Annotated in this window: 30 protein-coding genes and 1 tRNA gene (2 of these 31 only partly in view); 23 read left to right on the top strand and 8 right to left on the bottom strand. The window is 40.6% G+C overall.

Annotated elements, in window-relative coordinates; all coding sequences use genetic code 11:
- Together GRFL_RS04785 and gltB are read right to left on the bottom strand one after the other, a co-directional pair.
- Positions 1–1,096, bottom strand: partial view of a glutamate synthase subunit beta gene (locus GRFL_RS04785; protein ID WP_083643537.1) — the 5' portion only. Its footprint begins 365 nt before the window's first position; the window shows 1,096 of its 1,461 coding nt (coding positions 1–1,096); it begins with the start codon at positions 1,094–1,096; the stop codon falls past the left edge of the window.
- Positions 1,097–1,099: 3 nt separating this feature from the next.
- Entirely contained in the window at positions 1,100–5,623 is a 4,524-nt protein-coding gene (gene gltB, locus GRFL_RS04780) for a glutamate synthase large subunit (RefSeq protein ID WP_083643536.1), read from the bottom strand.
- 495 nt (positions 5,624–6,118) lie between these two features.
- Here gltB and GRFL_RS04775 point away from each other — a divergent pair, with 495 nt between their 5' ends.
- Positions 6,119–11,428 (top strand): T9SS type A sorting domain-containing protein, encoded by a 5,310-nt coding sequence (locus tag GRFL_RS04775; protein WP_083643535.1) that lies wholly within the window; start codon positions 6,119–6,121, stop codon positions 11,426–11,428.
- 77 nt (positions 11,429–11,505) lie between these two features.
- On the opposite strand, the gene GRFL_RS04770 is transcribed toward GRFL_RS04775, so the two are convergent.
- The gene (locus GRFL_RS04770; protein WP_083643534.1) at positions 11,506–12,648 is read right to left on the bottom strand and encodes an acyl-CoA dehydrogenase; all 1,143 of its coding nucleotides are present in this window, start codon (positions 12,646–12,648) and stop codon (positions 11,506–11,508) included.
- A gap of 94 nt (positions 12,649–12,742) precedes the next feature.
- Here GRFL_RS04770 and GRFL_RS04765 point away from each other — a divergent pair, with 94 nt between their 5' ends.
- The 10 genes from GRFL_RS04765 to ybeY all read left to right on the top strand — a co-directional run bounded on the left by GRFL_RS04765 (position 12,743) and on the right by ybeY (position 21,616).
- Positions 12,743–13,807 (top strand): anhydro-N-acetylmuramic acid kinase, encoded by a 1,065-nt coding sequence (locus tag GRFL_RS04765; protein ID WP_083643533.1) that lies wholly within the window; start codon positions 12,743–12,745, stop codon positions 13,805–13,807.
- Positions 13,808–13,872: 65 nt separating this feature from the next.
- A complete protein-coding gene (locus tag GRFL_RS04760) occupies positions 13,873–15,099 on the top strand; it encodes a Glu/Leu/Phe/Val dehydrogenase dimerization domain-containing protein (RefSeq protein ID WP_083643532.1) in 1,227 nt (408 codons plus the stop codon).
- A 114-nt stretch (positions 15,100–15,213) separates the two neighbouring features.
- Positions 15,214–15,915: a MotA/TolQ/ExbB proton channel family protein gene (locus GRFL_RS04755; RefSeq protein ID WP_083643531.1), complete on the top strand. Its 702-nt coding sequence runs from the start codon at positions 15,214–15,216 to the stop codon at positions 15,913–15,915.
- A gap of 1 nt (position 15,916) precedes the next feature.
- Positions 15,917–16,309 (top strand): ExbD/TolR family protein, encoded by a 393-nt coding sequence (locus GRFL_RS04750; RefSeq protein ID WP_083643530.1) that lies wholly within the window; start codon positions 15,917–15,919, stop codon positions 16,307–16,309.
- A 1-nt stretch (position 16,310) separates the two neighbouring features.
- Positions 16,311–17,135, top strand: coding sequence for an energy transducer TonB (locus GRFL_RS04745; RefSeq protein ID WP_083643529.1), 825 nt, complete (start codon positions 16,311–16,313; stop codon positions 17,133–17,135).
- Positions 17,136–18,356 carry a bifunctional folylpolyglutamate synthase/dihydrofolate synthase gene (locus GRFL_RS04740; RefSeq protein ID WP_236995881.1) on the top strand — a complete coding sequence of 407 codons (1,221 nt, stop codon included), beginning with the start codon at positions 17,136–17,138 and terminating at the stop codon, positions 18,354–18,356.
- A gap of 138 nt (positions 18,357–18,494) precedes the next feature.
- Positions 18,495–19,310 (top strand): hypothetical protein, encoded by an 816-nt coding sequence (locus GRFL_RS04735; protein WP_083645958.1) that lies wholly within the window; start codon positions 18,495–18,497, stop codon positions 19,308–19,310.
- Between the two features lie 143 nt (positions 19,311–19,453).
- A tRNA-Val gene (locus tag GRFL_RS04730) sits at positions 19,454–19,528 on the top strand.
- A 233-nt stretch (positions 19,529–19,761) separates the two neighbouring features.
- A complete protein-coding gene (locus GRFL_RS04725) occupies positions 19,762–20,988 on the top strand; it encodes a site-specific integrase (protein WP_083643528.1) in 1,227 nt (408 codons plus the stop codon).
- Positions 20,989–21,196: 208 nt separating this feature from the next.
- The gene (ybeY, locus tag GRFL_RS04720; protein ID WP_083643527.1) at positions 21,197–21,616 is read left to right on the top strand and encodes an rRNA maturation RNase YbeY; all 420 of its coding nucleotides are present in this window, start codon (positions 21,197–21,199) and stop codon (positions 21,614–21,616) included.
- On the opposite strand, the gene GRFL_RS04715 is transcribed toward ybeY, so the two are convergent.
- From GRFL_RS04715 to GRFL_RS04705, 3 genes are read right to left on the bottom strand one after another with little or no spacing between them, the layout of a single operon-like run.
- Positions 21,613–22,305, bottom strand: a complete 693-nt coding sequence (locus GRFL_RS04715; RefSeq protein WP_083643526.1) for a hypothetical protein — start codon at positions 22,303–22,305, stop codon at positions 21,613–21,615. The genes ybeY and GRFL_RS04715 overlap by 4 nt on opposite strands.
- Before the next feature lie 8 nt (positions 22,306–22,313).
- A complete protein-coding gene (locus tag GRFL_RS04710; protein WP_083643525.1) occupies positions 22,314–22,727 on the bottom strand; it encodes a hypothetical protein in 414 nt (137 codons plus the stop codon).
- Positions 22,728–22,756: 29 nt separating this feature from the next.
- A complete protein-coding gene (locus tag GRFL_RS04705) occupies positions 22,757–23,182 on the bottom strand; it encodes a hypothetical protein (RefSeq protein WP_083643524.1) in 426 nt (141 codons plus the stop codon).
- Between the two features lie 103 nt (positions 23,183–23,285).
- Here GRFL_RS04705 and GRFL_RS04700 point away from each other — a divergent pair, with 103 nt between their 5' ends.
- Together GRFL_RS04700 and GRFL_RS04695 are read left to right on the top strand one after the other, a co-directional pair.
- A complete protein-coding gene (locus GRFL_RS04700; RefSeq protein ID WP_083643523.1) occupies positions 23,286–23,720 on the top strand; it encodes a hypothetical protein in 435 nt (144 codons plus the stop codon).
- Positions 23,720–24,451, top strand: coding sequence for an SOS response-associated peptidase (locus GRFL_RS04695; protein WP_083643522.1), 732 nt, complete (start codon positions 23,720–23,722; stop codon positions 24,449–24,451). Before GRFL_RS04700 ends, GRFL_RS04695 begins: the two co-directional genes overlap by 1 nt.
- A 158-nt stretch (positions 24,452–24,609) precedes the next feature.
- On the opposite strand, the gene GRFL_RS04690 is transcribed toward GRFL_RS04695, so the two are convergent.
- Positions 24,610–25,455, bottom strand: coding sequence for a sugar phosphate isomerase/epimerase family protein (locus tag GRFL_RS04690; protein WP_158091648.1), 846 nt, complete (start codon positions 25,453–25,455; stop codon positions 24,610–24,612).
- A 27-nt stretch (positions 25,456–25,482) separates the two neighbouring features.
- Positions 25,483–26,355, bottom strand: coding sequence for an AraC family transcriptional regulator (locus GRFL_RS04685; RefSeq protein WP_083643520.1), 873 nt, complete (start codon positions 26,353–26,355; stop codon positions 25,483–25,485).
- Between the two features lie 301 nt (positions 26,356–26,656).
- Between GRFL_RS04685 and GRFL_RS04680 the strand changes: the two genes are divergently transcribed.
- The 10 genes from GRFL_RS04680 to GRFL_RS04635 form a co-directional block, all read left to right on the top strand.
- Positions 26,657–29,689 carry a SusC/RagA family TonB-linked outer membrane protein gene (locus tag GRFL_RS04680; RefSeq protein WP_236995880.1) on the top strand — a complete coding sequence of 1,011 codons (3,033 nt, stop codon included), beginning with the start codon at positions 26,657–26,659 and terminating at the stop codon, positions 29,687–29,689.
- A gap of 11 nt (positions 29,690–29,700) precedes the next feature.
- On the top strand, positions 29,701–31,194 hold the full coding sequence (locus tag GRFL_RS04675) for a RagB/SusD family nutrient uptake outer membrane protein (protein ID WP_083643519.1): 1,494 nt from the start codon (positions 29,701–29,703) through the stop codon (positions 31,192–31,194).
- Between the two features lie 9 nt (positions 31,195–31,203).
- Complete coding sequence (locus GRFL_RS04670) at positions 31,204–32,145, top strand: hypothetical protein (protein ID WP_086047727.1); 942 nt, start codon at positions 31,204–31,206, stop codon at positions 32,143–32,145.
- A complete protein-coding gene (locus GRFL_RS04665) occupies positions 32,146–33,630 on the top strand; it encodes a cellulase family glycosylhydrolase (protein ID WP_083643518.1) in 1,485 nt (494 codons plus the stop codon).
- 8 nt (positions 33,631–33,638) lie between these two features.
- Positions 33,639–34,844: a glycoside hydrolase family 26 protein gene (locus GRFL_RS04660; RefSeq protein WP_083643517.1), complete on the top strand. Its 1,206-nt coding sequence runs from the start codon at positions 33,639–33,641 to the stop codon at positions 34,842–34,844.
- A gap of 1 nt (position 34,845) precedes the next feature.
- Entirely contained in the window at positions 34,846–36,501 is a 1,656-nt protein-coding gene (locus GRFL_RS04655; protein WP_083643516.1) for an RICIN domain-containing protein, read from the top strand.
- A gap of 8 nt (positions 36,502–36,509) precedes the next feature.
- A complete protein-coding gene (locus GRFL_RS04650; protein WP_083643515.1) occupies positions 36,510–37,562 on the top strand; it encodes a glycoside hydrolase family 130 protein in 1,053 nt (350 codons plus the stop codon).
- On the top strand, positions 37,555–39,105 hold the full coding sequence (locus GRFL_RS04645) for a cellulase family glycosylhydrolase (RefSeq protein ID WP_083643514.1): 1,551 nt from the start codon (positions 37,555–37,557) through the stop codon (positions 39,103–39,105). Before GRFL_RS04650 ends, GRFL_RS04645 begins: the two co-directional genes overlap by 8 nt.
- Positions 39,106–39,112: 7 nt before the next feature.
- Positions 39,113–40,747, top strand: a complete 1,635-nt coding sequence (locus GRFL_RS04640; RefSeq protein WP_083643513.1) for a sodium:solute symporter — start codon at positions 39,113–39,115, stop codon at positions 40,745–40,747.
- A 98-nt stretch (positions 40,748–40,845) separates the two neighbouring features.
- Positions 40,846–40,956, top strand: the 5' portion of a protein-coding gene (locus GRFL_RS04635) for a glycoside hydrolase 5 family protein (RefSeq protein ID WP_083643512.1). It continues 1,185 nt past the right edge of the window; only the first 111 of its 1,296 coding nucleotides appear in the window; the start codon lies at positions 40,846–40,848; its stop codon lies off the right edge, out of view.

The following is a 40,956-nucleotide window of genomic DNA, read 5'->3' as shown; positions in this document are numbered from 1 at the left end:
GTCCTTTTAGCTTTCCTTCTTCATCTTTCACGAATTCTTTGGTTTGAATGCTCCAGTTTCTTTCAACTCCCTCTTCATGGGAAGAGCTGGTTTTCAATGTGAAAGGCCAGTAAGGCCAAGGGTTTTCGTTGGTTCTGGCTTCAGAAGGCATTGGAAGAATTTCAAAATTTGTCACTGATTTGGCTCCGTGTCTGTTGGAAGTTCCCACGCAATCTGAACCGGTATCTCCACCACCAATCACGATCACGTTTTTCCCTTTTGCAGAAAGTCTTTCTGCTACTTCATGTAGCCCGTCAACCGCTTCATTATTATGTTTTAAGAATTCCATGGCCTGAATGACTCCTTCACTGTCAGATCCCGGAATCGGCAAATTCCTTCGTTGGGTTGCTCCACCACACAAAACGATCGCATCAAATTTCTTTAATTTTTCGCTCTCATAGTTTTTACCAACTTCGGTATTTGTTTGAAAAGTGATTCCTTCTTCTTCCATGATGTGCAATCGGCGGTCAATTACATGCTTTTCCATTTTGAAGTCTGGAATGCCATATCGCAGCAAACCACCAACCTTCGCATCTCTTTCGAAAACCGTAACCTGGTGACCAGCGCGATTCAACTGCTGTGCGGCGGCCAATCCTGCGGGTCCCGATCCAATAACTGCAACGGTTTTCCCGGTACGGTGTTTTGGAGGCTCCGGTTGGATCCAACCTTCCTGAAAACCTCTTTCCACGATATATTTCTCGATCATTTCAATAGAAACAGGCGGTTCGATAATACCAAGCACGCAAGCTGATTCACAGGGAGCGGGGCATAGCCTTCCGGTAAACTCCGGAAAGTTATTGGTGGCATGAAGAATTTTAAGGGCCTTTTGCCACTCGTTTCGGTAAACCGCATGATTGAAATCGGGGATCAAATTACCCAACGGGCAACCGCTATGGCAAAAAGGAATCCCGCAATCCATACAGCGTCCTCCTTGTTTATTCAATTCTTCGGTTGAAGGAGATTTGGTAAACTCCTGATAGTTCTTGACCCGATCTTCAACTTTTTCTTTGTCTTCTTCTGCTCTGTCGTATTCTAAAAATCCTCTTAACTGACCCATTTTTTAAGCTGTTTTAAGATCTGCGTGTTCTTCTTTCTGTTTTTCGGCTTCCATTTTCTGAAGTGCCTTTTTGTATTCTGTTGGCATCACTTTGATGAATGCCCTGGAATTTTCTTCCCAGTTTTCCAGGATTTCCCTGGCCACCTCGCTATCGGTGTACTGGTAATGTTTTACGATCATTTCTTCCAGTTCCTGAAGATTTTCATCTGAAGGAGCTTCCAGTTCGATCATTTCCATATTGAAATTGTTACGGTCTATCGAATTGTCGGGATCAAAAATATAAGCCGTTCCTCCGCTCATTCCGGCGGCGAAATTCCTCCCTATTTTCCCTAGTATCACTGCGATTCCGCCGGTCATATATTCACAACCGTGATCACCAATTCCTTCAATGACGGCTTTGGCACCAGAATTTCTAACACAGAAACGTTCACCTCCAATACCATTGATATAGGCTTCGCCGGTAATTGCTCCGTATAGCGCCACATTCCCGATAATGATGTTTTCATTTGATTTAAAGGTGGCTTCCTTCGGTTTTCTGATAGAGAGAATAGCTCCGGAAAGTCCTTTTCCGAAGTAGTCATTCGAATTTCCTTCAATATTTAAGTTAAGACCCCTTGCAGCGAAAGCTCCGAAACTCTGTCCGGCAGAACCGGTAAAATTCAGTGTGAGCGTATTATCTGGTAATCCTTTTGCTCCGTGGATCTTTGAAATTTCATTACTAATGATGGCTCCGGTGGTCCGGTTCACATTCTGAATGGGATAGTTGAGCGTGATCGGTTCCTTACGGTAAATCGCCGGGTGAGCCTGTTTCAGAATTTCAAAATCCAGCACACCTTCCAGGTTGTGGAGCTGTTTTTCAGTATTAGAAAGCGGTACACCATCCTTGATATTCGGTTTATGCAGAATATTGGAAAGGTCGATTCCCTGAGCTTTATAGTGCTTGATCGCCCGATTCATATCCAGTTTCTGGCTCTGTCCCACCATTTCAGCTACACTTCTGAAGCCAAGCTGGGCCATAATTTGTCTCATTTCCTGGGCGATGAAATACATGAAATTGATCACGTTTTCCGGGGTTCCCTTGAAATTCTTTCTTAATTCAGGATCCTGTGTGGCAATACCTACGGGGCAGGTGTTCAGGTGGCACGCACGCATCATGATACAGCCGGAAGCTACCAGGGGAGCGGTAGAAAAACCAAATTCCTCGGCGCCCAGCAAACAGGCGATCGCTACGTCGCGACCGGTCTTTAACTGGCCGTCGCATTCAACTACGATCCTGCTTCGAAGGTTGTTCAGTAATAAAGTTTGCTGTGCTTCCGCAATTCCCAGTTCCCAAGGCAAACCGGCGTGGCGCAGGGAAGTAAGTGGAGAGGCTCCTGTTCCGCCGTCATATCCGGAGATCAGCACTACATCGGCTTTTGCTTTTGCCACACCCGCGGCAATGGTTCCTACGCCTACTTTAGAAACCAGTTTTACATTAATCCTGGCTTCGCGGTTGGCATTTTTCAAATCAAAGATCAGTTGCGCCAAATCTTCAATAGAATAAATATCGTGGTGCGGAGGCGGAGAAATCAATCCAACATAAGGAGTGGAGTTCCGCGTTTTGGCAATTTCGGGATTTACTTTCGGGCCAGGCAATTGTCCGCCTTCACCCGGTTTCGCTCCCTGTGCCATCTTGATCTGGATCTCGCGGGCATTCGAAAGGTAATCAATGCTTACACCAAATCTACCGGAAGCGACCTGTTTAATGGCTGAATTTCGCCAGTTTCCGTTAATATCTTTCTGGAATCGCCCGGCATCTTCGCCGCCTTCACCGGAATTGCTCTTACCCTTGATCCGGTTCATGGCGATGGCCAGATTTTCGTGAGCTTCTTTGCTGATGGAACCAAAAGACATGGCACCAGTCTTAAAGCGTTTCACGATCTCGGTCCACGGTTCCACTTCTTCCAGCGGGATCGGGTTGAGATCTTTGAATTTGAACATTCCCCTGATCGTCATCAAATTTTCATTCTGTTCGTTGATGATCTTGGAATATTCCGAATAAGTTTCAAAGCTATTCTGTCTTACGGCCTGCTGTAACTTGGCAACGCTGGCAGGATTGAAAACGTGGCGTTCGCCATTTCTTCTCCAGCGGTAATCTCCACCCATTTCCAGATCTAGATCGGTATCGGTTTCCGGCGGAAAGAACGCGTGTTTGTATCGCTTCTGAATTTCTTTTTCAATTTCGTAGAGTCCGATTCCCTCAATTCTGGTTGGCGTATTACAGAAATATTTGTCGACAAATTTTTTATTAAGTCCAAGAATTTCAAAGATCTGCGAACCGCGATAGGATAGCAGGGTTGAAATTCCAATTTTGTTCATGATCTTCACAATACCTTTTCCGATGGCCACATTAAAGTTTTCTACGGCTTCTTCCGGATCTTCAACAGGAATCTGCTTTTCTTTTACCAACTGGTAGATCACTTCATTTACCATGTATGGGTTGATCGCGCTGGCACCATAGCCAAAAAGTGCAGCGAAATGATGCGGTTCCCGGGGCTCGGCTGATTCGATCACAATTCCGAAGGAAGAGCGACGATTGTAATCTTTCACACGGTGGTGAACAAAGGAACAGGCTAGCAATGAAGGGATTGGCGCCAGTTTAGGGTTCACATTCCTGTCTGAAAGAATGATGACGTTGCAGCCATCGTCTACCGCGTCGTTGATCTCGTAGATCATGGCTTCCAGGCGATCTTCCAGGCCATTCATTCCTTTATCGGCCTCGTAAAGCATGGAAATGGAACGCGCCTTGAATCCTGGCTGGTCGATGTATTTTATTTTATCAAGATCTTCATTGGAAATAACCGGGTTCTGAATCTTCAGTTTACGGCATTGTTCCGGGATAATGTCAAAAAGGTTCAGGTCTTCTCCAACCGGAAGGCTGATATCTGTCACGATCTCTTCCCTGATCCCATCCAGCGGTGGATTGGTCACCTGAGCGAATAACTGCTTAAAATAATTGAACAGCAGCTGCGGTTTATGAGAAAGCACGGCTAGTGGAATATCTGTTCCCATAGAGCCGATGGCTTCCTTTCCGTTGGCAGCCATAGGGGAAATGATGGTCGTAATATCTTCGTAGGTGTAGCCGAATAACTTCAGCCGGGTTAAATATTCTTCTTTTTCAATAGGGGTCTGGTTGCCGGTATACGGAACATCTGCCAAAGCCAGAAGGTTTTCATCCAGCCATTCCTGGTAAGGTCTTTTGGAAACGATGCTTTCTTTTACTTCCTCATCTTCCACAATTCGGCCTTCGTTCATATCTACCAGGAACATTCTTCCGGGCTCCAATCGGCCATGCTTCAGAACGTTTTCGGGTTTAATATCCAGTACTCCGGTTTCCGAAGACATCACCACGTACCCATCTTTTGTCACGGTGTAGCGGGAAGGTCTTAAACCGTTACGATCCAGGAGCGCCCCAATATAATTCCCATCAGTAAAAGGAATAGAGGCTGGACCGTCCCAGGGCTCCATAATACAGGCATTGTAAGCGTAGAAAGCTTTTTTCTTTTCATCCATGGAAGGATTCTTTTCCCAGGCTTCAGGTACCATCATCATAATTGCCTCCGGAAGCGATCTTCCTGTTTGAAGCAGCATTTCAAGCGCCATATCCATGGAAGCAGAATCTGATTTTCCTTCCATGGTAATCGGAACAATTTTCTTCAGGTCCTGGCCGAAAAGTTCACTTTCAAAAAGCTCTTCTCGCGCACGCATCCTGCTTAAATTTCCGCGAAGCGTATTAATTTCTCCATTATGGCACATGTAGCGGAAAGGCTGTGCGAGGTCCCAGGTTGGAAAAGTGTTCGTGGAAAAGCGCTGGTGCACGAGCGCCAGTTTGGTGATCACATCAGGATCGTTCAGGTCTTTATAGTATTCGTTGATATCCTGAGGCATCAACAGCCCTTTATAGATAATGGTATTGGTTGAAAGACTGGAAAAATAGAAATAATCGCTTTGTGCAAGCCCAGAACTTTCGATGGCGTGTTCAGCGATCTTTCGAGCGGCGTAAAGCTTGGCGTTGAAATGCTGGTCATCGAGCTTTTCTGGTCGAGCGATAAAAACCTGTTCTACGGCGGGTTCTGATTTGCTGGCCATCTTTCCGAGGCACGAACGGTTCACGGGTACTTTTCGCCATCCTAAAATCTCCAGTTGCTGGTTATTGACCTCTTCTTCAAATAGTTTCTTACAAAGATCGGCCTGGTTGGCATTTCTTGGAAGGAAAAGCATTCCTACTGCATACTCGCGGAATTCAGGGATCTCAAAATCACAGACCTTCTTAAAAAAGTTATGTGGCACTTCGATCAAAATACCTGCGCCATCACCGGTTTTTCCGTCGGCACTTACCGCTCCGCGATGCTCCAGGCGAATCAGAATATCGATTGCCTTGTGAATGATCTGGTTGGTTCGTTCACCGTTAAGATTGCAGATAAATCCTGCGCCACAATTATCTCTTTCAAAATCCGGGGAATACAGCCCCTGAGCTTTCATTTTCATACCTAGTCCTTCAAAGTTATTCTCCCGAAATTACAGAAATCACACTTAATTAAGAAAACATTAGCATGCTTTCAGTTAAAAATTAATGGGTTGCTAATGAGAGTTTAAATTTTTGGTGAAAATTCAAAATATTCGGCTGATTTTGTCAAATTGATAATATTCAGAAGTAAACCACGCTGCACTAAGGGTTATCCCTTAATTTTGGACGTTATTAACTTTTTTAGGGAAAATTTAAATAGAAAGATATAATTTTAACTCATTGAAATTCAGTCCCTAAAAGCTGAATTATCCTAAAACATTTTACTCTTCTAGTTCCCCCCGCATAGAGATGCGTACGTGGTTTTTGCAAGAACCGCGATTGTGAGCCCCTTTCAGAATCATTTCAACTAAACTTTTGCAGCGGCATTATTCTGACAGCAGAAAGGCCAAAGCTCACTCCAAATTCTTCCCGCATACTTCCTGGTTATGGGTTTTCTAACCTTTAAACTTTGAATTATGAAAAAAATTACTTTCTGGACTCAGTTAGGGAGATTCAGTTTTTCGTTCAGAATTAAAGTTCTTGTTTCGGCATTAACCTTTCTGTTGTTCTCCTTTTCAGTTCATGCACAACATCCGTATGGTTTTATGGATGGTAATGTGATGAATGACAATGGCCAGCTTGACTGGCAGGACGTTTATAATAACTCCGGTTTGCCGGCTGGAAGCATTTCTACCGGTATACAGTTTGATGTAATGAATCCGGATGACATATTTACCGGAGGTTCAACCAAAGATCACCTTCCCATTTCTGGATGGTTCAATAAGTTCCAGGATGCGAGTTCCAGTGATAAAACCAACATTCTGCAGGCAGGAGCGATTTTGATAGATGGTAAGATTTATTTTTTCGGTAACAGGTTTTCAAATGAAGGAGCTACTAATATCGGTTTCTGGTTTTTCCAGGATGATGTCAATGTGCTTAATGGTACATTTGAAGGAGATCACCAGGTTGGAGATATTCTTGTAGTTGCAGAAATTTCGAATGGAGGAGCTGTTGGAAAGATTGCGGCCTATGAATGGAGAGGAAACGAGGCTAATGGCGGAACCATTCCCAGTTCGGAAAAAAGTTTGATCAAAATAGTAGATGAAGATCACCCTCAGCCAAACGTCCTAGCTGCAATAGTTAATAGTGTCGATCAGCCTACTCCCTGGAGTTATCAGGGTAAAGGGGAACCTGACCCAAATGTGATGCCTCCGATCAGCTTTTTCGAAGGGTTCATTAATATTGCAGGGCTTAATCTAACCAATGCCTGTTTTTCCTCATTTTTAGTTGAAACCCGTTCTTCATTTTCAATCAATGCGATTCTGGAAGATTTCATAGGCTCGAATTTTAATGTGCAGCCGCTGGTTTCTATTGATGATATAACAGATTGTGATACAGAATTTCCTAAAGAGCTTACGGCTCAGGTTACTGGTGGTATCGGGCCATTTACTTTTCAATGGAAGAAAGATGGTACAACTTTGGGAGGTGAAAGTTCTTCAAGCATTAGTGTGACTGAAGCAGGTACCTACTCGGTTATAGTGACCGGAAATGGAATAGGTGGTCTAGGCACATGTGATTCTGAAGCGGACACGGCAGAAATTACGATTCTGGAAAGTCCTGAAATTGTTACGACGCCGTTAGAAGCTTGCGAGGTTGGAGCTACAGCTAAAGCGACCTTTACCTTGGAAGACGGAGTTACTGATAGTGGTGGAGGATCACTTCAGTTTTATTCAGATTCCGGTTATACGACTTTGATCAGTGATGCTGATAATGTTACTTCAGGTACACAATACTTAACTGGTAGTGCGACAATATATGTTAGAAGTACTAATGAAGCTGAATGTGTAGGAGAATCTAGCTTTAGCATTTCCGTTAATTTAAACCCAAGTCCTTCAGTAGGGGACCAGGCTGCCTGTGATGGCGATACCAATGTGGTATTCAGCACAGCTTCTGTTGCTGGCTACTCATATCAATGGTATGTTGATACCGGTTCTGGTTATACAGAACTGGGTGGTGAAACTGGCAATTCATTAACCCTTGCTTCCGTGGCTCTGGCAATGAATGGCAACAAGTATAAAGTGATCGCTACTGATGAAAATAATGCAACCAATTGTACCGGGGAAGACTTCGGAACACTGACCGTCAACGCAAATCCAACACCTTCAGTAGGAGATCAGGCTGCCTGTGATGGAGATACCAATGTGGTATTCAGCACAGCTTCTGTTGCTGGCTACTCATATCAGTGGTATGTTGATACCGGTTCTGGTTATACAGAACTGGGTGGTGAAACTGGCAATTCATTAACCCTTGCTTCCGTGGCTCTGGCAATGAATGGCAACAAGTATAAAGTGATCGCTACTGATGAAAATAATGCAACCAATTGTACCGGGGAAGACTTCGGAACACTGACCGTCAACGCAAATCCAAGCCCTTCAGTAGGAGATCAGGCTGCCTGTGATGGTGATACCAATGTGGTATTCAGCACAGCTTCTGTTGCTGGCTACTCATATCAGTGGTATGTTGATACCGGTTCTGGTTATACAGAACTGGGTGGTGAAACTGGCAATTCACTAACACTTACTTCCGTGGCTCTGGCAATGAATGGCAACAAGTATAAAGTGATCGCTACTGATGAAAATAATGCAACCAATTGTACCGGGGAAGACTTCGGGACACTGACGGTCAACGCAAATCCAAGCCCTTCAGTAGGAGATCAGGCTGCCTGTGATGGTGATACCAATGTGGTATTCAGCACAGCTTCTGTTGCTGGCTACTCATATCAGTGGTATGTTGATACCGGTTCTGGTTATACAGAACTGGGTGGTGAAACTGGTAATTCATTAACCCTTGCTTCCGTGGCTCTGGCAATGGATGGCAATAAGTATAAAGTGATCGCTACTGATGAAAATAATGCAACCAATTGTACCGGGGAAGACTTCGGAACACTGACGGTCAACGCAAATCCAAGCCCTTCAGTAGGAGATCAGGCTGCCTGTGATGGTGATACCAATGTGGTATTCAGCACAGCTTCTGTTGCTGGCTACTCATATCAGTGGTATGTTGATACCGGTTCTGGTTATACAGAACTGGGTGGTGAAACTGGTAATTCATTAACCCTTGCTTCCGTGGCTCTGGCAATGAATGGCAACAAGTATAAAGTGATCGCTACTGATGAAAATAATGCAACCAATTGTACCGGGGAAGACTTCGGAACACTGACCGTCAACGCAAATCCAAGCCCTTCAGTAGGAGATCAGGCTGCCTGTGATGGTGATACCAATGTGGTATTCAGCACAGCTTCTGTTGCTGGCTACTCATATCAGTGGTATGTTGATACCGGTTCTGGTTATACAGAACTGGGTGGTGAAACTGGCAATTCACTAACACTTACTTCCGTGGCTCTGGCAATGAATGGCAACAAGTATAAAGTGATCGCTACTGATGAAAATAATGCAACCAATTGTACCGGGGAAGACTTCGGGACACTGACGGTCAACGCAAATCCAAGCCCTTCAGTAGGAGATCAGGCTGCCTGTGATGGTGATACCAATGTGGTATTCAGCACAGCTTCTGTTGCTGGCTACTCATATCAGTGGTATGTTGATACCGGTTCTGGTTATACAGAACTGGGTGGTGAAACTGGTAATTCATTAACCCTTGCTTCCGTGGCTCTGGCAATGGATGGCAATAAGTATAAAGTGATCGCTACTGATGAAAATAATGCAACCAATTGTACCGGGGAAGACTTCGGAACACTGACGGTCAACGCAAATCCAAGCCCTTCAGTAGGAGATCAGGCTGCCTGTGATGGTGATACCAATGTGGTATTCAGCACAGCTTCTGTTGCTGGCTACTCATATCAGTGGTATGTTGATACCGGTTCTGGTTATACAGAACTGGGTGGTGAAACTGGTAATTCATTAACCCTTGCTTCCGTGGCTCTGGCAATGAATGGCAACAAGTATAAAGTGATCGCTACTGATGAAAATAATGCAACCAATTGTACCGGGGAAGACTTCGGAACACTGACGGTCAACGCAAATCCAAGCCCTTCAGTAGGAGATCAGGCTGCCTGTGATGGTGATACCAATGTGGTATTCAGCACAGCTTCTGTTGCTGGCTACTCATATCAGTGGTATGTTGATACCGGTTCTGGTTATACAGAACTGGGTGGTGAAACTGGCAATTCACTAACACTTACTTCCGTCGCTCTGGCAATGAACGGAAACAAATATAAAGTGATCGCTACCGATGAAAATAACTCGACCAATTGTACCGGGGAAGACTTCGGGACATTAACTGTAAGTCCATTGCCAACAATTACGTTGAACGTGCCATTCCTTGATTGTTTTGGGGATACGCCTTCAGTAGCGGTTCTTGAGCCGGCTGATAAATCAAATTTGGAATTCAAGGTCGTTAGAAGTGGAGATGATCCTTCTGCACAGGAATTTGAAGAATATGTAGGTCCGTTCTATGATCTTATCGCAGACTCCGATTACACCATAATCGTGAGAAACGTGAATACATTATGTATTAATTCTTATGATTTCAGAACGCCAAGTTTGATAGATGATCCTATCGACCCGGTATTTGAAGAGATTCCAGTTTCTTGCGTAACCGGGACTGGAGGTATTTCTATACCTGGTGAAATCGGGGAGGATCCTTTTAATTACTTTTATTATTTAGCATTAGCTTCAGATTTTGATCCTGAGAATCCTATTTATGAACCATATCCAGAGGGTGGTTTTACTGGCCTGTATCCGGGAGATTATTTGATCAAAGTGGTGAACAGTACATATTGCGATGTCGGTACATTCCCGTTCTCTATTCAGCAGCCTGAATGTATGAGTTGTGAAACAGCTTTTGCTAAACTGGAAGATGATCTTAATTCTTACTGCTTTATTGATGAGCGACCTGAAGGATATGATTTCTCTCTGGATTTCAATGCGAATAGATGGGGATGGACCAATTTCATGGAAACTTCTGATTTTACTGAGGAAAACGGTTATACTATTACGTTAGATCTTTATGCCGGAGCAGGACAGTGTGATACCAGTAAAGAAGAACTGGCAGGATATGTTGAAGTTTATTATAATGAAGGTTCGGTAAATATTTCTTACCATACGGTTGCTGGCTACTGGATTGAGGGTGTTCACACTTATGTAGGGGAAGAACCTTATATGTGGCATCAAAAAGGTAAAAAGAATCCACCAGAGTATACCGTGGCACCGGGTCAATATCCGTTCAATTCTAACGGTTCCCTGGATTATAATTACGATACAAGCGTTAGTCCTATAACTCTTGGTGGTGTTGAAGCATTTTATGTGATCGCGCATGCTGATGTTTGTAAAGCGCTAACCTCGGAATATAATGATAAGTTACTGGCTGAAGCCCAGGATCAATATATCCAGTTGAACAGAAGGAATAATACAATAATCTATTCTCCTAAAATCGCTGGTGGTAAAACCCAGGAAGACCTGGCAAAAGCTTCGCCTGAGAATATAGAATCGCTGGAAGTTTCCAGGGAACCAAAATTTGATGCCTATCCCGTGCCGTTTAGAGACAATCTGAATATCGGCTACAAGTTCGATTATACTTCAGATGTGACCATCCAGATCTTTAATATGAACGGTCAGCTGCTTAAAACCTATCAGGAGAAAAATGTGAATGCCAGCGATGTGTCGCAGCTTCATATAGACTTCGAAAGAAGAAGTAGTGCGGTGTATATCGTACGGATGATTACTGACCGCGAGGTCTTCACAAGAAAAATTATTTCTGATAAATAATTTGATATAGCCAACTAAAAACCGAAGAGCCGCTCAATTTTGAGCGGCTCTTTATTTGGTAAATACTGGTTCTAATATTACGATTTTAAAATACTTCTGGAGATCACGATTTTCTGAATTTCAGAAGTGCCTTCATAGATCTGTGTGATCTTGGCATCACGCATTAAACGCTCTACGTGGTATTCCTTTACGTAGCCGTTTCCGCCGTGAACCTGAACCGCTTCCACAGTCACATCCATAGCGGTTTGAGAAGCATGTAATTTCGCCATAGCGCCGGAAAGGTCATAATTTTCACCCTGGTCTTTATCCCAGGCGGCTTTCATTACCAGGTGGCGGGCTGCTTCGATCTGGGTGTGCATATCAGCCAGTTTGAAGGCGATTGCCTGGTGGTTGCAAATTTCAGTTCCAAAAGCTTTACGTTGTTTGGAATATTCTTTTGCCAGCTCGTACGCGCCAGCGGCGATTCCCAAAGCCTGAGCCGCGATTCCAATACGTCCTCCAGAAAGCGTTTTCATGGCAAACTTAAAGCCGAAGCCATCTTCGCCAATGCGATTTTCCTTAGGAACCTTTACATCATTGAAATTCAGGGAATGCGTATCACTTCCACGAATACCCAGTTTTTGCTCTTTTGGGCCAATTTCAAAACCTTCCCATCCCTTTTCAACGATAAAAGCGTTGATTCCTTTATGTTTCTTCTCCTTATCGGTTTGAGCGATCACCAGGTAAAAATCAGCAGAATTCCCATTGGTGATCCAGTTTTTTGTTCCGTTCAGAATATAATGGTCGCCTTTGTCGATCGCCGTAGTTCGCTGTGAAGTCGCGTCACTTCCGGCTTCCGGCTCAGAAAGACAAAAAGCGCCCAGTTTTTCACCGGTCGTTAATTTCGAAAGGTATTTCTGTTTTTGCTCTTCGGAACCATACGTATCAAGTCCCCAGCAAACCAGTGAATTGTTGACCGACATTACTACCGAAGCAGACGCATCGATCTTGGAAATTTCTTCCATTGCCAAAACATAGGAAATGGTGTCCATTCCACCACCGCCATATTCCGGAGAAGCCATCATTCCCAGAAAGCCCAATTCTCCCATTTTCTTGATCTGCTCAGCAGGAAATTCCTGCTTTTCATCTCGTTCTATCACGCCGGGAAGTAATTCGGTTTTTGCAAAGTCGCGGGCGGCGTCCCGTATCATGAGGTGTTCTTCGGTAAGTTTGAAATCCATACTCAATAAAGAATTTATAAAAAACTGATTTTTGGAGGCCAAAGATAGCTTTTTGGTACCTATTTTTCAATTGATATTGAGTATTTTTACGAATATGAAAAAAAATGAATTCAGGCTTGTGGGGGTCATGTCGGGTACCTCGCTGGATGGTATCGATCTGGTTTTTACTGAAATTGATTTAGAAGAACCCATTAGCTATAAAATAATACATGCTGAAACGGTTGCCTATACTGAAAAATGGCAAAGTTCCCTTGAAAATGCGATAAAACTGGAGCCGGCCGAGCTAAACGATTTGGATTACCGGTATACCGAATATTTATCGGGGGTGATCAACACCTTCATTAAAAAGTACGAGATCGATCTGGTAGATGCCGTTTGCAGTCACGGCCATACGGTAAAACATCGCCCGAAGGAAGGCATCACGTTCCAGATCGGGAATTTGCCCGAGCTGGCCAGACTCACTGGTATTCCGGTAGTTTGTGATTTTCGGGTTCAGGACGTGGAGCTCGGCGGGCAGGGAGCGCCTCTGGTTCCTATAGGAGATCGCCTGTTTTTCAGTGATCATCAATATTGTATGAATTTGGGCGGGTTTGCGAACATTTCAATGGAAAAGGATTCCCGGCGCCTGGCATTTGATATTTGTCCGGTTAACACGGTACTGAATTTTTTCACGCGGAAAATCGGAAGGGATTATGACGAAAATGGGAATATGGCTGCTTCAGGAGAAGTGAATGAGGAGTTGCTTCAGCATTTGAACGCGTTGAGCTTTTACAAAAAAGAGGCTCCGAAATCCCTGGGTATCGAATGGGTGAACTGCGAGGTAATCCCTTTAATAGAAAAGTTTTCGCTCGAAATTCCAGATATTCTCAGCACCTTCTGTGTTCACGTGGCACAGCAAACCGCGAATGTGCTGGATAATGATCCTAATTCGTCGGTTTTGCTGACCGGTGGGGGCGTGTATAATGAATTCTTGATCGGTCAGTTCAGAAAATATTCAAAATGTGAATTTCTAATACCGGATGCTCAGCTGGTCGAATTCAAGGAAGCACTTATTTTCGCCTTGCTTGGCGCCCTGAAACTCCGCGGCGAAGTCAACGTATTACAGTCGGTTACCGGTGCACGGATGGATCACTCTTCCGGCCGGATCTACGAACCCTGAAAATTTTTCAAAATTCGGAATAGCCCCTTATCGATTTTTTATATTTGCTGCAAAACAGAGCATAAATGAAAGAATTACTCAAAGTATACGAAAATAAAGAGCCTGAAATTGTCTTTCACTGGAAAGATTCTGAAACCGAAGCCGAGGGCTGGACAGTGATCAATTCGCTGCGCGGTGGAGCTGCCGGTGGTGGTACAAGAATGAGACAGGGACTGGATATGAACGAGGTTTTATCGCTTGCTAAAACGATGGAAGTGAAATTTACCGTTTCCGGGCCTCCTATTGGTGGTGCAAAATCTGGTATCAACTTCGATCCGGCCGATCCTCGAAAAAAAGGTGTGCTGGAAAGATGGTACAAAGCGGTTTCTCCACTTCTGAAAAGTTACTACGGAACGGGTGGTGATTTGAATGTAGATGAGATTAATGAAGTGATCCCGATCACCGAAGATTGTGGAGTATGGCACCCGCAGGAAGGCGTTTTCAATGGGCATTTTAAGCCAACGGAAGCCGATAAGATCAACCGGATTGGGCAATTGCGACAGGGTGTGATCAAAGTTCTTGAAAACCCCAATTTTTCACCCGATGTAACCCGTAAATATACTGTTGCCGATATGATTACCGGTTACGGCGTGGCTGAAGCTGTGCATCATTATTATAATATTTACGGCGGAAAGATTGAGGGAAAGAAGGCGATCGTTCAGGGCTTCGGAAATGTAGGTTCCGCAGCGGCTTATTACCTGGCACAGCTTGGGGCGAAGATCGTTGGGATCATCGACCGCAACGGTGGGCTCATCAACGAGGAAGGCTTCAGTTTTGAAGAGATCAAGCAATTATTTCTTCAGAAGGAAGGTAACACGCTTCGTCATGATGATATGATGCCTTTTGATGAGATCAATGAAAAGATCTGGAAACTGGATGCGGAAATTTTTGCACCTTGCGCTGCTTCCAGATTGATCTCCCAGGAACAGATAGACGCGATGATCAATACCAACCTCGAAGTGATCTCCTGTGGTGCGAACGTACCATTTGCTGATAAAGAGATTTTCTTCGGCCCCATCATGGAACATACCGATAGTCGCGTAAGCCTGATCCCAGATTTTATTTCCAACTCCGGGATGGCGCGAGTTTTCGCTTATTTCATGGAGCGAAGAGTGCAGATGACAGATGAAGCGATCTTCAACGATACGTCTATGACTATTAAGAACGCGATCCAGAATACTTTCGATAATAATAGTAGCAAACAAAATATCAGTAAATCGGCTTTCGAAGTGGCTCTTAAACAACTTGTTTAAAACATTGTGCATACATTATGGAGCGCCTTTGTAAATAAAGCTTGCTGATTATTTAAATTTGGTTTACAATTAAAATCAAGTTAGCACGTTACATTAAAAAACCTTTAAATACCTATGCTATACGTTTTTCAGCAGGACGGCCTTGCAGATGCTGCCCAGAATGCAGAGCCGGTCGTGGAAGAAAAAACACTATCATTATTTGACCTGATGTTTAGTGGAGGCCTCGGTGGCCAAATCATCATTGTTATTCTATTTGTGCTTCTTTTTGTAGCGGTCTATATTTATTTTGAAAGACTGTTCGCGATCAAGGCAGCGAGTAGGGTTGACAAGAATTTCATGCTGCAAATTAAAGACAGCGTTCAGAATGGAAATATCGAATCGGCTAAGATTCGTTGCGCTCAAAGCGACTCGCCTGTGGCCCGTCTAACCGAAAAAGGGATTTCCCGAATTGGAAGTCCGTTGGAAGATATCAATACTGCTATCGAAAATGCTGGCAGACTGGAAGTTTACAAGTTGGAGAAAAACGTAAGTATCTTGGCAACTATCGCCGGTGCTGCGCCAATGATTGGGTTCCTGGGAACGGTAATTGGTATGGTGCTTGCTTTCCATGAACTGGCAACAAGCAGTGGCCAGGCACAGATGGGAGCGTTGGCAGAAGGTATTTATACCGCGATGACTACAACCGTTGCCGGTCTGGTAGTGGGTATTATTGCTTATATAGGTTATAACCATTTGGTAGTGAAAACCGATAAAGTGGTGCATCAGATGGAAGCGACTGCGGTTGATTTCCTTGACCTGTTAAACGAGCCTGCTTAATATGAATTTAAGAGGAAGAAATAAAATAAGTCCGGAATTCAGCATGAGTTCGATGACCGATGTAGTATTTCTACTGCTCATCTTTTTCATGCTGACTTCTCCGGTTATCACCCCGGAAGCACTGGATTTGATCCTTCCGAAGGCAAAAGGTAAAACTACCAACAAGCAAACGCTTTCAGTAAGTATTACCAAAGACCTTCAGGTTTATATCAATAGTGATAGGATTAGCAATAGTGCTTTGGAAGGAGAATTGAAGAAAAGACTTGCCGGAGAGGAGAATCCAACGATCATCCTCAGGGCAGAAGAAGGAGTGCCGATTGAAAAAGCGGTTAACGTAATGGATATTGCGAACCGAAATAGTTACAAAATTGTATTGGCTGTAAAACCAGAATAAGATGGCGATGCTGGAAACAAAACATGAGAAGAAATCATTCACGATCACCGTGGTCATTCACGTGATCCTGATCCTTCTTTTGATATTTTTCGGCTTAACTTATTTAGATCCGCCACCAGAAAGTGGTATCGCGGTGAATTTTGGTACTTCGGAAGTTGGTTCTGGAGATACTCAGCCAACAAAACCCATTAAATCTGCGCCAAAGCAAAGTACGGCACAACCTGAACCGGTAAAAACAGAGCCTGTAATTGAAAAAGAGGTGGTGACTCAGGATATCGAAGAAGCGCCGGTAGTAGAAAAGAAGAAAAAGGAACCGGTGAAAACTGAACCGGTTGAAAAACCTAAAGAAGAACCTAAGCCTGTAAAAAAACCAGAACCAAAACCAGATAAATCTACCAATGATGCGTTGAGTAGCATCTTAAACGGTCCGGAAAGATCTGGTGAAGCAACAAGCGGTGAAGGAAATGATAACCAGGCTGGGGATAAAGGTAGTCCAGATGGCGATCCGAATGCCAGTTCTTATTATGGGCAAGGGGCCGGACTGGATGGAGATGGAAATTATCGACTAGGCGGTAGAAAGGCTTTAAATAAAGAGAAATTCGTTCAGGATTGTAATGAATCCGGGATCGTGGTGGTTCGTATAGAAGTGAATCGTAACGGGCAGGTTGTTCGTGCGACTCCGGGAATTAAAGGAACTACTAATAACGCTCCGTGCCTTACAGATCCTGCTAAAAGAGCCGCTATGGCGACTCGTTTCAATTCTGATTCTAACGCGCCTTCCGTGCAGGTTGGGACGATTATCTACAACTTTAAACTTTCCGAATAGTTGAAGACGTACGAAGAAACTGTTGAATGGATGTTTCAGCAGTTACCCATGTATCAACGTGTGGGCAAAACTGCCTTTAAAAAAGATCTGACCAATACGCTCAATCTTGCTGAACATTTAGATCATCCCGAAAATAGATTCCGAAGTATTCATGTAGCCGGGACGAACGGCAAAGGTTCGGTAAGTCATATGCTGGCTTCTATTTTGCAATCGGCAGGTTATAAAACAGGATTGTATACTTCTCCACATTTAAAAGATTTCAGGGAGCGTATCAGGATCAATGGCAGGATGATCGATCAAAATGATGTGATATCATTCATTGAGGAAAATCAGCTTTTCCTGGCGGCTAATAAGCTCAGCTTTTTTGAGATGACCGTAGGAATGGCATTAGATCAATTTGCAAAGGAAAAGGTTGATATTGCCGTTATCGAAACCGGCATGGGAGGCAGGCTGGATTCCACTAATATTATCACTCCGGAACTTTCGGTTATTACGAACATTGGGTTGGATCATACTGCTTTCCTTGGCGAAACCTTACCGGAAATTGCTTCGGAAAAAGCCGGGATCATCAAATGGAATATTCCGGTGGTGATTGGCGAAAAACAGGAGGAAACGACTGGTGTTTTTCTGAAGAAAGCTGAAGAAATGAATGCGGCCATAAACTTTGCTTCAGATGGGCAATTCCCCGAGTATTATACCGACTTAAAAGGTGTGTATCAGGCGAAAAATCTGAAAACTGTCTTAGCTTCCGTAGAAGCACTTCGAAAAGCCGGATTTTCAGTTTCCGAAGAACAACTGATCAATGGCCTGAAAAATGTAAAATTACATACCGGTTTGCAGGGTCGTTGGGATGTGTTACAGCAAAAACCGAAAGTGATCTGCGATACAGCCCATAACGCTGAAGGTTTGAAGCTGGTATTACAACAACTCCAGCAGGAAAATTTTCAGAATCTTCACGTAGTTCTTGGAGTGGTAAATGATAAAGACCTTTCTAAGGTTTTGCCATTATTTCCTAAAAATGCACGCTATTATTTCTGTAAACCTGATGTGCCTAGAGGTCTGGCTGCTGAAATGCTGCAGGAAGCAGCTGCAAATTATGAATTGGAAGGAAAAAGCTATACTTCAGTACACCAGGCCTATTCTGCAGCACTCGAAAATGCATTGGATGAAGATCTTGTATTTGCCGGAGGTAGTAATTTTACGGTTGCTGAAGTGCTGTAAATCAAATTTTTAGTATATTTATATTAGTAATTTTTTAACACTTTCCCCTAACTTATTTTAACCGCTGCTGCTATTCCCATTTTTACGATGCAATGGTGACCTTTTAGCTTGGATTTATTAACTAAAAGCAACCAAAAAATGAAAAATGTATCCAATTTGGGACTTGCGATGTGTCTATTCGTTTGTCCATTCCTGTTCGCGCAGGAAAGCGAACCCGAAACTGATGATTTCAAACCTGTTTTCATCACCATGACTACTACTCACTGGAATGGCGACCCGGAAACCGATTTTTCCGACTGGCTGGAAACTGAAAAGGAATATTTTAAAAAGGTTACCAGTAAAAACGACCTGATCATAGGTTCAGGTTTTTACACACATTATTTTACTCCCGATAATTCTGAACTGGTCATGGTCAACGTTTACCAGAACTGGGACGATATCGAGAAAGCAGAAGAGATGAACCAGAAACTCATTGAAGAGGCCTGGCCGGACGAAACGGAGAGGAAAAAATTCTTTGATAAACAAACCAGTTATTACGGGAAGGAACACAGCGACGAGATCTACCAGACGATGAGGTATCGTAAGCCTTTGACGGAACGCAGTGAAAAACCTCTTATTTACTATGTGCGTAAAAGTGACCTGGCAATGGATGGCCAGGGAAAACCGGAGAATTTTAAAGAATTTGATGAAAAGGTCACTCAGAAAAATTCCAAATTAAAGGCCTATTATACACATCGGCACATTTGGGGATCCAACGGGCGGGAACTTCAGGAAGTATTCGTATTCGATAAACTGGGCGATATAGAAGATTTCTTTGCTGAAGAGGAAAATTTGATCAGTTCTGCCTGGCCAGATGAGAAAGAACGGGAACAATTTATGGGAGATTTGAATAAATTGTTCTCTGGAAAGCATGGAGATTATATTTATCGCAGTGTCCCGGAATTGCAGAAATAATCGGTTTTTTAGCTGGTAATGAGACGCCTAGACGGAGGTCTTGAAATGCCTAAAATTGAAGCTGAAAAATAATTTTATCTTTTTTTCAAAATTGTTTTGCGTAATTGAAAATGTAGTCTATATTTGCATCCGCAATCACGCAAGGGCGCGTAGCTCAGTTGGTTCAGAGCACTTGGTTTACACCCAAGGGGTCAGGGGTTCGAATCCCTTCGCGCCCACTTTTTAAGAATTAATTTAACATAAAACCTTGCTTATCTTATTGATTTGCAAGGTTTTGTGGTTTTTAGACCTTCATTTAATTTGATATAATTTCATTTAAATCGGTCTACTATTCGGTTACCTGGAGAAAAACCTCAAAAATTAGGTAACCGATTTAGCTGTAACTGACAGTAGATCAAGTAGTTGATTTTTGACTTTCGTCTAATTTTTGTATAATTTAAAGACGACAACTATGAAATCTCGATCGACATTTTCTGTCCTTTTCTGGATCAAAACTTCTAAAGATTCAAATGAAAGTGCTACACTCTATGCTAGAATTACCGTTGATGGTAAAAGAGTCAATCTAAGCCTTAAACACGAAATTCCTTTGAATCATTGGAACGCAAGGCGTTCAAAGGTATCTGGCAGATCTCCCGAGGCTAAAGAAATCAATGAATATATTCAGCATGTGCGAGCTGAATTATTTTCTTGCTATAGAGATCTTAAACTGGAAGGTGAGATTATCGATGCGGAATCGGTAAAAAAGGCTTATTTAAAAGAAGAAGAGAACCTGGAAACATTGTCTTCACTTTTTAAGTATCATAATGATAATGAAAATCACAATCTTAGTCAGGCAACTATCAGCCATTATTGCACCACTCAAAGATATCTCCTGGAATTTGTCGGGAAAAAATATAAATCAAAAGATTTATTGCTAAAAAGGCTTGATTATGCATTTGTCACCGGATTCGAAACATTCCTGAGAAACTATCATTCAAAAGATCATTATGGATATATGAGTAACAATGGAGCCATGAAGCATATTCAAAGGTTTAGGAAAATGGTGAGAATAGCAATTAATTTAGGCTGGATAAACCATAATCCGTTACAAGGATATTCAATTAAGATGCATAAGAACGAAAGAGAATTTCTTACTCAGGTTGAGCTGGATAAAATGGTTAATTTAAGTACTTCTATTGATCGTCTGGATCTTGTTCGCGATCTTTTCATTTTTAGTTGTTATACCGGTATATCTTATGGCGATATGATGAATTTAGATTTCAAAAACCTTCAGAGCATTGATAACTCACTATGGATTACCACTAAACGAGCGAAAACCGATAATTCGGTTCGTTTACCATTATTATCTATTCCTCTTGAAATAATCAATAAATATTCGGATCATCCTAGAAGAAAAAACTCTAGTCTACTGCCAAACCTTTCTAATCAAAAGTTAAATAGTTATTTGAAAGAACTGGCAGATAAATGTAGTATTGATAAGAATCTTACCTTTCACATGGCACGCCATACTTTTGCTACTACAATTACTTTAACCAATGGAGTTCCCATTGAGACAGTTTCTAAAATTCTAGGGCATTCCAGGTTAGCCACAACACAAATATACGCACGGGTGCTTGATAAAAAGATTTCAGCAGATATGAATGCGCTAAGGAATATATTGGAAAGTAAAAAATCGTAGCCTTCAATAGAGAATGAAAATAAGCTCTAAATTTCAATGATTTGTGGTTTAAAGATGATGCCCTACCATCATCATTGCCTTTCAATAATGGCAACATTGAAAATTAACAATGGTCGGTTATTCGAAAAAATTAAGGACAGTTAGAAAATATTAAAATTAAGAGTGGTTATTCCTTCAAAGCTTATTTTTGTAATCATAAACTACGTGTATGAATAATATAGAAATTAGTTTTTTCTATGAATGCGATTTTTCTATCTCAAATGAAGAGGATTATTTGAAATGGATAGAACTCGTTGCAGCTTCAGAAAAGAAGGACCTCGGAGAATTAAATTATATTTTTTGTAGTGATGAATATTTACATGAAATAAATGTCAAGTATTTAAGTCATGATACATTAACTGATATTATAAGTTTCGATAATACAATTGATGATTTAGTTTCTGGAGATATTTTTATCAGTGTAGACCGTGTTAAGGACAATGCTGGAATTTTCGACGTGTCCTTTGAAAATGAGCTTAAGAGAGTGATGGCTCACGGAATACTTCATTTTTGCGGATATAAGGATAAAACGAAGGAAGAAAAATCCATAATGCGTTCTAAAGAAGAGGAGAAAATTGCATTGTTTTAAGAAGATCTTCTTTTTAGTGAACTTCTTCTATTCATATTTTCCTCCCTGCTAAATAAATCCAATCTTAGATTATAGCCTGTAAAACGTTTTGCATTGAATGCGTGTGATAAAGTATGAATTCGTTCCGAAATTGATTTAGCCTTTAACCATTCCGATGCACATTTATGATCCATTACAAAAGGTATTTCCGGGCAATCAAATTTTGCGAATAATGGAGAGCATTCCATTTTACTCTTTGTGATCATTGCGGTAGTATAATATCCAGGTCTTATTTCATTATAAATTCCAGCCACCACGATAAATTTTGATCCGTCAGGCTTAGTGTGAAAAGGATAGATTTTTGAACTTTTCCATGCTTTTATTGGTAGGATCATTCCTGTTAGTATAATCAAACAAGTCTTGCTTTCCGAGACCAATATGTCATTATCAAAAAATCTCTTTCTTTCAAAAAAACAAGAATTGGGGCTATGAAAGCGATAATCTTCAATCTCCTCGCAGTCTGTTGGAGCTAAACCTAATTCCATTGGATATATGCAAGACTGATCTTCGGCAGGAATGGCGTAGACTTCAGGATATATTGAAGTAGATTGAAAGTATGTTCTTTGATAAAGTAATGGTACCTGCATAAATGCTTTGAACGCGAATTCAATTTCTTTTTCAGATGCATTTAAAGTTATCCCGATCTCCATCAAATTATCTAATCAATATGAAACCTACTGGTTAAAGGATTATCACCAAAGCTATCGAATAAAGTTCTGGAAATTAATTCAATCTTTCCATCTCCATCATCGACGAAATCCCATTTTGCCAGTATTTTTTCTCCATTAAATATTAGAAAGGTATTAAAGCTTCTAATTACCCTTCCTTTATGACGAGTTATATGAATGTCATAATCTGCTTTCGTCCATATCTCAATATCTGTATCTCCCTCAGGCCTGAAAGTTTTCAGGACTATTTCATTCTCTTTCAGAATAATTTTGCGATCAATATTTTTTAAAGAAATTCCGTCAGCTGGAGCGTCTACATATTCAGTGATAGGTGATTTGAAAACCGCTTCCTGAGCCTGAACAAAGCATCCGGTGAACAATAGGATGAAAAATATTTTTTGCATATAATCAATGAAGCAATTTCCAGACCAGTTTATTTTTGAATATAAGTGAATTTTGTTTTACGAATATATAACTCATTGCTTCCATTAATTCCTATAGCATCACCAGTTCTTGAATCGAAGGGAATAATATGGTCTTGTTTTTTAATTTCAATATCTCTAATCATTCTATTAACCTGGAGGTTGTCCAAACCGACTTCAAGAAGATGACTTTTAATTCGATTTTGAATGGCTTCTTTCCATTCAAAATAATGGCCATGGTGATGTGTGCACATTCCATAAACTATTCCTTCATAGTCAATGATCACTGTCCATAATTTTAAGGTTAGTTCAGTCTTACTTCCTGATATAAGATGAGCCATGAAATAATAATCTATTTCAACGCCGAGTAGAGGATTTCGGACTTTTAAGCCACTATTAAAGTAGATTGGGTCGCCAAAAATTGTTCTAAGAGACATAAAAAGGAAATATTCCCAAAAATAGGAAATATTCCATATATTTGATAGAGAATAATTAACATTGTAGTAAGTCTTTGATTTTTAATTAAATGGTATTTTAGAAATGGATAAGCCAAAATTCAGTTTGACCAAAGAACAATTAGAATTCTATTCTAATTGTAAATTTCCAAAGGATTATTCAATTATGGATTTGGAAGAGGATGAGGTTTTAATTACACCAAATAATAGTGTGAAGATTTATCCGGCTAAATTTGGTTATACTAACCTGGCAGATGTTCACGGATTGATTGAGGATTCGGATAGTCAGAAGATTTTTACTGTAAAAAGTACTTTACTATCAACCCTGCCAGACGTAATGTCTCCTTCATCCGACTATTGCATAATTTGGACTAGTACGAATAATGAGATTGAAGGAATTTCTGGTTACTATATTGGCAATCCGGAGGAAGATGTTTATCACGTATGCCTAATTGATTATGAATTGAAAGCTGCTTATCAAAAGTTGGAGGCATTAAGTAAAATGAAAACTTATAAATAATGTGTTATAAAGGATCTATTTCTAAAGAAGAAAGAAAGTTGATGGGGTATGGGAATAAAGGTAAGAAGGGTATTCGCACCATCCAACCCTCATATAATGTGAACGCATTTTCAAATCCGGCCATACCAATTGTGGCGCAGGACTCTCCTGACTATATAACAACCGCAACATGGGGCCTCGTTCCTTTTTGGGGTAAAAGAGATCCTGAAAAGTTTTTAAAGGACAGCAAATACACCTTAAATGCCAGAGGGGAGGATTTTTGGGAAACCAAGTCTTATAAACCTTACGTGCAGGAAGGCAGATGTGTAATTTTGTTCGATGGCTTTTATGAACCGCACACATTTTCTAGTAACAAAAAGCAGCCGTTTTATTGTTATGTACCTAATGATGCGGGGGATTACAATAGTCGTTCGATTCTACCAATAGCGGGAATTTATTCCATCATGGATGATGAATACTATGTTTCTTTAGTTACTACTGAAGCAAACGATTTTTTTGCTAAGGTTCATAACGTTAAAAAGAGAATGCCATTGGTACTAGATGATAAATTGGTCGAGGAGTGGATAAAACCTGAACAATCAAAATCTGTCATTGATGATCTGGTTCGGAAAGGGTTTACCTCGAAAGAATTTCATGCGCACGCAGTATCAAACGATATTTACAAACGGGATTTTGTACGGGATGGTAAAGATGTAATTGATCCGGTTCAACCAATACAAAATATTTTCTAATAAGGATGCTACCATTTCTGGTGTCATTTACGCTTTCTTATGGTTATACATCAAAAAATATTCTAGCGTGATTTTAATTAGGTAGTCAAAAGCAACTGTCAATAATTAAGGAAATGGAAAGACTTTAAAAATTTTATAAATGATATTATCCATCCTTTCTAAATTATTTTGGCTAAGTAATCGGCGCTTTGTTTCAAACTTGCATAATAGTCTTTATTGAAATTTTCCTGTTCAATTATATAATGCCAAGAAGATTTATTAGATATTCTTTTTAAAATTTCTTGATAATCTATTGATCCATTGCCTATTTCTGTATTTAAATCCTGGTTGGTTTTATCCATGTCTTTAATATGCAGTAAATCAAATCGCCCAGGAAATTGTTCAAGAACATTTATTGGATCTAGGCCAGAACGAACCACCCAATACACATCCATTTCAAATTTTACAAGTTCTTGGTTAGTATGTTGCAGAAGAATCTCATATCCATTGTATTCAGAATTGCCTAACTTGTCAAATTCAAAGTCATGATTATGATAGGCTATTTTTAAATCAGCCTCTTTGCACAATTCTCCAGCTCGATTCAATCTTCTGGCAATAGTCTTATAGTCTGCTGCTGTTTGCCTCAAATTCTCTGGAATACTAGGAACCGTAATATATTCTTGTTCTAAAGTTTTGGCTACTGCAATCACTTCCTTTAATTCCTCAAAATCTCCAGCTAGCATTTTTTCCAAACCATAATGACCACTTGGCGATTTTAAATAGTTTTTTTTAAAAATTTGTTGGAGCTTTCCTGGTGTTAGACCGTACATTTTTCCATCTGTTAAACCGTATGTTTCTATTTCGGTAAAACCTATTTGCGCCAGATTTTCCAAAACAGCTTCTGGCTGCTTATTGATAATATCCCTCAAAGAATACAACTGAATTCCCAGTTTTTTGCGGAATGGAAAATCTTTTAAATCTGGAATGACCGCACATGAAAATAAAGCTAGACCGGTTGTTTTCATTATAAATTTTTTTCGGGTTATCATGATTTAATGTTTGGTAATTAATTTTTGTTGGGCTCGGAAGGCGCTTGGTGTAAATCCGAGTTTGCGTTTAAAAGATCTATTGAAATTTGAGATATTGCTAAACCCACTGTCGAAGCAAATTTCACTAATTGATTTTTCAGTTTCAATAAGTTCTCTAGCCGCATGGCCTAACCTTAGATCGATGACATAATCCGAGAATGAGCTATTAGTGCTCTTCTTAAAAAAATGGCTAAAGGCTGATTCTGACATGTTGATTAATGAGGCGACATCTTGTATGAGAATCTTACGATGCAGATTTTGATGTATGTAATCGCTCACTTTCTGAATACGACGACTTTTTGATATTTTATAATCCTCGATATAAGAAATGGAGGCCAGGGACTTAGTATTTCGAGCTATTGACAAATCGTATAATATAGATAGAAATGTCAAAAATGAATCGAAATCCTGATTTTCAGATAATCCCATGATTTTTGGTTTCAACTGATTGATCGTATCGTCTGAAAATAATATACCCCTGCTTGATTTGTCCAGCAGATCTCTTATTGGCATGGCTAATTTTTTATTGAGTGACTGAGGAGAAATGAAGTTCATATGAAACTGAATAGTAATAACATGTGCATTTTCATATTCCGGTCTTCCAATCCAGCAATGTGGCGTATTGGGACCAATAATAACTAGATCCTGATTGCAATAATCAGAGATCGAGTCTCCCACGATTCTCTTGCCTGACGAATTCATCACCAGGTTTATTTCTATTTCTGGATGATAATGTAATGGAAAGTCAAATTTAGCATTCTGGTGATTGAGAACTACGAAGAAGTCATCATTGGAAATTGGGACTAATTCCCGAAGAACTTTATCTTTTTTATTCATAATAGTATCATATTTAAAACTTATTTATGAAAGTATATATTAAGAATATTGATAAAACTACCACAAAAATATGAGATATACGTTTAAAATACTTTTAAAAAACTAATTATTACACATTTTAAACATGACTAGCCGAAAATAAATTCATATAAATAACATATGTTATTCATCAAAGTATTATATATCGACTTTATTTACAAAATTTTTCTTAATAACATGCTTTTAATTTGTGATATCACAATATTTAATCGAATAATTAATGAATATGAATTTTACCTTAAAAAATCATGTGATTATTGTCATGTTTTTAATCACAACAATTGCGGGGACTGCTCAAAATATTGTTACAGGTACCGTAACAGATAATCAGGAGGTGCCCCTTCCAGGAGTAACCGTCATGGAGGAGGGTACTAGCAATGGGACCGTAACCAATTTTGATGGAGAATTTACATTGGAGATCAATTCTATGGATGCTCAGCTGGTCTTTTCAAGTATTGGTTTTGTTTCGCAAACGATTTCGGTTCCAGAAGAGTTAACTGTATCTATAAAATTAGAGGAAGATCTTAATCAATTATCTGAAGTGGTGGTTGTGGGATATGGAAATGTTCAGAAAAAGGATCTGACGGGTTCGGTCAGTAGCTTGAATACGGAAAAGGTGGAAGATATTCCAGCAAATTCCATTGAAAGAGTGCTGCAGGGCCGTGTAGCTGGTTTGCAGGTATCAACTCCCTCCCAGGATCCCGGTGCTGGAGCAACGGTTAGGATTAGAGGGGGAAGTTCTTTGCGGGGGTCTAATGCACCCTTAATTGTGGTAGATGGTTTTCCATTAGGAGATGCGGGTAATCTAAAGCAGATTAATCCTGCGGATATTGAAAGTGTGGATGTGTTGAAAGATGCTTCAGCTTCCGCAATTTATGGTTCTAGAGGAGCCAACGGTGTGATAATTATCACTACCAAACAGGCCAAAGAAGGCAAAACCACTATTCGTATTCAGCAACAATCTACCGTTTCTTATTTCAATTCAAAAGTTGACTTATGGCGCGATCCAGTGCTAATGGCGCAATTAAATAATGAGTCCAGATCCAATGGCGGTTTCCAACCATTATATATAGGGGCTGAAAACTCCACGGGGGTTTATTATCCATCTGTAGCGGAATTGCAATCTGGAGATTGGCCATATTTTACCAGATGGGATGACATAGTGTTTCGAGATACTCCAATGTCTAATAATACCACTGTAAGTGTTAATAGTGGAACGGATAAAACCAGTTTCAATCTAAGCGCCAATTATTTTTCAGATATGGGTGTTTATAAAGATGATGACTACGATAAAGTGGGCTACAACCTTAGGGTTAAGCATGATGTATTCGAAAACTTTAAGATTCGCTTCTCTAACATCTTAAGTAAAGGTACCAGAAACAGTAATTCCGGGCTAGCCTATTGGCGAAACCCTATTTTCCCGATTTATGATGACAACGGCGACTATTTTCTGGTTGGAACAAATGATTATAATCATCCGGTTGCCATCGCAGATAACCGCCTTGATGATACCAAATCAATCGATGTTATTACTTCTGTCGCTTTTGAATATGATATATATGATGCATTAAAATTAACCTCAAGATTCAACTATAAATACGGGGAATATATTAATGATCAGTATTTTCCAGATACCTACACTCAGGCAGGAGATTTCAATAATGGTGCTGCTCGAATCAATAATTGGCAGGGACATAATCTGGTTTCTGAAACATTTGCCAATTACGACGAGAACTTTGGAGATCACCGACTTGGTGCAACAGTGGGCTTCACCTATGAAAAATATATGACAAGAAGTTCTTCACTTGGGGCTTTTGATTTCGTCAACGAAACCTTGCAAAATGAGAATATTGGTGCCGGAAACCCCGAGCTTAATCAAGTTTCCAATAATAAGATAGAAACAGAGCTGGTTTCAGGGATATTTCGATTGAATTACGGTTATAAAAATAAGTATCTGGCGACTTTTACAGGTAGGGTGGATGGTTCTTCCAAATTTGGAATCAACAATAAATGGGCTTTTTTCCCTTCCGGTGCTTTAAGCTGGAAACTGCACGAGGAGAATTTTCTTAAAAATGTTGAAGATTTAAATCAGCTTAAACTGCGGGTGAGTTATGGAGTTTCAGGAAATCAAGGGATCAGTCCCTACCAAACGTTAAGCAGGTATGGTGTAAGTCAGTATTATGATAACGGTAGTTGGGTAACTGCTATAGGTCCTGGATTTGAAGTGGGCCGCGCCGGACAGGGAGGTATTGAAGTATTGTGGGGAGGAATTCCCAATCCTGACCTAAAATGGGAAACCACTTCGCAGTTGGATATTGGAACTGATATCGCCCTGTTTGATGATCGATTGAGTTTTACTTTTGACTATTACAAAAAGCATACGAAAGATTTATTAAGAGAGCGAATTCTAAGTCCATCTTCAAGCTATGACCGAATTTGGATTAATAATGGAGAAATTTCAAATGAAGGAATAGAACTCAGCATAAATGCCGGTATAATTGAGAATGATGATTTTTCCTTGAGCTCTAATTTGATTTTCTACATGAATGAAAATGAAGTTGTTGATTTAGGAGGGGTAGCGGAATCTGGACTAACGATCGATCCAAATACCGGAATGCAGTTTGAATATTCCGGAAATAGTCTAGAAATGTTCCGACAATATCCAAATATTCTAGCAGTTGGTCAGCCAGTAAATGTTTTTTATGGGTATAAAACTGATGGAATCATTCAGGATTTGCAGGAAGGTGTAGATGCAGGTTTAGATGGTGACCTGGCGCAGGCCGGGGAATTTAAATATGTGGATATTAACGGTGATGGTCTGATCAATCTGGATGATCGCACGATCATTGGTGATCCAAATCCTGATTTTAATTTAAGTCTTGGATTAAATACAACCTATAAAAACTTTGACTTTAGCATCTTTTTTAACGGGAGTTTTGGTCAGGATGTGATCAACACTCAAAAATTTAATCAGCCTAGCAATTTACCGTATAGATGGACCTTGGATAACCCATCAAATGAGTATCCGCGTCTGCGAGATGGGCGTCAAACCTACTTTTCCGACTGGTGGGTAGAAGATGGATCCTTTGTGCGAGTTCAAAATTTGACCCTTGGCTATACCATGCCTCTAAATGAACGATTGATCAATAGCGCCAGAATTTATATCAATGGAAACAATCTTTACACATTTACAGATTTTGAAGGCTACGATCCGGAGGTAGGACTCGATGGGATCTATTGGGGAGGCTATCCTAGATTACGTCAATTAACACTTGGACTTGATTTAACTTTTTAAAAATATCAATTATGAATAAGATAAAAATAGCGGGAATCACTTTGCTTTTTTTAGGTGTGATAGCCTGCGATCTTAAGGAAGAACCTTATGGGTTTTATTCTGAAGAAAACTTTTACCAAACTGAAGGTGATGCTAATGCAGCTGTGGATTACGCTTATGATGCACTAACGTATCTGGAATACTCACGGTCAATATTCTTTTTGGGAGATTTACCTACAGAGGAAACCTTTCCAAAAAATGATGAAGGAATCGATGTGCAGAACTTAGATAAATGGCAAGTATCTACATTTAATAATAACAATATTCTCACGAATTTTTTCAAATATGCCTACATCGCCATTAATCGGTCCAATGCAATTCTGGAAAATATTCCAGATGCCGATTATGAGGAAGAATTTCAAAATCAAATACTTGGTGAAGCTTATTTCTTAAGAGCTTGGAATTATTTTAATCTAGTTCGGGCATTTGGAAATGTACCAATTCATGAAGGCTTGGTTGAGACTCTTGATCAAACTGGCGCGCCTTTATCTGAAAATTTGGATCAGGTTTATGATCTAATCATTGCCGATTGCCAGAAGGCTATTGAGCTTTTAGAGGTTAATCAACGATTAGGGAGGGCTGATCAAGTAGCTGCACAAGCGCTTTTATCGAAGGTATATTTGCAAATAGCCTCGGCAAAGGATCACAATGTTTCTTTATATAATGAGATGAACAAAAATGTCGGGGAGATGTATGATTTGGCCGCTGAGACGGCGCTGGAAGTTCTGGAAGGACAGGCAATTTATGGATTTGAGGACGATCTTTTAAATATCTATGATGTGGAGATGCCATTGGGGAGAGAGAATATTTTTCTCCTTTCCATGGATCGAAGTGGAGATATCGAAGGAGATTATTCCAAGATTTCAAAATTGTTCATCCCTTATATAGATGGGGCGACGATTTACCTTCAGAATCCTAACGGATCTTATACTCCATCGCATGATGGTTGGAGCGTTTTCAACACCCCGACGGATTTCTACAATGGGTTTGAAGATGCGGATCTTAGAAAAAACCTGCTAATTGTCGATACGGTATATAATTCACAGGGCGAAGTTTCCGCAACATATCCTGGTGCCATTCCTTATCCTTTTTCTAGAAAATACGTAGATCCCAATTTCATTGGAGATAAAACCAGTGTCAAGCCCTTTCTATTACGATTTTCAGACATTGCCCTGGTATATGCAGAAGCTTCAGGGCCTACGGCAAAATCTTATGAATATGTGAATTACATCAGAAACAGAGCGGGTCTCGGAAACTTGGAACCCGGCTTGGGAATTCAGGAATTTCGCACCGCGATTCTGGAAGAAAGGAAATGGGAGTTAGCCTGGGAAGGAAATCGCCTTTATGATTTGAGAAGATTTAATATTCTCAACGAAACCGTGGCAGAGGCATCCGGACTGTCCAGTGATGAGGTAAACTTTTATCCACTTCCACAGAGAGAAATTGATTTGAATCCCAACTTATAAAAAATGATTATGAAAAGACTAACATATTGTATCATACTGATCATCGGAATTTCTTTTCAGGCCTGTCAGGACGATCCCTGGGAGGATATTGAAAATGGACAATGGAATAATGAAAGAAGCATTTTATCAATTACTTTCCAAAATCAGGTAGGTCAGGCTGAAATCGACCGCATAGATGAAGAAAATGGCCTAATAGAATTGTCTATCAATGCCGATGCCGTCGATGATTTAAGCGCAATTAGCCTCCAAGAACTGGTGCTTTCTTATGGAGCGCAATCCAATATAAATGAGGGGGAATCTTTAAATTTTGAAAATGATGGAAATACGGCAAATTTAGTGGTCACTTCCCAAAATGGAAAAACGCGGGAATACACTATTAAAGTTAATTCCTTTACCGAGACTTTGCTCGGAAAATACTCTATAGACAATCTCATACTATTTGGAGGAACAGGACCAGAATATGGAGGAGGAGGAGTGCTAGATTTAACCTCTAAACCATGGATATGGCCTGAAGACGGCGGACCGGAGGCTGAATTGGATAATTACCTGGAATTTGAGCTGGGAGGAATCACCGAAGAAGGAAACACCTATGGAACCGTGATCAATTATGCTGGCGAAGATGGTCTCTATGCAGATTTTCAATTCATAGGTGATCCTGTAACAGATGTTACAAATTTTTATAGAAAAATACCGACCGGGACGGCCGAGTGGGAGCGAAATTATAACACAGGGACTATCACTTTTACCTTTTCCGATGGACATACCACCACCGGTACATTTGAATCAGCAGGAACCGAGGACCTCGGTAATGGATTAAGCAAAACTATTGAGAATATGGCATTCGCCTTTGATCTTAACGGAACCGATGACTGGGATAATATTTACTCGGATTATGACAAGTTCGTTAAGAATCCGAGAAGATATTGGATCGATGTCACAAAAATAGAATAGATGCAGAGAGAGCATAACAGCTTACCGGGCCTTATCATTCTTACATTTTTGATTTTAGCCTTTTATGGAAACAGTTGCATTGCACAAACGCGTGCGACTGTATCCATTAACGGAAACAGTTTGATGCCTAATAAGTATTTGGGAAATGGTGTTCAATGGGATCCTTACCAATTGGATTATGGAGCGGTAACCCTTGAAATAGATGATCAGGACTGGAAGAAGTTATATGATCGCCTGGATTTTATGAGACCTCAGGTAATTAGGGTAATGATAAATACCACAAGCTCCTTAAACAATGGTAAACTAGACCCTCAAAAAAACTTGAGCAATCTAAAACCCATTCTGGATTACTGTCAATCCAGGAAAGTCTCTGTAACCTTTGGAGATTGGGGTGGAGGAATGGTAGATAGCAGTGCCAACTTGATCAATAAAGAAAATTTGGAATTTGCAGCTGAATACCTGGATTTCTTGGTGAACGAACAAGGCTACTCCTGCATTAAGTATTATAATCTTATTAATGAACCGAATGGTTTCTGGTCTGCCGCAGATGGTAATTATGAGCTCTGGAGAGATGCCGCCGTTTACTTCCAACAAAGTCTTGAACGCCTCAAATTAGTTAACAAAGTTCAGATTATGGCTCCAGATATCGCTATCTGGACAGCAGATAAAACCGATTGGGTTTCTAGAAGTGCCAAAGATTTGAAAGGGGCAATAGGCTTGTTTGATATCCATACCTATCCTTCCAAAATTACTGTGAATTCAGGGGAATATGAGAAAATCATTAAAGAGTATAGAAAAGCAGCTCCCGCAAACGTACCAATGATTATGGGAGAAATTGGGTTCAAGTTTGTCGAAGATGAAGATTCTATTTATCAAAAGGAAAATCTTCGTCGAGCGGCTTCAAAGCCTTATGCCTCCGTGGAAGATTCTCAAATGTATGTTTATGATCATAGTTATGGAATTGATATGGCTGATGCGCTTTTCCAGACGATCAATGCCGGCTATTCAGGCTGTGTGGTTTGGATGTTAGATGATGCTATGCATTCTAAAGAGAGTCCAGAAAAACTAAAGGTTTGGGGTTTTTGGAACATTCTGGGAGAGGAATATTTTGGAGAGTCAGAAGAATCCGTAAGACCTTGGTTTTATGCCTGGTCTCTTCTTACGAAATATATGCCTTCCGGTAGCCGAGTACTGAAAATGGGCAATACTGGGGATAAAGAAATTAAAGCGGTAGCGCTACGATATGGCAACGCCTACACCATTGCCTTACTGAATATTGCCGATGAAGATAAAGATGTTCAGCTAAGTACAAAAAACATTCAGACCAGCGGGAAATTTCAAAAATTCACCTATGCAAAGGGTAATCTTCAAACCAGTGGCGACCACGAATTATTGGCTGACGGCTACCTGAAAATTAATGAAAGCGGTATAGAACATATGAGTTTAAAGCCAGGTTCCCTGACCGTTTTAACCACCTTAAAATAAATTTGATTATGAAATTGATATTCAACAGAAAATGGGTAGCGATCATGTTTTTTATCGCAATGGTCAGTTGTTCTAACGACTCACCAGAAGTCACTGAAGAAGTTGAAACTGATGAAGAGATTGGCCAAGATAGTAACCTGAAACTCGCGGATGGAAATGCTACTGACCAGACCAAGGCTTTGTATGCCAATCTATGGGTTACTCAGCAGGAGGGAACCATGTTTGGTCATCATGATGACCTGATTTATGGGCGAAACTGGTATGCGGAAAGCGGTCGCTCTGATATCAAAGATGTCACGGGCGACTACCCGGCTGTGTTTAGCGTGGATCTGGCAGAAATTATGGATGACCGGAGCACAAATTCTGATTTAAATGATGATCGTTTAAGAGCTATTAAAGAAGCCCGTAAAAGAGGCGAAGTGATCATTGCTAATATGCACTTAAATAATCCTCTTACCGGAGGTGATTCCTGGGATAATAGCTCCAATCAAGTAGCAAAGGAAATTCTATCAGACGGAAGTATGACACAGGTCACCTATCTTGGGTGGCTGGATAAATTAATTGATTTCACCAATAATCTTCGGGATTCCAATGGCAAACTAATCCCTATAATTTTTAGGCCATTTCATGAACATACTCAGGCTTGGTCCTGGTGGGGAAGCAGTGCGACCACCCAAAACGAATTTATCAATCTCTGGAAATTTACTGTGGAGTATCTGCAGGAAAACAACGTTCATAATTTTATTTACGCGATTTCGCCACAACTGGATCAGGCAGGTTCGAAAGAGAGCTATTTATATCGTTGGCCTGGAGATGAATACGTGGATTTTATAGGCTTGGACAGTTACCATGGGACCAATACTGCTGCTTTTAGTACCAATTTACGAAACCTTTCTCTGCTATCTCAGGAGAAAATGAAACCGTGTGGCGTAACAGAAACAGGGGTAGAAGGAATTCGTCATGGAGACGGTTCTCCAATTGCTGAATACTGGACCAGGGAAATTGGCATACCGCTGACTGGAAAAGAAATATCGATGGTGGTATTATGGAGAAATAAATATGATCCTGCCAATACCGGCCATCATTATTTCGCACCATTTGAAGGAGAAGCCACAGTGGATAATTTCATCGATTTTTACGAAATGTCCCATATACTATTCAGTAATGATTTACGGAATATGTACGTCATGCCTAATAATATAAAAGTAGAATAAAATGATGACCACTAGACTACTATTTAATAAAATAAAATTTTATATATCGATATTGATATTGTTTATATCACTCGGTTGTACTCAAGACGAAGTATTAAAGGAGCAGAATTATGTTCAGCCCTACAACATAACCATAAGCCCTCAGCAGGTTAGTATTGCAGGCTCTAAGTTCTATGTTAATGGACAGGAAATATTCTTCAACGGTGTGAATACTGCCTGGCAGCCTCAAAGCGATTATAGTTTGGATTTTCTGGGAAGAAATTTTGATTATAGCTGGTGGGAAGCGGAGTTTGAACGCTATAGACAAAATCATATCAATCTGGCCAGAGTTTGGATACATGGAGCAGGAAACTACAGTCCATCGCTAAATGGCGACGGCTTGGTTACCGGTGCGAGTCCCCAATTCTGGACCGATATGGATCAGTTAGTTGCAATTGCCAAAAGTAAAGGGGTCTACCTCATGCCAACCTTCTGGTCTTTTGATATGGTCAAAGACTCCAATAGTTCTAACTATGACCAGTACCGCCAAATCATTAATGATCAAAATAAAACACAATGGTATACCGAATATTTTCTTGAACCATTTTTAGCCAGATATGAAGATGAGCCGATCATAATGGGATATGATATTTGCAATGAACCGGAACATATGTGGAGAGATGCCAATTGCGGGAATTTGCCTAAAGACAATGTTGTTCGATTTATTGCCATGATGGCGGCATCAATTAATGAGCATAGTGAGAAACCGGTTACAGTTGGATCAATGTGGATCATTTTTAATAGTAACCGTTATGCGGGATGGAATCAGTATGCGGGCAATAATTATAGTGATGCATCGCTCCAGGCGCAATTTGCAAATAGTAATGCCTCCCTTGATTTTTGGTCACCACATTGGTATCAGTGGCAGTCATCTGATGGCCCATTTGATACCTCTATCGGTTATTGGCTAGACAACGGGAGCAAACCTGCCCTTATAGGAGAGACTCCAGGATATAATATCGATGCGAATACAATGAATAATGCTAACAACTGGAATATTACCCTGAGCAATTATTACAAGCAATCCTACTGGAATGGATACGCAGGTGTTTGTGCCTGGAAAAATCCACATGAAAATGATGGGTATGGGTACTTCAGTGAAATTGCTAACGCCACCAATAATTTTTATAATGATTTTCCAAATTTAGTGGACCCCAACGCTAATAGCGCTTTGGTCTCCGGTGAAATATACCAGATAAAATCCGTTGGTACCGGGAAAGTTTTGGATGTGGAGGGAGGTGTTACTGCGACTTCCAATGGTGCTAACGTACAACAATGGGAATACCTATCTCAAAGCAATCAGCAGTGGCAGATTACGGCCGTTGGAAATGGGTATTACAGCATCATCGCGCAAAACAGTTATAAAGCACTTGATGTCCTAGGATTTGATATTAGCGATGGCGCAAATGTCGGGCAATGGGAATATGAAGGTAAAACAAACCAGCAATGGCAAATAAATCAACTTTCAAACGGAACCTACCAGCTAATTAACAGAAATAGTGGGAAAGCATTAGATGTAGCCAACGGGGTGAATGCTAATGATAATGGTTTGAACATCCAGCAATGGGAAGTCAATGAGAAGAATAATCAACAATGGCAATTAATTCCAGTAAACTAGCAATTAAAATGAATGAACTGAAAAAGCCTACTTTAAAGAAAATTTCAATTACCCTTAAAAAGTATGAAGGCAATCCAGTATTGAGCCCGAACCCAAAAAATGACTGGGAATCACTGGTAACCTGTAATCCCGGTGTATGGTATGAAGATGGAAAATTCTACATGTTGTATCGGGCAGCAGGAAACGATCAGGAACATGTAATTCGTTTTGGTTTGGCTTCCAGTACCAATGGAAAAGATTTTACACGAGTTTCTGATAAACCTGTTTTTTCACCAAGTGACAACGGTCCAGATATGGGAGCTGTAGAAGATCCGCGAATCGTAAAATTTAGCGATGAATTTTATATTACCTATGCCTACCGACCTTATCCCCCCGGTCAGTACTGGAATTTTGGACACGATGAAATTCGGCTTCCGGATGTCAGTGAGGATGCTCCTTCTGTTCTCAAATTCAATATCGCTAATTCAGGATTGGCTTTGACGAAGGATTTTCGAAATTTCCGAAGGTTAGGAAGAATTACCAAGCCGCACCTTGATGACAGGGATGTAATCATTTTTCCAGAGAAAATCAATGGTAAGTATGCCATGTTACATCGGCCAAAATCCTGGGTTGGGCCTGCCTACGGATGTGAACATCCATCAATTTGGATCACCTTTTCAGACGATCTCATGGTATGGGAGCACGATAGCCACCTATTGCTTTCAGGCATCGCAGGTACTTGGGAGGAAAAGATTGGTGGAAGCACGCCACCCCTTCGTACAAAGGATGGTTGGCTGATTATTTATCATGGTGTGGAAAATGGGGGAAAAGGGTATTACAGAGTCGGAGCTGCCTTGCTGGATCTTCAGGATCCACGTATAGTGACTCATCGACTCCCGGATTTTATTATGGAGCCAGAGTTTGATTACGAACTGGAAGGATATTATAAAGGATGTGTTTTTCCAACCGGCAACATGATAATTGATGATATCTTATATATTTACTATGGGGCTGCTGATAAATATGTAGGCCTGGCCACTTGTGAGGTTAGTACCTTATTAAATGCTTTAAAAAATGCCTGATAGACTAAAAGCCATATTTTTTGTAGGAACTTTTTTGCTACTCTTCGGATGTGATCAGAAGAAGGATAGTGAAACCTTTGATTCGCTCACACTCCATCCCGAGAGGATTATTTCACCATCTGATGACTTTATCGGCGGCGGGGTCGAATGGTCCGCCTATCCACACGCAGATTCGGACAAGGCCGAATGGGGACTACTTATGACTGATCAAAAGTGGCAAGAGGTATTCAAACGACTGGATTTTATGCAGCCAAAAATAGTTCGGGTATTAGATCAGGCAAACTGGAGATACTTAGAAGGAATTAACGATAATGGAAATCCAATAGTCAATTTTGACAATCAGGAAATGCAGGCCCTCTACAAATTACTAGACTATTGCGAAAAGAATAAAATAAAGGTGATTTTAGGGGAGTGGGGACAGCCATATAAGGTTCATGATCCCGAATTACAGCTGCAAAATGCATTTAGCGGTGCCTCTGATTCTAAATGGATATCAATTATTGTGGAGCATATTGATCACCTGGTCAATAAAAAAGGGTATACCTGCATTCGTTATTTCAATCTTGTTAATGAGCCAAATGGATACTGGTCCTCTGTAGACGGAAATTGGAAGGAGTGGAAAAGTGCTGTTACCAAGCTGGATAGTGCGTTTAAAAAGAATGGTATTAATCAGGTAGATGTGATGGGACCGGACTCCACACCTTATAATAATGAAAAATCAGACTATCAAGGAATGGAATGGCCGAAACAGGCTGTACTTCAATTGAACGATGTTTTAGGAGCCTACGATGTCCATGATTATCCGACGGTTGAAAAAGTAAGATCTGGAAAATTTCAGGAAGAATATACGAAGCTAATCAGTTTTGCAGATAGTGTGGCTCACAAGCAGTTCGTTTTGGGAGAAGTAGGCTTTGAAAAATATGTAGAGCCAAATATTACGAGGTATGAGGAAGATCCGCACGCCAGTCCGGATAGCCAGATGAGAGTGTATGATTATGATTACGGTGTAGATATGGCTGATGTAATGGCGCAGTCATTGAATGCCGGTTTTGATGGGGTCATTGCCTGGGGTTTAGATGATGCGATGCACACTAATGGTGATTCCGGTGATACCACACAGCTGAAGCGTTGGGGGATGTGGAATATCCTGGGAGAAGAGCTTACTGGTGATAAGTCCGATGAAGCCATCCGACCCTGGTTTTATACCTGGTCCTTAATGACCAAATACTTCAAGGGCGATCTCAATATTCTACATGTTCAGGGATCGCTGCCTGAAGGTGTCAGAGCCGTAGCCGGAAAATCAACCAAGGGAGATTGTACACTCACCCTTGTGAATAACTCAGGGCAACCGGTAAGTTTATCCATCGATGGAAAATCTTTTAGCATGAATGACCAGCGCTTTCAAAAATACCTTTACTCAGAAAAGGAAAGGCCAGTTGATTCCGAAGGTTTTCCGGTGGCGCTGAAGAGAAATATAAGAATGCCTGAAGCATTAACTATTCCCGCCAAAAGTGTAATGCTTTTTACCACCTATACTAATTAATAACAATATGAGTCTTAGTGTCATAGATTTTCTCGTTTTAGTTGCCTATATCGTTTTTATTATTTGGTGGGCGCTTAGGAATGGGAAGAGTGCCAATTCCGAAGATTATTTCCTGGCTGGCAGAAATCTGACCTGGCCAATGGTAGGCTTATCTTTATTTGCTGCAAGTGTTTCGAGTTCAACTCTGATGGGCCATTCTGGGGAAGGCTTTATCAGTGGTATAGCGGTATTCAATTATAACTGGATCTCCGTATTGGTTCTGGCTTTCTTTGCTACCTTCTTTTTACCATTTTATATTCGATCAGGTATTTTTACAATGCCGGAATTTTTAGAGAGGCGGTTTGATGGCAGATCTAGAACCTATTTTTCATTTATTACAATCATCGGAAATGTTTTTCTGGATGCTGCTGCCACCTTATATACCGGTGCCTTAATTATCAAAATGATTTTCCCGGATGCCCCAATATTTTGGATAATCATTGGAATGGCTCTGGTAGCGGGTAGTTACACAATTATAGGAGGGCTATCCTCCGCTATCAATGCGGATATGATCCAGGCAGGTATTTTAATAATAGGCTCTTCTTTACTGTTCTTTTTTGCACTAAACAATATTGGAGGCTGGGAAACCTTTGTCGAACGATTTAATGACGGATTCTGGCTCCGGCTGACCCGGCCATTGGACGATCCTACTGTTCCTTGGCTTGGAATGTGGGTAGGAATACCCATCCTAGGTTTTTACTTCTGGGCGAATAACCAGGTAATGGTGCAAAGAGTTTTATCGGCTAAATCCGTAGATCATGGCAGAAAGGGGGTGTTACTAGTTGGTTTTTTATACCTGTTAACAATCTTTATTTTTATCATTCCCGGATTGATTGCCAGGGGACTGAACCTTTTCGGAGTGGAAAACTTACCGCATGAGATTATAAGTGGAAGTGTTTTAAAAGAAACCTATGGGATCAATACTGACCAGGTTTATCCACGCTTAATACTTAAGTTATTACCAGTTGGACTAATAGGAATCATCCTTTCGGCGATGATTTCTGCCTTAACTTCTACCTTAAGTGCCACTTTGAGTTCAGTTTCTACCCTTTTTACCATGGATTTTTACAGTAAGATTGATAAAAATGCCAGTAGTCGAAAAAAGGTTTTCGTAGGCCAGGTCACCGCTGTTATCACATTAGTCATAGCCGTTATCTGGGCACCTTATATAAGAGAATTCGATTCGTTGATCGCCTACTATCAGGAAATAGTCTCCTATTTGGCACCACCCATCGTAGGAACCTTTTTTATAGGACTTTTTTGGAAACGAGCCAACGGCAAAGGTGCCATCACCGGATTGTTTTCAGGTCTACTGGTGGCAGCCTGTATCATGCTTCTGAAATATTTATTACATATTGAACTAGGGTTGCACTTTTTACTATTAGCACCAATCTTACTGATTATCAGTACCACAATTACCATAGTGGTCAGTCTACTAACCGAGCCACCACCGAAGGACAAGGTGATGGAAAATACCTGGACGAAAAATATTTGGAAACAAGAATCCAAAGAATTAGAAGGAATTGTGTGGTATAAAAATTTTAGGTTTCAGGTCGTTGTTTTGATTCTAGCCTGCTTCGGAATGTATGCTGCTTTTTTTTAGAGATTCTTGCTTAAGGATCCAACCCGCGTAGCCAGTCCCGAATTTTATGGTAAAACTCTTTAGAGAGATTACCACTTTTAAAGAATAATTACTAATCTATGAAACAATACTTTTTCGTACTGACCCTGCTATACCTATGCTTTTCTGCAAGTGCTCAAGAATTTGTACAGGTACAAGATGGACAATTTGTGAGAAAAGGGCAGAGTTAT

This window comes from Christiangramia flava JLT2011 (assembly GCF_001951155.1).
Taxonomy (GTDB): Bacteria; Bacteroidota; Bacteroidia; order Flavobacteriales; family Flavobacteriaceae; genus Christiangramia; species Christiangramia flava.
The sequence above is the reverse complement of the archived record's forward strand: the minus strand, read 5'-3'. Positions and strand labels throughout refer to the sequence as shown.

Excerpts from the sequence above, each read along its gene's own strand:
- GRFL_RS04760 (WP_083643532.1), top strand. The coding sequence starts at position 13,873 with ATGAAAGAATTACTCAAAGTATACGAAAATAAAGAGCCTGAAATTGTC.
- GRFL_RS04680 (WP_236995880.1), top strand. The coding sequence starts at position 26,657 with ATGTTTTTAATCACAACAATTGCGGGGACTGCTCAAAATATTGTTACA.
- GRFL_RS04660 (WP_083643517.1), top strand. The coding sequence starts at position 33,639 with ATGAAATTGATATTCAACAGAAAATGGGTAGCGATCATGTTTTTTATC.
- GRFL_RS04700 (WP_083643523.1), top strand. The coding sequence starts at position 23,286 with ATGGATAAGCCAAAATTCAGTTTGACCAAAGAACAATTAGAATTCTAT.
- GRFL_RS04640 (WP_083643513.1), top strand. The coding sequence starts at position 39,113 with ATGAGTCTTAGTGTCATAGATTTTCTCGTTTTAGTTGCCTATATCGTT.
- GRFL_RS04690 (WP_158091648.1), bottom strand. The coding sequence starts at position 25,455 with ATGAAAACAACCGGTCTAGCTTTATTTTCATGTGCGGTCATTCCAGAT.
- GRFL_RS04670 (WP_086047727.1), top strand. The coding sequence starts at position 31,204 with ATGAAAAGACTAACATATTGTATCATACTGATCATCGGAATTTCTTTT.
- GRFL_RS04655 (WP_083643516.1), top strand. The coding sequence starts at position 34,846 with ATGATGACCACTAGACTACTATTTAATAAAATAAAATTTTATATATCG.
- ybeY (WP_083643527.1), top strand. The coding sequence starts at position 21,197 with ATGAATAATATAGAAATTAGTTTTTTCTATGAATGCGATTTTTCTATC.
- GRFL_RS04750 (WP_083643530.1), top strand. The coding sequence starts at position 15,917 with ATGAATTTAAGAGGAAGAAATAAAATAAGTCCGGAATTCAGCATGAGT.
- GRFL_RS04725 (WP_083643528.1), top strand. The coding sequence starts at position 19,762 with ATGAAATCTCGATCGACATTTTCTGTCCTTTTCTGGATCAAAACTTCT.
- GRFL_RS04710 (WP_083643525.1), bottom strand. The coding sequence starts at position 22,727 with ATGCAAAAAATATTTTTCATCCTATTGTTCACCGGATGCTTTGTTCAG.
- GRFL_RS04675 (WP_083643519.1), top strand. The coding sequence starts at position 29,701 with ATGAATAAGATAAAAATAGCGGGAATCACTTTGCTTTTTTTAGGTGTG.
- GRFL_RS04715 (WP_083643526.1), bottom strand. The coding sequence starts at position 22,305 with ATGGAGATCGGGATAACTTTAAATGCATCTGAAAAAGAAATTGAATTC.
- GRFL_RS04745 (WP_083643529.1), top strand. The coding sequence starts at position 16,311 with ATGGCGATGCTGGAAACAAAACATGAGAAGAAATCATTCACGATCACC.
- GRFL_RS04775 (WP_083643535.1), top strand. The coding sequence starts at position 6,119 with ATGAAAAAAATTACTTTCTGGACTCAGTTAGGGAGATTCAGTTTTTCG.
- GRFL_RS04695 (WP_083643522.1), top strand. The coding sequence starts at position 23,720 with ATGTGTTATAAAGGATCTATTTCTAAAGAAGAAAGAAAGTTGATGGGG.
- gltB (WP_083643536.1), bottom strand. The coding sequence starts at position 5,623 with ATGAAAATGAAAGCTCAGGGGCTGTATTCCCCGGATTTTGAAAGAGAT.
- GRFL_RS04685 (WP_083643520.1), bottom strand. The coding sequence starts at position 26,355 with ATGAATAAAAAAGATAAAGTTCTTCGGGAATTAGTCCCAATTTCCAAT.
- GRFL_RS04650 (WP_083643515.1), top strand. The coding sequence starts at position 36,510 with ATGAATGAACTGAAAAAGCCTACTTTAAAGAAAATTTCAATTACCCTT.
- GRFL_RS04665 (WP_083643518.1), top strand. The coding sequence starts at position 32,146 with ATGCAGAGAGAGCATAACAGCTTACCGGGCCTTATCATTCTTACATTT.
- GRFL_RS04770 (WP_083643534.1), bottom strand. The coding sequence starts at position 12,648 with ATGGATTTCAAACTTACCGAAGAACACCTCATGATACGGGACGCCGCC.
- GRFL_RS04705 (WP_083643524.1), bottom strand. The coding sequence starts at position 23,182 with ATGTCTCTTAGAACAATTTTTGGCGACCCAATCTACTTTAATAGTGGC.
- GRFL_RS04645 (WP_083643514.1), top strand. The coding sequence starts at position 37,555 with ATGCCTGATAGACTAAAAGCCATATTTTTTGTAGGAACTTTTTTGCTA.
- GRFL_RS04735 (WP_083645958.1), top strand. The coding sequence starts at position 18,495 with ATGAAAAATGTATCCAATTTGGGACTTGCGATGTGTCTATTCGTTTGT.
- GRFL_RS04765 (WP_083643533.1), top strand. The coding sequence starts at position 12,743 with ATGAAAAAAAATGAATTCAGGCTTGTGGGGGTCATGTCGGGTACCTCG.
- GRFL_RS04755 (WP_083643531.1), top strand. The coding sequence starts at position 15,214 with ATGCTATACGTTTTTCAGCAGGACGGCCTTGCAGATGCTGCCCAGAAT.